The 57,671-nt window shown below is 48.3% G+C and carries 46 protein-coding genes, 16 tRNA genes and 1 rRNA gene (1 of these 63 running past the window's edge); 53 read left to right on the forward strand and 10 right to left on the reverse strand.

All coding sequences use genetic code 11. The features are described from left to right. The 20 genes from G358_RS0103420 to G358_RS0103515 all read left to right on the forward strand — a co-directional run. Positions 1-154 (forward strand): 23S ribosomal RNA (locus G358_RS0103420); the annotation flags it as partial. A gap of 137 nt (positions 155-291) precedes the next feature. Next, positions 292-367 (forward strand) — tRNA-Asn (locus G358_RS0103425). Positions 368-370: 3 nt separating this feature from the next. Then, positions 371-462 (forward strand) — tRNA-Ser (locus G358_RS0103430). A gap of 69 nt (positions 463-531) precedes the next feature. Further along, positions 532-606: transfer RNA gene (locus tag G358_RS0103435), tRNA-Glu, on the forward strand. A gap of 148 nt (positions 607-754) precedes the next feature. Continuing rightward, positions 755-830: transfer RNA gene (locus G358_RS0103440), tRNA-Val, on the forward strand. Between the two features lie 16 nt (positions 831-846). Further along, positions 847-923, forward strand: a tRNA-Met gene (locus G358_RS0103445). Positions 924-961: 38 nt separating this feature from the next. Continuing rightward, positions 962-1,038 (forward strand) — tRNA-Asp (locus tag G358_RS0103450). Between the two features lie 52 nt (positions 1,039-1,090). Beyond that, a tRNA-Phe gene (locus tag G358_RS0103455) sits at positions 1,091-1,166 on the forward strand. 23 nt (positions 1,167-1,189) lie between these two features. After that, positions 1,190-1,265 (forward strand) — tRNA-Thr (locus G358_RS0103460). A gap of 3 nt (positions 1,266-1,268) precedes the next feature. Continuing rightward, positions 1,269-1,354: transfer RNA gene (locus tag G358_RS0103465), tRNA-Tyr, on the forward strand. A gap of 10 nt (positions 1,355-1,364) precedes the next feature. After that, positions 1,365-1,438, forward strand: a tRNA-Trp gene (locus tag G358_RS0103470). 32 nt (positions 1,439-1,470) lie between these two features. After that, positions 1,471-1,546 (forward strand) — tRNA-His (locus G358_RS0103475). A 23-nt stretch (positions 1,547-1,569) separates the two neighbouring features. Beyond that, positions 1,570-1,645: transfer RNA gene (locus G358_RS0103480), tRNA-Gln, on the forward strand. A gap of 6 nt (positions 1,646-1,651) precedes the next feature. After that, positions 1,652-1,726, forward strand: a tRNA-Gly gene (locus G358_RS0103485). Positions 1,727-1,738: 12 nt separating this feature from the next. After that, positions 1,739-1,812 (forward strand) — tRNA-Cys (locus G358_RS0103490). 12 nt (positions 1,813-1,824) lie between these two features. Beyond that, positions 1,825-1,910: transfer RNA gene (locus G358_RS0103495), tRNA-Leu, on the forward strand. A gap of 25 nt (positions 1,911-1,935) precedes the next feature. Further along, positions 1,936-2,017: transfer RNA gene (locus G358_RS0103500), tRNA-Leu, on the forward strand. 369 nt (positions 2,018-2,386) lie between these two features. Continuing rightward, positions 2,387-4,450 (forward strand): alpha-galactosidase, encoded by a 2,064-nt coding sequence (locus G358_RS0103505; RefSeq protein WP_019635809.1) that lies wholly within the window; start codon positions 2,387-2,389, stop codon positions 4,448-4,450. 77 nt (positions 4,451-4,527) lie between these two features. Further along, the gene (locus tag G358_RS0103510; protein ID WP_026342032.1) at positions 4,528-7,176 is read left to right on the forward strand and encodes a carbohydrate-binding protein; all 2,649 of its coding nucleotides are present in this window, start codon (positions 4,528-4,530) and stop codon (positions 7,174-7,176) included. A 90-nt stretch (positions 7,177-7,266) separates the two neighbouring features. Further along, positions 7,267-8,094, forward strand: a complete 828-nt coding sequence (locus G358_RS0103515; protein WP_019635811.1) for an aldo/keto reductase — start codon at positions 7,267-7,269, stop codon at positions 8,092-8,094. Positions 8,095-8,343: 249 nt separating this feature from the next. Here the strand turns inward: G358_RS0103515 and G358_RS0103520 are convergent, their stop codons facing one another. Further along, positions 8,344-9,207 carry a helix-turn-helix domain-containing protein gene (locus tag G358_RS0103520; RefSeq protein WP_019635812.1) on the reverse strand — a complete coding sequence of 288 codons (864 nt, stop codon included), beginning with the start codon at positions 9,205-9,207 and terminating at the stop codon, positions 8,344-8,346. Between the two features lie 263 nt (positions 9,208-9,470). On the opposite strand from G358_RS0103520, the gene G358_RS0103525 reads away from it, so the two are divergent. From G358_RS0103525 to G358_RS34230, 7 genes are all read left to right on the forward strand, one after another. Then, on the forward strand, positions 9,471-11,813 hold the full coding sequence (locus G358_RS0103525) for a glycoside hydrolase family 95 protein (RefSeq protein WP_019635813.1): 2,343 nt from the start codon (positions 9,471-9,473) through the stop codon (positions 11,811-11,813). A gap of 120 nt (positions 11,814-11,933) precedes the next feature. Beyond that, positions 11,934-14,216 (forward strand): helix-turn-helix domain-containing protein, encoded by a 2,283-nt coding sequence (locus G358_RS0103530; protein ID WP_019635814.1) that lies wholly within the window; start codon positions 11,934-11,936, stop codon positions 14,214-14,216. Positions 14,217-14,421: 205 nt separating this feature from the next. Next, a complete protein-coding gene (locus G358_RS0103535) occupies positions 14,422-15,327 on the forward strand; it encodes an ABC transporter permease (RefSeq protein WP_019635815.1) in 906 nt (301 codons plus the stop codon). Between the two features lie 16 nt (positions 15,328-15,343). Next, a complete protein-coding gene (locus tag G358_RS0103540) occupies positions 15,344-16,240 on the forward strand; it encodes a carbohydrate ABC transporter permease (RefSeq protein ID WP_019635816.1) in 897 nt (298 codons plus the stop codon). Between the two features lie 46 nt (positions 16,241-16,286). After that, on the forward strand, positions 16,287-17,927 hold the full coding sequence (locus G358_RS0103545) for an ABC transporter substrate-binding protein (protein WP_019635817.1): 1,641 nt from the start codon (positions 16,287-16,289) through the stop codon (positions 17,925-17,927). Positions 17,928-17,960: 33 nt separating this feature from the next. Beyond that, positions 17,961-19,139, forward strand: a complete 1,179-nt coding sequence (locus G358_RS0103550; RefSeq protein ID WP_019635818.1) for an SGNH/GDSL hydrolase family protein — start codon at positions 17,961-17,963, stop codon at positions 19,137-19,139. 162 nt (positions 19,140-19,301) lie between these two features. Further along, positions 19,302-19,433 carry a hypothetical protein gene (locus tag G358_RS34230; protein ID WP_019635819.1) on the forward strand — a complete coding sequence of 44 codons (132 nt, stop codon included), beginning with the start codon at positions 19,302-19,304 and terminating at the stop codon, positions 19,431-19,433. Between the two features lie 211 nt (positions 19,434-19,644). Here G358_RS34230 and G358_RS0103560 read toward each other — a convergent pair whose 3' ends face one another. Next, a complete protein-coding gene (locus tag G358_RS0103560) occupies positions 19,645-20,538 on the reverse strand; it encodes a carbohydrate ABC transporter permease (protein ID WP_019635820.1) in 894 nt (297 codons plus the stop codon). A gap of 19 nt (positions 20,539-20,557) precedes the next feature. Then, the gene (locus tag G358_RS0103565) at positions 20,558-21,529 is read right to left on the reverse strand and encodes an ABC transporter permease (protein WP_019635821.1); all 972 of its coding nucleotides are present in this window, start codon (positions 21,527-21,529) and stop codon (positions 20,558-20,560) included. Positions 21,530-21,702: 173 nt separating this feature from the next. Here G358_RS0103565 and G358_RS0103570 point away from each other — a divergent pair, with 173 nt between their 5' ends. The 5 genes from G358_RS0103570 to G358_RS0103590 all read left to right on the forward strand — a co-directional run bounded on the left by G358_RS0103570 (position 21,703) and on the right by G358_RS0103590 (position 29,865). Beyond that, positions 21,703-23,244, forward strand: coding sequence for a response regulator (locus G358_RS0103570; RefSeq protein ID WP_019635822.1), 1,542 nt, complete (start codon positions 21,703-21,705; stop codon positions 23,242-23,244). Further along, on the forward strand, positions 23,222-25,015 hold the full coding sequence (locus G358_RS0103575; RefSeq protein ID WP_019635823.1) for a cache domain-containing sensor histidine kinase: 1,794 nt from the start codon (positions 23,222-23,224) through the stop codon (positions 25,013-25,015). Before G358_RS0103570 ends, G358_RS0103575 begins: the two co-directional genes overlap by 23 nt. Positions 25,016-25,143: 128 nt before the next feature. Beyond that, a complete protein-coding gene (locus G358_RS0103580) occupies positions 25,144-26,760 on the forward strand; it encodes an ABC transporter substrate-binding protein (protein WP_019635824.1) in 1,617 nt (538 codons plus the stop codon). Positions 26,761-26,777: 17 nt separating this feature from the next. After that, on the forward strand, positions 26,778-28,919 hold the full coding sequence (locus G358_RS0103585; RefSeq protein WP_019635825.1) for an alpha-galactosidase: 2,142 nt from the start codon (positions 26,778-26,780) through the stop codon (positions 28,917-28,919). 1 nt (position 28,920) lies between these two features. Beyond that, positions 28,921-29,865: a DUF4432 family protein gene (locus G358_RS0103590; protein WP_019635826.1), complete on the forward strand. Its 945-nt coding sequence runs from the start codon at positions 28,921-28,923 to the stop codon at positions 29,863-29,865. A 591-nt stretch (positions 29,866-30,456) separates the two neighbouring features. On the opposite strand, the gene G358_RS0103595 is transcribed toward G358_RS0103590, so the two are convergent. Next, a complete protein-coding gene (locus G358_RS0103595) occupies positions 30,457-31,797 on the reverse strand; it encodes an ABC transporter substrate-binding protein (protein ID WP_019635827.1) in 1,341 nt (446 codons plus the stop codon). Positions 31,798-32,135: 338 nt separating this feature from the next. Continuing rightward, positions 32,136-32,630 (reverse strand): cation:proton antiporter regulatory subunit, encoded by a 495-nt coding sequence (locus G358_RS0103600; protein ID WP_019635828.1) that lies wholly within the window; start codon positions 32,628-32,630, stop codon positions 32,136-32,138. 650 nt (positions 32,631-33,280) lie between these two features. Between G358_RS0103600 and G358_RS0103605 the strand changes: the two genes are divergently transcribed. The 13 genes from G358_RS0103605 to G358_RS0103665 all read left to right on the forward strand — a co-directional run bounded on the left by G358_RS0103605 (position 33,281) and on the right by G358_RS0103665 (position 44,074). Next, positions 33,281-36,169, forward strand: coding sequence for a Na+/H+ antiporter subunit A (locus G358_RS0103605; protein ID WP_019635829.1), 2,889 nt, complete (start codon positions 33,281-33,283; stop codon positions 36,167-36,169). Between the two features lie 2 nt (positions 36,170-36,171). Further along, on the forward strand, positions 36,172-36,510 hold the full coding sequence (locus tag G358_RS0103610) for a Na(+)/H(+) antiporter subunit C (RefSeq protein ID WP_019635830.1): 339 nt from the start codon (positions 36,172-36,174) through the stop codon (positions 36,508-36,510). Next, complete coding sequence (locus tag G358_RS0103615) at positions 36,503-37,981, forward strand: Na+/H+ antiporter subunit D (protein WP_019635831.1); 1,479 nt, start codon at positions 36,503-36,505, stop codon at positions 37,979-37,981. Before G358_RS0103610 ends, G358_RS0103615 begins: the two co-directional genes overlap by 8 nt. 5 nt (positions 37,982-37,986) lie before the next feature. After that, complete coding sequence (locus G358_RS0103620; RefSeq protein WP_019635832.1) at positions 37,987-38,463, forward strand: Na+/H+ antiporter subunit E; 477 nt, start codon at positions 37,987-37,989, stop codon at positions 38,461-38,463. Then, positions 38,460-38,753, forward strand: coding sequence for a Na(+)/H(+) antiporter subunit F1 (locus G358_RS0103625; protein ID WP_019635833.1), 294 nt, complete (start codon positions 38,460-38,462; stop codon positions 38,751-38,753). Before G358_RS0103620 ends, G358_RS0103625 begins: the two co-directional genes overlap by 4 nt. Further along, the gene (mnhG, locus tag G358_RS0103630) at positions 38,737-39,099 is read left to right on the forward strand and encodes a monovalent cation/H(+) antiporter subunit G (protein WP_026342035.1); all 363 of its coding nucleotides are present in this window, start codon (positions 38,737-38,739) and stop codon (positions 39,097-39,099) included. Before G358_RS0103625 ends, mnhG begins: the two co-directional genes overlap by 17 nt. Positions 39,100-39,320: 221 nt before the next feature. Continuing rightward, positions 39,321-39,620 (forward strand): hypothetical protein, encoded by a 300-nt coding sequence (locus G358_RS0103635; protein ID WP_019635835.1) that lies wholly within the window; start codon positions 39,321-39,323, stop codon positions 39,618-39,620. A 61-nt stretch (positions 39,621-39,681) separates the two neighbouring features. Further along, positions 39,682-40,356 carry a PspA/IM30 family protein gene (locus tag G358_RS0103640; RefSeq protein WP_019635836.1) on the forward strand — a complete coding sequence of 225 codons (675 nt, stop codon included), beginning with the start codon at positions 39,682-39,684 and terminating at the stop codon, positions 40,354-40,356. Positions 40,357-40,361: 5 nt separating this feature from the next. Further along, positions 40,362-40,859, forward strand: coding sequence for a PspC domain-containing protein (locus G358_RS0103645; protein ID WP_019635837.1), 498 nt, complete (start codon positions 40,362-40,364; stop codon positions 40,857-40,859). Positions 40,860-40,861: 2 nt separating this feature from the next. Continuing rightward, a complete protein-coding gene (locus G358_RS0103650; RefSeq protein ID WP_019635838.1) occupies positions 40,862-41,569 on the forward strand; it encodes a PspA/IM30 family protein in 708 nt (235 codons plus the stop codon). Positions 41,570-41,695: 126 nt separating this feature from the next. Next, complete coding sequence (gene liaF / locus G358_RS0103655) at positions 41,696-42,346, forward strand: cell wall-active antibiotics response protein LiaF (RefSeq protein ID WP_019635839.1); 651 nt, start codon at positions 41,696-41,698, stop codon at positions 42,344-42,346. 20 nt (positions 42,347-42,366) lie between these two features. Further along, positions 42,367-43,440, forward strand: coding sequence for a sensor histidine kinase (locus tag G358_RS0103660; RefSeq protein WP_019635840.1), 1,074 nt, complete (start codon positions 42,367-42,369; stop codon positions 43,438-43,440). Next, positions 43,430-44,074, forward strand: coding sequence for a response regulator (locus G358_RS0103665; RefSeq protein WP_026342036.1), 645 nt, complete (start codon positions 43,430-43,432; stop codon positions 44,072-44,074). The genes G358_RS0103660 and G358_RS0103665 overlap by 11 nt, the downstream gene beginning before the upstream one ends. Positions 44,075-44,093: 19 nt before the next feature. On the opposite strand, the gene G358_RS0103670 is transcribed toward G358_RS0103665, so the two are convergent. From G358_RS0103670 to G358_RS31165, 3 genes are read right to left on the reverse strand one after another with little or no spacing between them, the layout of a single operon-like run. After that, positions 44,094-45,254 (reverse strand): Ger(x)C family spore germination protein, encoded by a 1,161-nt coding sequence (locus G358_RS0103670; RefSeq protein WP_019635842.1) that lies wholly within the window; start codon positions 45,252-45,254, stop codon positions 44,094-44,096. 3 nt (positions 45,255-45,257) lie between these two features. Further along, positions 45,258-46,748, reverse strand: coding sequence for a spore germination protein (locus tag G358_RS0103675; protein ID WP_019635843.1), 1,491 nt, complete (start codon positions 46,746-46,748; stop codon positions 45,258-45,260). Further along, the gene (locus G358_RS31165) at positions 46,745-47,836 is read right to left on the reverse strand and encodes a GerAB/ArcD/ProY family transporter (protein WP_019635844.1); all 1,092 of its coding nucleotides are present in this window, start codon (positions 47,834-47,836) and stop codon (positions 46,745-46,747) included. Before G358_RS31165 ends, G358_RS0103675 begins: the two co-directional genes overlap by 4 nt. Before the next feature lie 139 nt (positions 47,837-47,975). On the opposite strand from G358_RS31165, the gene G358_RS0103685 reads away from it, so the two are divergent. From G358_RS0103685 to G358_RS0103695, 3 genes are all read left to right on the forward strand, one after another. After that, positions 47,976-48,824, forward strand: a complete 849-nt coding sequence (locus tag G358_RS0103685) for a hypothetical protein (RefSeq protein WP_157274251.1) — start codon at positions 47,976-47,978, stop codon at positions 48,822-48,824. 183 nt (positions 48,825-49,007) lie between these two features. After that, positions 49,008-50,555 (forward strand): glucose-6-phosphate dehydrogenase, encoded by a 1,548-nt coding sequence (gene zwf, locus G358_RS0103690; protein WP_019635846.1) that lies wholly within the window; start codon positions 49,008-49,010, stop codon positions 50,553-50,555. Positions 50,556-50,827: 272 nt separating this feature from the next. Continuing rightward, entirely contained in the window at positions 50,828-52,411 is a 1,584-nt protein-coding gene (locus tag G358_RS0103695; protein ID WP_019635847.1) for a peptide chain release factor 3, read from the forward strand. A gap of 189 nt (positions 52,412-52,600) precedes the next feature. Here G358_RS0103695 and sspI read toward each other — a convergent pair whose 3' ends face one another. Then, positions 52,601-52,834 (reverse strand): small acid-soluble spore protein SspI, encoded by a 234-nt coding sequence (gene sspI / locus G358_RS0103700; protein ID WP_019635848.1) that lies wholly within the window; start codon positions 52,832-52,834, stop codon positions 52,601-52,603. A gap of 127 nt (positions 52,835-52,961) precedes the next feature. Here sspI and G358_RS0103705 point away from each other — a divergent pair, with 127 nt between their 5' ends. The 5 genes from G358_RS0103705 (at position 52,962) to G358_RS32855 (ending at position 57,211) form a co-directional block, all read left to right on the forward strand. Next, the gene (locus G358_RS0103705; RefSeq protein ID WP_019635849.1) at positions 52,962-53,636 is read left to right on the forward strand and encodes a potassium channel family protein; all 675 of its coding nucleotides are present in this window, start codon (positions 52,962-52,964) and stop codon (positions 53,634-53,636) included. Positions 53,637-53,657: 21 nt separating this feature from the next. Beyond that, positions 53,658-54,452, forward strand: coding sequence for a TrmH family RNA methyltransferase (locus G358_RS0103710; RefSeq protein ID WP_019635850.1), 795 nt, complete (start codon positions 53,658-53,660; stop codon positions 54,450-54,452). A 267-nt stretch (positions 54,453-54,719) separates the two neighbouring features. Continuing rightward, on the forward strand, positions 54,720-55,601 hold the full coding sequence (locus G358_RS0103715) for an ATP-binding cassette domain-containing protein (RefSeq protein ID WP_019635851.1): 882 nt from the start codon (positions 54,720-54,722) through the stop codon (positions 55,599-55,601). Continuing rightward, entirely contained in the window at positions 55,594-56,715 is a 1,122-nt protein-coding gene (locus tag G358_RS0103720) for an ABC transporter permease (protein WP_019635852.1), read from the forward strand. Before G358_RS0103715 ends, G358_RS0103720 begins: the two co-directional genes overlap by 8 nt. Before the next feature lie 244 nt (positions 56,716-56,959). Continuing rightward, positions 56,960-57,211: a hypothetical protein gene (locus G358_RS32855; protein WP_157274252.1), complete on the forward strand. Its 252-nt coding sequence runs from the start codon at positions 56,960-56,962 to the stop codon at positions 57,209-57,211. 299 nt (positions 57,212-57,510) lie between these two features. On the opposite strand, the gene G358_RS0103730 is transcribed toward G358_RS32855, so the two are convergent. After that, positions 57,511-57,671: the end of an S-layer homology domain-containing protein gene (locus G358_RS0103730; protein ID WP_019635854.1), read on the reverse strand. Its footprint extends 481 nt past the window's final position; 161 of the gene's 642 nt are visible here — the last part of the coding sequence; its start codon lies beyond the right edge, outside the window; its stop codon occupies positions 57,511-57,513.

Here is a 57,671-nt window from a genome sequence, read left to right on the forward strand (position 1 = left end):
ATAAACGCTGAAAGCATCTAAGCGTGAAGCCCTCCTCAAGATGAGATTTCCCAATTAGTAAGACCCCTTGAAGACGACGAGGTTGATAGGCCTGAGGTGGAAGTGCAGCAATGTATGGAGCTGACAGGTACTAATCGGTCGAGGGCTTATCCAAATACTACCCACCAAAGTGACGAGAAGCTGACGAAGCTTAGTCCGATTACTTTGGCGGGGCCCGGAAGAGATGAAGGGCAAACGCAAATGAAGTTTCGTATCCAGTTTTCAGGTGATCAAGCCTGAATTGAATATTGTTCCCTGATAGCTCAGTCGGTAGAGCACTCGACTGTTAATCGAGTTGTCACAGGTTCGAGTCCTGTTCGGGGAGCCATATGGAGAGGTGTCCGAGTTGGCCGAAGGAGCACGATTGGAAATCGTGTAGGCGTCACAAGCGTCTCGAGGGTTCGAATCCCTCTCTCTCCGCCATCATTATACTGAGAACTCTCGAATGGGTTCGTCAGAGCATTTAGTATCATAGCTTTATGATACATATATGGCCCGTTGGTCAAGGGGTTAAGACACCTCCCTTTCACGGAGGTAACAGGGGTTCGAATCCCCTACGGGTCACCACCTTCATTAATATGTTTCAGTAGGGATGAGAATCCCTTGGGGCTTCGTCGGAGCGTAAGCTTCGTTAGAGCTTGAAAACCCTTCCTAGTCCTAAGTTTAACTTGATTTCTAAGTGAGTTATGTGGTACAATAGAAATTGTCTTTCCTCGGAGGCTTAGCTCAGCTGGGAGAGCATCTGCCTTACAAGCAGAGGGTCAGCGGTTCGATCCCGTTAGCCTCCACCATATATTATTTTACTGACGCGGGGTGGAGCAGCCCGGTAGCTCGTCGGGCTCATAACCCGAAGGTCGCAGGTTCAAATCCTGCCCCCGCAACCAATTCCCATAAAAACTGGGACCTGATTATTACTTAGTGTGGAGCCGTGGTGTAGAGGCCTAACATGCCTGCCTGTCACGCAGGAGATCGCGGGTTCGAATCCCGTCGGCTCCGCCATTTACATCCTCGAATAAGGGATGAGAACTAACTGTACATTTCATTCTTATAAGGCTCGGTAGCTCAGTCGGTAGAGCAAAGGACTGAAAATCCTTGTGTCGGCGGTTCGATTCCGTCCCGAGCCACCATTGATTCACTTGACAATTGAAAAGCCGGTGTAGCTCAATTGGTAGAGCAACTGACTTGTAATCAGTAGGTTGGGGGTTCAAGTCCTCTCGCCGGCACCACATGGAGGCTTAGCGAAGTGGCCAAACGCAGCAGACTGTAAATCTGTTCTCGTACGAGTTCGGTGGTTCGAATCCATCAGCCTCCACCAGTTTTACCATAGGGGCATAGTTTAAAGGTAGAACAGCGGTCTCCAAAACCGTTAGTGTGGGTTCAATTCCTGCTGCCCCTGCCAGTTCTACAGTATAAAAAAATATTTTATTTATGGCGGTCGTGGCGAAGGGGTTAACGCACCGGATTGTGGCTCCGGCATTCGTGGGTTCAAGTCCCATCGATCGCCCCATTTTTATCTAAAAAATCAAATATTGGGGATTAGCCAAGCGGTAAGGCAACGGACTTTGACTCCGTCATTCCATAGGTTCGAATCCTATATCCCCAGCCATATTATGCGGACGTGGCTCAGCGGTAGAGCATCGCCTTGCCAAGGCGAGGGTCGCGGGTTCGATTCCCGTCGTCCGCTCCATTTTTTATATATGGCGCCATAGCCAAGTGGTAAGGCACAGCTCTGCAAAAGCTTTATCCCCAGTTCGAGTCTGGGTGGCGCCTCCATGATTCTTCTTTGCGGGAGTGGCGGAATCGGCAGACGCACAGGACTTAAAATCCTGCGGTAGGTTACTACCGTACCAGTTCAAGTCTGGTCTTCCGCACTTGTATAGCATAATTTTATATTATGCCGATGTGGTGGAATTGGCAGACACGCCGCACTCAAAATGCGGTGCCGAGAGGCTTGCCGGTTCGAGTCCGGCCATCGGTATTACGAAAAAGAAGGTATGTAAGATTGCTTATAACAAGCAGTTTTATATACCTTCTTTTTTTTATTATCATGCCAATTTATAACTAAATTGCTTGAATTGCGATCAATGAGGATTAAGCAGGTACGAACAGGATCGTGCAGGGTCGAGCAATGCAGCGAGAGTCTCATATGCCTCTTTTTAACAAAGGTCTGGATAAAGATAGGTTAAAATGCGCTATAGATCGGAACATCCTTGCATAGAAACGGCTTGGATTGCTCTCTTATAATGAGAACAAACTGCGGGTGTGGGATTGCAGACTTTATGTTGCAGTTTAAATATCTACGGGCTTATGTCTGCAGTTAAAAAGCATTGGCAAGGGAGGCAGAGAGATGTTGGCTGGCAGCGATATCGCGGTTCAAGTAAACATGAAGTCGAAGTCGCTCATGAGTGCAAGCAATGGCAAGTTAGAACTTGAAATTGATTTAGACAAAGGAGAGTTTTCTTGTAAAAGCAGCGGTTTCCCTGCAATTAAAACAACACGAAGCGCATTTAGATGGCAAGGGCGGGAATACGACACCGGACATTATGAACGCCATGTTGTGAAGGAACAGCCGCAGAAGATCGAGGACAGCTTTGGTAAAGGACTTCAGTTCGTTATTTCTCATGAATCGCCAACCCTTCCGGTTTTGGAGCAGCATTTTTACCTTTATGAACATTCGCCGTTTTTTTTACTAAAAAGCACAATTGAAAGTGAAGAGGAAATCAAGACGAACAAGATCGTCGTAATGCGCTCTAATTCCTTGTCCTTTGACGATGAGAATGAAAGTTATGAGGATGAGCTTAACGTATTACGCGTGCCTTACGACAATGACAAGTGGGTACGTTATGTAACGGAGAAAGCGCCACTCGATACGGAAAGCTACGAAGTGACCGCTTTATTTCAGACAGAAAGCCGCCGCGGTTTAATTGCGGGCTCTATTAGCCACGATGTCTGGAAAACGGGGATCCGCATGAAGGGTGAGCTAGCGGGGAAGCTGGATGAATTTGAACTATATGCAGGAGCAGCAGGGGAAATGACGAGGGATTCACAGCCGCATGGCCATCTTAAAGGAAAGAGAATTGAATCTCCCTTGGTATTTGTCGGCTTTTATGAAGATTACCGGGCCGGAATGGAAGCCTATGGCTGGGCCAATACGAGAGTATCGCCGCCATTGAAATGGGAAGGGAGTGTCCCGTTTGGCTGGAACAGCTGGTCTGCGGTCATGAGTGATCTGGATTATGAAATATATACTATGACTAGCGATTTTCTGAAAAATGAAGTACAGCCACAAGGCTTTCACAATGAAAACACGCTGTACATTAACTTTGATGCTTTTTGGGATAGACTGACGCCTGCAGAGATGGAGGACGCGCTGAAGAGAGTACGGCAAAATGGGCATAAACCCGGCACATATTGGACGCCATTTGCTTTTTGGGGCAGTCCGGCCCAGTTTGAACAGCCTGTAGAAGGAACGAACGGAAAATATAAGTATAAAGATATTTTACTGCGGGATGCGGAGGGGGAGATACTGCCGGATATTGCAGGTGGACTTGCGATTGATCCTACGCATCCTGGAACGCTGGAACGAATCGACTGGTTTACGGAAAAAATCGTCGCGGAAGGCTTCGAATATGTGAAGCTTGATTTTATGGCGCATGGCGCGCTGGAAGGACAGCATCATCATCCCGCGATTACAACTGGAAAAGCAGCATATCATTTCGGCCTGTCTTATTTGGCTCACAGACTGTCGCCGGAAAGAATCGGCAGACCTTTCTTCATTAATTTGTCGATCGCGCCGCTCTTTCCGTATTCCTTTGCGCACAGCCGCAGAATTTCATGTGACGTATTCGGAAAGATTCAGGATACGGAATATTTGCTCAACTCGATTACCCACGGCTGGTGGATGAATGAAACGCTATACCGTTTCAATGACCCGGATCATTCCGTCGTATATAGAAGCTGCAATCAAGAATCAACGACCCGGCATGAAGGGCGCAGCCGCCTAACGGCATCCGTCATCGGAGGTACTGTGCTGCTGCTTGGGGATGATTTCAGAAATGAGGAAGCGGCTTCGCGTGCCAAGGAGTGGCTGCAAAATCAGGAGGTCATGGACGTAGCCCGTTTAGGCAAAACCTTCATACCCGTAGAGGGCAGCCTCGGCAAGCGTGCTTCGGATGTGTTTGTACTGCCTGACCCGAAGCAGCAGGACAGCGCATATATCGCCGTCTTTAACTTTGATGCCGAACAGCCGGCACAGAAGACGATTTCATTGAAGCGTGCTGGACTGGATGGTACGGCTCGCTACAACGTATCCGACTTATGGGAAAGCAAGCACAGTCAGACATCAGGTGATCTGACAGTGAATCTGGAGCCTGCAGAATCAAAAATTTTCAAACTGCAAAGAGAAAATTAATATAGGCAGCACGAAGAGGCAGCATTGCAGCTTTTTGAACCGGTCATTATCAGTTTGATTAACGAGGAGGGATTCTCTTGCGTATCCAACGATTCAGGTTTATGAAAAGTTCTATCATGGCAATACTATCCGCCATGTTCGTGTTCTCTTTGCTAGGAGCTTCTATTGCTAGCGCAAATGAAAGCACTGCTGTTCAAGGTATGTCTAGCAATGAGCCGTCATCTGCAAGCCTTTTGTCGTCCAATACAAGCACAGCAGCATATGAAGCAGAATCAACTCTGAATACTTTAACGGGGAATGCCGAAGCAGTAAATTGCGGCTTCTGTTCGGGCGGGAAGAAAGTAGGAAATTTGTACGGCGGGGCCACTCTGCAATTTAATGAAGTGAACGTGGACGAAGCGGGTGTTTACACCATGACTGTACATTACATTTCGGGAGATTCCCGTTCGGCATCAATCTCCGTGAATGGCGCAGAGAAGGAAAATCTCAGTTTTCCGAAGACAGCGGACTGGGATACGCTTGGCCAGTACGACATTCAAATTTATTTGCAGCAGGGAAGCAATACAATATTGTTCGATGACGACGGGAGCTATTCGCCTGATTTCGACAAAATTGAGCTGAGCTTTGATTCGGATGGCAACGGCGGTTCAGGCAGTGACGGCAGCATCGGGGATCTCGGCCAGTCTATCCAAGTGACACAGTATAATTCGATCACTCTGACTGAATATACCAATGGGATCAAGGTAGCCAATCCATCCTATGAGCTTCTTTATAATACGAATTCAGGCTTGGCACAATACAATTGGAATGGAAAAACAGTCGCCAAAGGCATTTATAGTACAGTTCAGCTTGCTCAGACATTGGCCAGCAAAGATTATGGCCACCATTCCTTTAACAGCAATGAAGTCGTACCATTCCAGGACGCGACGGGTGAGGGAATCCGCATAACGATTCATAATGAGGAGCAGGGCCGGCCAACACTTCAACAAATCTACTATGTGTATAATAATGCCCCTTATTTGCTTACAGAAACCGTTGTGCAGCAGAGTGTCCCATTAACGACGAATAACATAGCTCCTATCGTTATCGATGCCAAGGGCGGCCTTCATATCGGTACCGATGGAGATCATCGTGTCCTCGTCGCTCCATTCGATAATGACAGCTGGTCCAGATATCAGTCGAAAACGATCAATACGAATCTGAACAATGATAATTATGTAAGTTCAGAGCTGACGGCGGTTTTTGATAATTCAAGCCGGAACGGGCTGGTCATCGGCTCGGTGACACATGATACGTGGAAGACGGGCATTTATTGGAGCGGCTCGGAAAATAAACTGAACAAGCTGCGCGTATTTGGAGGCTTCACTTCACAAACCTCGACGCGCGACACCATTGAACATGGCTATGTGACAGGTACGCAAATTGCTTCGCCTAAAATCTTTGTTGGCTTCTATGACGATTATCGGGATGGCCTTGAGGGCTTCGGTGAAATGAATGCAGCCATTAGCCCGCCGCTAGTGTTTGGCCCGGGCATTCCGCAGGGAGTTCCCGTCGGCTGGAATAGCTGGGGTGCGCATGAGAGCGCGCTAAGCTATGACAAGGCGGCAGCCGCCTCGAACTATTTTAAAGAGAAGCTGCAGAATCAGTCTTTTCATAACAATGGGGATTTATATATTAATCTTGATTCTTACTGGGACAACATGACAGATCAGCAGCTGTCTGAACTGGTGACTCTGATTCATAACAATGGACAGAAGGCTGGCATTTACTATTCGCCATTCGTTTATTGGGGAGATAATTTAGACCAGGTTGTGGAGGGAACCAACGGACAGTATACGTACGGCGACATTGTTCTGCGCGATCAGAACAACAACCCTCTGCCGACATTGGACGGCGCTTATCCGGTTGACCCTACGCATCCGGCAGCGAAGCAGCGCATAACCTACTACATGAACAGGTTCAAGGATAAAGGCTTCGAGTATATCAAAATTGATTTTCTGACGCATGGGGCATTGGAAGGCCAGCATTTCGACCCGCAGGTGCAAACCGGAATTCAGGCGTATAATCAGGGAATGGCTTACCTGAATGACGCTTTGGACGATTCCATGTTCATCAGCGCTTCGATCGCTCCGCTATTCCCAAGCCAATATGCGCACAGCCGGCGGATTTCCTGCGACATCGACGGAAGCATCGGCAGCACCGAGTATCAGCTTAACAATCTTACTTACGGCTGGTGGCAAAACGGCACGATTTATCATTACACGGATCCGGACTACATGACCCTTGCCAAGGGAGGTTCGTTTGAAGGTGCACAATCGCGCGTCAATGCGGCGGCTATTTCGGGAACGGTGTATTTGAACTCGGATGATGTAAGCAGTCAGACAGCGCGGCAGTATATGGAGGCGCTTCTAACCAAGCCGCAAATAAATGCGTTGGCCCTGAAAGGCAAAGCTTTCAGGCCTGTGGAAGGCAACACGGGTATAAACGCGGCGAATATGTTCGTATTATCCGACAATGGAACGCATTATTTGGCTGTCTTCAACTATACGCAAAATAATGTGGAGCAACCGATCGATTTGACGCGTGCCGGTATAGAGAACAATACGGTCTCGTCATATAAAGTAACCGATATGTGGACGGAGCAATTGGATATTCGACCCGCTTCCTTTACGATCTCTTTAAAGGGAGCGGAATCGAAATTGTATAAAATAGAGCCGAATAATTGACTTTAACCCCAGCCCGGTATATTTTGGGTAGGAGAAGGATGTTCTTCTAGGAGGAACCTCTCGCATTTTTCGAAGGAGGCGTATTACTGCATGAATAACGTACAATCTGCCGTGACCTTGTCGAATGGAGAGCAAATGCCGTGGTTGGGTCTTGGCGTATTCAAAGTAAGCGATGGTCAAGAGGTCATCGATTCCGTAGGAACGGCGATCAAAAATGGGTACAGAAGCATCGACACAGCGGCTTTATATGATAATGAAGAAGGCGTCGGCCAAGCGATCAGAGCCTCGAGCGTCCCACGTGAACAGTTGTTCATCACGACGAAGGTGTGGAACTCCGATCAAGGCTATGAGAGCACGCTGAAAGCTTTTGATACGAGCATGGGCAAGCTTGGGCTCGATTATCTTGATCTTTATTTGATTCATTGGCCTGTGAAAGGAAAGTACAAAGAAACCTGGAAAGCGCTCGAAAAGCTGCATAAAGAGGGTAAAGTCCGCTCCATCGGCGTATCCAACTTCCAAATTCATCATTTGCAGGATTTGCTGGAGGACGCGGAGGTTAGGCCGGTTGTCAACCAGGTGGAATTGCATCCGCTGCTCAGCCAGGTCGAGCTGCGCGAGTATTGCAAGTCCCAGGGCATCCAGATTGAAGCTTGGTCCCCTCTCGCTCAAGGCAAGCTGCTGAATAATGAAGTATTGAAGGCAATCGGCGCCAAATACGGCAAATCAACGGCCCAAGTTATTATCCGGTGGGATTTGCAGAATGAAATTGTGACGATTCCGAAATCGGCGAATGAGCAGCGGATTATCGAAAACGCCGACGTATTTGATTTCGAGCTAACACCGGAAGAGCTGGAGCAAATTAACGGCTTGAATCAAAACCAGCGAATCGGCGCCGATCCGGACAACTTTAACTTATAAGCTCAACCTTCAGACCATCAACCTTCAGATCATCAGCGTCCAGATCATCGCGCTTTCCTCGCTCAATGGCAGGGAAGCGCGATTTTTTTTAGAACACTGCCTCTTAAAATGGTCCAGTCTCGTATTCACCGGTGCTTTGCTGAAGTATAGGCAGCTTTAGACAACCCATTTCCTTTCCTCAGTACCTTAACCTTTTATGAACCTGGGCGTTCATACCTAATCATGTTCTAATAACTCTTAAACGTTCCTTTATGCTCTGCCCTGCGGATTGACGCGATATTGACTCGGCGTCATGCCGAAATAAGCGCTGAAATGTCTGGAAAAAGGGTGAATCGAGGGATAGCCCAGCTTTTCGGCGATGGACGTTATGCTCAGATCGCTCTCCAGCAGGAGGTTAGCCGCCCGCTTCATTACCAAACCGTGATGGTAGGCTTTAGGTGTAAGCCCGGTCTCCCGCAAAAACAGCTCATGAAAATAGGTCCGCTTCAGCCCGCACATTTCGGCCCAGCAATCAATCGATTCCCCGCGTTCCGGGTGAGCGTTCAGATGCTCCAGCAGGCGGACGATCCGATAATCACTAGGCTGCTGGCTGTGGACGGCATTGTACCAAGACAAAATCCAGGCATAGAAAAAGCTGTTCACCGCCTCATGCCGATAAAAATGAGCGTCGCTGAAGGCTTTGGCTATCATCACGAAGGTGTCGAAAAGCTGGGGATGAGCACGCAGTGAAAAGACGCTAGGAAGCCGGTCCAATTCCGTGCATAACGGCGCTGCAGCTATTCTGTCCAGCTCGAAAGGAGCAGGCGCGTAGATGAATGAACGATTAAGAGAGGCTGGGGAATGGCACTCCCATAAATCGCAGTACAGATTGTAAGAGGCCAGCGGATGCGATGGAGAGATATGAAAGGCATGCGGCTGTCCAGGACGCAAGAATATCAGTGTCCTGCGATCGATTGGAAAGAACTGCCCGTCGATTTCCATCCTCCCAGGTCCATCCGTAAATAGATGAAAGGCATACACGCTGCCAACACGCAGATGCTCATTAGTACTGCCATCGTATAAATAAGTCATAATATCTCCGACAAACGGAGTCATGTCCGACAATTTTCTCAAAATTTCATGCCTCTCTTTCATGTTTGCTATTCATAAAAAGACCGTACAAATCGTCAAATCTATGAATGCGTCAACAAAGACATTTTTATAACTCAATGATACGATAATTTCAATTGCTCTGGGACAAATTTCCGAGTATTTAACGAACGATTTGTAAAAAGATGAGAGGTTTGAATTATTTAAAGAGATGAAAGGTTAGAAAAATTTTCCTAGACAAATTATGGAAAGCAGTTAATACGCCGTCATTGATAGGAGGAAGCGATATGAGTGATTTTAAACTATGGTACTCAAGCCCTGCAAATAACTGGTCACAAGGATTGCCAATTGGAAATGGCCGAGTCGGAGCGGTGATTATGTCTGCACCGCAGCGTGAAATATGGAGCGTGTCAGAGGTAACCTACTGGTCTGGACAGGCGGAGCATACGCCGAGCCGCTCTGAAGGCAAAGCTGGACTCGAGCGGATGCGGAAGCATTTTTTCGCTGGAGACTATGCTGGGGGGGACCGGCTGGCCAAGCAATATTTGCAGCCCGAGAAGCAAAACTATGGAACAAATTTAGCCCTATGCGATGTAATCATTACGTTTGATCGGCTGGAAGAAGGGGCTGAACAAATCAATCAGACGACAGAGGCAGGCCACTTCAGTCGCGAGCTGGACTTGAGGGACGCTATTGTGCAAACAAACAGCCGGATTGACGGCAACCGTCTGCAAAGAGAAGTATTCGCTTCCCATCCGGATAATATCGTCGCATGCAGATTATGGAGCGAGCGAGCTGGTGCCGTTTCGTTTACTCTGGAGCTAAAGGGAAGTACCGAACAATTTGCCGTTGAGGCGGCCAGCGAGAGCTCGCTGCTGTTCCAGGGCCAGGCGACAGAGAAAATACATAGCAGCGGCTCATGCGGCGTAAAGAGCCAGGGTGCAGTTAAAGTCGTTACAGCGGGTGGCACCGTGCGGCAGGAAGCGGGCAGGCTAGTTATAAGCAGCGCGGACGAGGCCTGGATTTATTTCGCGGTGAGTACCGATTACCGCAGCGGGACGGATGCTTGGGCTAAGGAGATTGAGCGCCTGCTGGAGAAGGCCATCGAATATGGCTATGCCGGCCTGCGCGAAAATCATTTCAAGGACTATCGTCAGCAGTATGACAAAGTAAGTATCCGTTTAGAGACATCGGAGCAATCTGCCTTGCCGACGGATGAGCGCATCCGTTTGTTCAAGCAGGGGCAGATTGATGATCCGCAGTTGTTCGCTTTATTTCTGCAGTATGGCCGCTACTTGACGATCGCCGGTTCGCGGGCGGATTCGCCTTTGCCGATGAATTTGCAGGGCATATGGAATGACGGCGAAGCTTGCCGTATGGGCTGGAGCTGCGATTATCATCTGGACATCAATACGCAGATGAATTATTACCCGACGGAAGTAACCAATCTGGGGGAGAGCCATCTTCCGTTAATGCGGTATATTGAAGATTTGTCGAAGGCGGGGAAAGTCACCGCAAATGATTTCTATGGGTGTGAAGGCTGGGTGGCCCATGTATTTTCCAATGCATGGGGCTTTACGGCTCCTGGGTGGGAGACTTCATGGGGCCTCAATGTGACAGGAGGACTGTGGATTGCGACGCATCTGATCGAGCATTATGAGTACAGTCAAGATCGAGACTTTCTGGAACGGCAGGCGTATCCTGTATTAAAAGAAGCAGCGGCTTTCTTCCTCGAGTATATGACGATTCATCCGGGCTATGGCTATCTCGTTACAGGGCCTTCCAATTCGCCGGAGAATCATTTTTATCCGCATGACCGGAGCCAAGGCGTGCAGCAATTGTCGATGGGCTCTACTCTGGATCAGGTGCTGGTACGGGATCTGTTTCAATTTTGCTTGGAAGCGGCGAAAATATTGAACCGGGATGAGCCGTTCCAGGACACATTGCAGGAAGCCATCGCTAAGCTGCCGCCGCTTAAAATCGGCAAAAGGGGGCAGCTGCAGGAATGGCTGGAAGATTATGAAGAAGCGCAGCCTGAGCACCGCCATTTGTCCCATCTGACTGCACTGTATCCCGGCAACCAGGTGACGCCGGACGGGACTCCGGAGCTAAGTGCCGCCGCCAGAGTGACACTGGAAAATCGTATGCTGCAGGACGAATTGGAAGACATTGAGTTTACGGCAGCGTTATTTGGCCTTTATTATGCCCGGTTGCACGATGGGAATAAGGCCCGTAAGCATATCGCCCATCTGATCGGTGAATTGTGCTTTGACAATATGCTGACCTATTCGAAGCCAGGCATTGCCGGAGCGGAGACGAACATTTTTGTTATCGATGGAAATTTTGGCGGGACGGCCGCTATTGCCGAAATGCTGCTGCAGAGCCATGCCGGTGAAATCCATCTGCTGCCGGCCCTGCCTGAAGCATGGTCCAGCGGGGCGGTAGCGGGGCTGCGGGCAAAAGGGAATGCGGAAGTCGATATCGCCTGGAAGCACGGTCAATTGGCCAGAGCAACGCTGCGGGCATTTACACCGGGAGTGGTGACGATCCGTGCTGGAGAAAGTAAGCTATCGCTTGATGTTGAATCCGGAGGGGTTTATCATTTGAACGGTCAATTGGAAGTTGAATGATATAGCATCAATAGAATTAGAGACAACTGCGGTCATTAGAGGGGCTGCAGTTGTCTTTCCGTCGTTATTTTGGCTAAGCCATTATGTAAACGCTAACACAGAGAGGGAGGTGGTTCGTCAATGCCTCGATATTCGGGAATCTTCCGGAAGTTTTTAATTTCTTATTTGTTCATTTTGATCCTGCCAAGTATAGCGGGTTATGTCTCTTATCGGACCTCCATTACGGTTACCGAATCGATGTCGATTGATAACAGCGTAACGGAGCTGCGAAAGAGCCAAGAAATTTTGGAACGCCGGATGGCCGAGGTGGAAGGTTTTACGAGACAGTTGGCGCTAAATCAGGATTTAAGCGTCCTGATGAGTGAAGAGGCTGCAAATGGCAGTATGAACGTTTACGGCATGTGGGATGTCATGAAGCAAGTTATGCCTTTTAGTCAGACGAATGATTTTTTACAAAACTATTATATTTACTTAAGCAATTACAACGTAATTTTAGCTAAAGGGTCCACATACCAGCCTGAATATTTCTACGAGGTGTCGCATTTTAAAAATATGTCCCGGGACGAATGGGAAGCGAAAATACTGAAGCAGACGCACAGAAGTGAGATTGTGCCGCTGCAAATCGTTGTGAACGAAGACAAAAAAGAACAAGCCGTCATTACATACATGCAATCGCTCCCTCTCGATAGCTTTAGCGGGTCGTCGCCCGCTACCGTCGTCGTCATGATTGATGAGAGCAATATTACGGGACTGCTTTCCGGCTGGAGCGAGCGTTACGGAGGATGGACCTATATCCGTGACGAGAAGGGAAATCCGATTAGTCTGCAGGGTGTTTTGCAAGATGATGTGGAGAAGATGTCCGCCGACCCGGATTTTCAGCAAGAGAAGCAAAGCCAGTTCTATAAGGATGACCTGGTCATTATGATCCATTCTGAAACGAATGGCTGGGTGTATCAAGCGGGGATTCCGCAGCAGGTTCTGATGGAGAATGCCAACCGGATCAAGCATATTTCCTGGCTAGTTACAGGGATGGCAATCGTCATTGGCTTGATTGCCGGTCTATTGCTGTCGTATCGCAACAGCGCGCCGCTGCACAGGCTGCTGGGCGTGATGAAGGAGCAGTTTGCCAAAGACGGGATATCCGGGCGAAATGCGTACGATTTCCTCCATGGAAACATCTCGCGTATGATTACAGAGAACAAATGGCTTGAAGTTGAATTGCGGCGCCAGCGGCCTCTGATTCGGGATGGGTTTCTGAAGCGTCTCATTTTGGGAGAGTTTCAAACCTCGGATGATATTGCGGCTGCAGCCGCGCAAGCCAATACGAAGCTTGAAGGTGACACGGGCTACGTAGGCGTTCTGCAAATTATCGGATACGGAGAGATGGACAGCGTTGAAATTATGAATGAGCTGCACACGGCACGGCTGATCATAACGCAGAGGCTGGAGGAATGGACGGAACAGGTGTTGGTAACGGACGTCGGATCGGATCGGATGGCTGTTATTTTCATGAATGGAATTAAAGGTGAAGGACGCGGAAAAATGGGGCAACTGCTGGATGATTTGCTCTCGATGGCTTATAACGAATACAAAATAAAAGTGAACGTCGCTATCGGCGATCCATTTTCCTCTATCCAAGAAATTACGCATTCCTATGAGCAAGCTAAGCAGACGTTAGAATATGCGCTTCTTTGCAACCGGGGGCCTGTTTCGTGGTTCAATGATTTCAAGGTGGGGAGCAGAAGCTATTATTACCCGATGGATATTGAGCAGCGGTTGATCAGCACGATGCGTGCCGGAGATGAGGAAGAGGCGGTTAAGATCGTAAAGTCCGTTATGGACAAAAATATAGAAAACGAAAATTTATCGCCAGATATGAGGCTGCAATTGGTGAGCGAGCTTCGAGGCACGTTAATACAGCTCATTAATCAGAAGGTATTCGAAGAGTCGCCGTCCTTTGACGAGCTTCATCATCAAATTATGAGCATCCAGCCCGCGAAAGGCATGGCCGCCGTTCAGGAGGAAATACTGCAGATCATTAAGGCGCTGTGCTCCGTCATTAAGAGTAAGAAAAATGATAATCATACGGAGATCATTGAACGCATCAAGCGGTTTATTCTCGACAATTACTCGGATCAGGAGCTGAATTTATACCGTGTAGCGGAGCAGGCAGAGCGTCCCGAGAAATATATTTCGCATTTGTTCAAGGAAGTTACGGGCACGAATTTATCCGATTATTTAGAGCAAGTCCGAATGGAAAAGGCGGTTGGACTGTTAAAAAATAAAGAGCATACGGTGGATGAAATTTCAGCAAGTGTCGGTTACAGCAGCTCTCATTCTTTCCGCCGGGCATTTAAACGAGTCATGGGGGTTTCGCCAAGCTCCTACAGGCAATCCATATAGATTACAACCTCCCGGCTGCTTCGTGCATCCGGGATTTTTGCATTGTTTACGGAAAAAAGCCCCTCCATAATCGGGAAAGGTGTACGTTCGGAACCTCTATTGTACCTACCGTGGCCATTGCCAATTCCACTACAATGATCCGTGTAGAAAGCGCTGTCAAAGCGCCGAAACACATCAAGGGCTTTATGCTGAAAGGGGGATTTTATTGGATGTTGCACGAAAAAGCTTGATCAAGCACTGGCAGCTGTATCTTATCGTCATTCCGCCGCTGTTATTTTTCATCATCTTTAAATATTATCCGATGCTGAATGTCGTGCTTGCTTTCAAAGACTATAACGTTACAAAGGGGATATGGGGCAGTCCATGGGTCGGGTTCAAACACTTTGAGCTGTTTTTTGACAATCCGATGTTTTGGACGCTGGTGAAGAACACGATTTTCATCAGCATATATCAATTGGCTGTTGGTTTCCCGATACCGATTGCACTGGCATTAGCCTTGAATGAAGTGCGCAGCGCAAAATTCAAGAAGCTTGTTCAGATGGTCACTTTTGCGCCGTACTTTATTTCTACCGTAGTCATGGTATCGATGATCATGCTGTTTTTGGCTCCGCGGCTTGGCTTCTTCAATACAGTGCTGAATGCTCTAGGCATGGATTCAATCAACTTTCTAGGCGAGCCGGATATGTTCCGGTCGATCTACGTATGGTCTGATGTATGGCAGGGGGCCGGGTATGCGTCGGTCATTTATTTAGCCGCGCTTGCCGGCATCGATCCGGTGCTGTATGAGGCGGCTAAAGTGGATGGCGCTTCCCGCTTGCAAAAGATTTTGCATGTTGACTTGCCGGGAATACTGCCGACGATTACGATTATTTTAATTTTGAATGTTGGCAGCATTATGGGACTTGGCTTCGAGAAAATTTACTTGCTGCAAAATCCGCTCAATACGGCTACATCGGAAGTCATATCTACTTATGTGTACAAGATCGGTTTACTGAACGCCAATTACAGCTTCGCGACAGCGGTTGGCTTGTTCAATTCGTTGATCAATTTAGGCTTATTGGTCTTCGTCAATTCTATAGCCAGACGTATTTCGAATAATAGCATTTGGTAGACAAGGGAGTGTACACATGCCTTCATTAAGTTATACAGTGAAAAATTCAATCGGGGACCGGGTATTTCTGGGAGCTGTATATACGGTGCTGACACTTGTGCTTGTCATCGTCATATACCCGCTCATATATATTTTGAGCAGCTCGATCAGCAGCCCGGCGGCGGTGTCGTCCGGTCAAGTATGGCTGTGGCCGGTCGATATTTCATTCAAAGGCTACTCTACAATTTTTCAGAATCCGCAAATCATGACGGGGTACGGCAACTCACTGTTTTATACCGTTGCTGGAACATTGATCAGCGTGACGCTGACGATAATGATAGCTTATCCACTGTCCCGCAAGACGTTCTACGGCAGAAATGTGCTGATGATGCTCATTATGTTTACCATGCTGTTTAGCGGCGGCCTGATACCGACTTATATGGTCGTCAAACAGATGGGTATGGTCGATACCCGCTGGGCGCTGCTTATACCCAATGCCGTTTGGGTATGGCAGGTAATCATTGCGAGAACCTTCTTCCAGTCGTCCATTCCGGATGAATTGGTGGAAGCAAGCGAATTGGACGGGTGCAGGGATCTTCGCTTCATCTGGAGCGTCGTTATACCGCTGTCCAAACCGATTATCGCCGTGCTTTTCTTGATGTATGCAGTCGGGCAATGGAATGCGTACTTCGATGCGCTGATTTATTTGAAATCGGATCATTTATTCCCGCTGCAATTAATTCTCCGCAGCATCATTATTCTCGACAACGGCGCAGGCACGATGGACGCGATGCAGATGGTGGAGAAGCAGCAGATGGCTGATTTGTTGAAATATTCATTAATTGTCGTAGCGACATTGCCGGTGCTTTGTATTTATCCGTTTGTACAGCGTTATTTTGTACAGGGGATGCTGGTTGGTTCAGTAAAAGGTTAATTCATTCGAATAATTTAAATTACATGACAAAAGGGAGAGGCTGCAGTTGAAAAAGAGAGTCAGCAACTTAGTATGTCTTGTTATGGTATTGAGCATGATGCTTGCCGCATGTTCACAGAAAACCGGGACATCAGGCGCAGGGGGAGACGCAGGCGGATCGGGTGATAACCAGCCCGTGAAAATCAGCGTGTTCGCGCAGCAGGAATCCGGCATAGATTTGAAAACGAACGGGGTTTCCAAATATTTAGAAGAAAATTTTAATATTGAATTTGACTGGCAAATTATACCGACCGATGGAGCAAAGGAGAAACGGCAAATCTCGCTCGCCAGCGGAGATTATCCTGACACTTATATGCTCACCGGTTATATCGATCAATTTTCACAGGCGGATGTTTTAAAATACGGGGAGCAAGGCGTCATTATCCCCTTAAATGATCTTATTGATCAATACGCCCCGAATATTAAAGCGGCTTTAGAGTCAAATGCATCGTTACGGAGCTATGTTACGGCACCGGATGGCAATATTTATGGGCTTGTTGCTTATAGCGAATGCTTCCACTGCTCGTATCCGAACAAAATGTGGATCAATACGAAGTGGCTTGATCAGTTGAATCTGGAAATGCCGGCGACGATGGAAGAGTTCAAGCAAGTGCTGCAAGCTTTTAAAACTAAAGATCCGAACGGCAACGGCAAAGCCGATGAGGTGCCTCTAAGTGGCTCAACCGAAGATTTTGGCGTACGTATTGTGCCATTCCTAATGAACGGGTTCATTTACAATGATGATAACAACTACTTGCAATTAGTGAACGGCAAGGTGGATACGGTAGCAAACAAGCCGGAGTGGAAGGAAGGGCTGGCTTATATTAAGTCACTTTATGATGAAGGCTTGATCGATCCTGGGGCGTTTACGCAAAATGCGGAGGCGTTCAAAAAAATCGGTGAAAACGCCAACGCAGAAATCCTTGGGGCGGGCGCGGGAATGCACCCGGCAATTTTCGTTGACAAGCGGACGAAAGACTTTAGTCCACTGCCGCCTCTAACTGGACCGTACGCCTCTTATGCTACGCATAATGGAAGCGGCATTGCCCCTGGAGCGAAATTCGTCATCACCAATAAGGCAAGTGAAGAAGCGCAGGTGGCATTAATTAAGATGATCGATTTCATGTTTACGCCGGAAGGCCAGACGATCACTCTGTCAGGCCAGGAGGGGGAAGGCTGGAGAAAACCTGAACCTGGTGAGGAAGCTCTGGGACAAGGGGTAACCCCGCAATTTGCCAACATTCAATATGAGGAAGATAAAGGGCCCAAAAACTATGCCTGGAGCGGAATGGGGCATTTCTATATGACCAGGGAGTACCGGGACAGCTTTGTCACTGCAAAGGACATCTATGCTCCGGATGGCTATGAACGCAGATTATATGAAGCTACCTTATTGTATGAAGGAAAGGAGCCTAAGGAATTGTTCCCTTACTGGGCGATCTGGATGGACCCTTCAGAAACAGATGAAGCGAGCATGCTGCAAACGAACATTAAGAGCTATATTGAACAAAGCACACTGCAATTCATTACGGGAAATAAAGATTTGGAGAAGGATTGGGATAGTTATGTTGCGGGGCTCGATAAATTGAACATCAGCCGCTACGTCGAAATTATGCAGAAGGCCTATGATATGACGTTCAATCCTTAATCGCTAATCTTTGTCCGGGTAAGGGAGCTGGCCATGCAACAAAGGAATAATAACACTGATAATAGCACCATACAGCTGCGCAAAGGGATGCCTCGCTTCTGCCATATAATGACCAGTAAAGAGCCTATCACCGCCGCTTTTCTGGGGGGCTCGATTACGGAGGGAGCGGGGGCATCCAACCCGGATGCGACAAGCTGGCGTGCACTGACTGAAAAGTACCTCCAGGCGCGGCTTGGTAAGGACCGGGTTACTTGTATCAACGCAGGAGTGGGCGGAACGAATTCGGCCTTCGGGGCGCACAGGCTTGCAGAGCATGTCTTGATGCAAGGTCCGATAGATGTGCTGTTTGTAGAGTTTGCCGTCAATGATGACCTGGATCGGGAGGCCTCGATTCGGGGGATGGAGGGCATTGTGCGGAAGTGTCTGCGGGAATCGCCCCATACAGAAATTTGCTTCATCTATACGGCCGCAGATAAAAATTTAGGCGGGCGGATGCCGTTTAACATCGCTGTCCATGAAGAGATAGCGGCCTATTATAGCATTCCGTCGGTAAATTTTGCTGCCGAAATCTATAACCTCATCGCTGCAGGACAGACAAGCTGGGAAGAGCTCGCTCCAGATCATTATCATCCTAATGATCAAGGCCATGCCCTTTATGCCAACTGCTTGATTGCCTTTCTCCAGGAGGTTGAGCGGAAGCATCCGGCCGTGGTTGAAGCAGCATCCGAAACAGTATCCGAAGCAACATCCGAAGGAACAGTAGTATCCTTTTTATTATCGCGACCGCCATTGGATGGATCGAATTACGAGTTTGCCCGTATGGGGAAGGCGGAGGAAATCAGCGAGCTGCGCGGCTTTGAAATGACACGGCTGGATAACGGGCCGTTGATAAATTGGCGTTATGACACCGCTCATCTGCTTACCTACCAAGCGGACGCCACCTTTACGTTTACGGTCCATGGGCAAAGCGCGGGGATTTGCATGCTATGCGGCCCGGACACGGGTATATTCGAATATTCAGTGAATGAAGAACCGTTTCAATCCGTCAACTTGTTCGATGAATGGTCCCTGTTAGCCTACCGCCCGGTTATCGCCATATTCCCGGTCCAGAAAGACCGCAGGCAAATGACGGTCACGGTGCGTAATACGGGGCGCAAGGATGACCGCAGCACGGGCATCAGTCTCCATATCATGAAGTGGCTGGTCAATTAAGCGTTATGAATGAACTGAACCTACGTACGATTCCGGAGTTATGTGTTAACAAACAAGCAGGGGGTGTCCAGAAAGTCAGTAGAAACTGACTCTTTGGACACCCCCTTGATTTTCAGAGGATAGTTTGGAGGCCAGTGAAATTGGTGAGAGTGGTCAGAATGAATGGGTGAGACTGCTGAGGCAGATGGGATGATGAGCCTGTTGAAACTGAATAGAGTGATGAGAATGACGAAAATGATGGAATTGGCTAAACTCGTGGATCTGGTCACCCGTAACGGACAGCAGATCCGCTAATTGTTGAAATAGGCTACTTTCGCTATGCTTGCGGACACTGGTTCCGCTATTCGACCAAATGGACTGCAATAAACAGGTTTTTGGGCGCAATAGCGGAACGTAGGTCCGTTAGCTCTCCTAATTCCTCGTTATTTTACAAATAGCGCCCCCTGTGTCCGTCTAATTATTATTTTAGGGACTATTGGAGAGCCCTACGATTTCCTGTTTAGATTTAGCTCTTGATCGCTCCCACCATGATCCCTTTTACAAAATATTTCTGTACAAATGGATAAACGAGAATAATCGGAATGGTCGCCACCATCGTCACCGCCATCCGGATGCTTTCGCTCGATACCGGAATTCGCTTGGAGCTTTGGGCGAGCTGTTGGGCATCGGACATCATGCTGGCGGTCTGGAATTGATTCAATATTTTGACGAGCACCGCCTGCAGCGTTTTAAGCTCCGGTTTGTAAGTGTAGACGTACGAATCGTACCAGGCGTTCCAATGGCCGATGGACAGGAACAGCCCGATGGTCGCCAGCACGGGAACGCAGAGCGGCAGAATGATACGGAAGAAGGTCTGCAAATCATTCGAGCCATCGATTTTAGAGGATTCCTCGATTTCGGCGGGAATTTGCTCGATAAAGGTACGCACAAGAATCATGAGAAACACGCCGATCAGTCCCGGGAAAATATATACCCAGAAGGAATCGATAAGTCCGACGGATTTAATAATCATATAGGTCGGGATTAACCCGCCGCCAAAATACATCGTAAACACAAAGAAAAAGGAAAAATATTTCCATCCGAACAAATGACGTTTGCTGAGCGGATAAGCAAGCATGGAAATGCAGAACAGGGACACGGCAGTGCCAAGCACTGTACGCAATACGGTCACCCTGAGGGCACTCCATATTTCCGGATTTCTAAATATCGTTCTGTAGCTATCCAAGGTGAAGGCCCGTGGCCAGAAGTATAAATTGCCGCGCAGCGTATCGGTCGCATCGTTTAACGAAATAACCAGAATGTTCCAGAACGGATAAAAGGTAATGAGGAAGATGCCGGTTAGAAAAATATATAACGAAGCATCAAAAATGCGTTCGGGAATCGTTTTGCTGCTGTTCATAAGCTTACCTCCATGTGGATTAAAATAAGGATTGTCCATTCAGCCTCTTGGCAATAGTATTGACGATGACCACGATGATAAAAGCGACGACAGAGCTGAACATACCGACGGCCGCGGCATAGGAGAACATCCCGTTCTGAATGCCGTAGCGGAACGAATAAGTGGACAGAACGTCGGAGAAGTCGCGCGTCAAATCATTGCCAAGCAGGAAATGCTGGTCGAATCCGGCGTTTAGAATGCCGCCAAGCGCCAAAATAAGCAGGATGACGATCGTCGGTTTTAAATGCGGCAGCGTAATATAGCGAATCTGCTTGAATCTGTTGGCACCGTCGACTTTCGCCGCTTCGTACAACTCCGGATTGATGGAGGAAATGGCCGCCAGGTACATAATGGAGCTGTAGCCCATGTCCTTCCAAGTATTCCCGAGAGCGACGATCCACCAAAAGTATTTTCCCTGCTGCAAAAATAAAATACTTTCATTCGTAATGTGAAAAAACTTCAACAATCCATTGATAGCACCATCAGAGGATAGAAGGGTAACGATAATGTTCGCGGCGATAACCCAGGAAATAAAATATGGCAGGTAGGAGGCGGTTTGCACCGTTTTCTTGAAGCTGACATTTTTAATTTCGTTAATCGCGATAGCAATCAAAATCGGCATCGGGAATGAAAATAAGAGAGTGATCAGGGTGGATGCCAGCGTATTTCGCATGATGATCAGAAAATCACCGTTATTAAAAAAATACTGGAACCATTTCAGCCCGACAAAATCGCTGTGGAACAACGTACTCCAAAATCCGCCAAGCGTGGGCTGATAATTGACGAACGCCATGTACAATCCGGCCATCGGTGTGTAGGCGAAGACGATGGCCCATATTATTGCGGGCAGCATCATCAGGAATAAATATTTTTGCTGCCGGAGAGTGACCCAAGGTTTTCTCCTTTGCATGTTCAATCCGGGCTTTTCCTTCAGTGATGTCACAGTTTTCATAATGGGCACCTCGCGTCTCATGTTATATAAAATTATAGGAGCTATAAAAAATAGGTGTCGATAAAACAAAGTAACGAATGATGCTTGAAAATGACTTTCATTTGTCAAAGTCCGTACCCAGACTATGTGAAAGCGCTATAATTGAACAAAGAAGGGCATAAGGAGGGGACACCATGTACAGTATTTTTCTGGTGGATGATGAGGAATTGGAACTGGAAATGATGAGAGATTATATCCGCTGGGAAGAGATGGGCATCTACGTAGCCGGGACAGCCGTGAATGGGCGGGATGCCGTAGAGAAAATAGAGGTCATCCAGCCTGACATTGTGCTGACTGATGTTCAAATGCCAATCATGAACGGCATCGATTTGGCTAAGCAAATCAATGCGCGTTACGACTGGATTCAGCTTGTGTTTTTGACCGGGCATGATGCCTTCGATTATGTGAAATCCGCCTTGAACGTAGGTGCCGTTGGGTATCTGCTCAAGCCGCTGGATTTGAGCGAAATCATCACCGTGATCGAGAAGGTCAAGCAGCGCTGTGAAGAGGTGCGAATGAAAAACCGTTCCATCCAGGTGACGAAGTCCAACATATTTAAGCAGCTGATGCATGAGCAAAATGAAGAGCGCCTTGGGAATTTAGTCAGCAGCTTCTGCAAGCTGGCACGGCATAAGGAAGTGCAGCGCTACGTGCTTACTTTAATCAGCATCGATATGAAGAGCGGTGCGGGCAACCACCCATCCATGGAAGAGGGGATGGCGCGGCTTCAGTCTTTTATGGAACAATTTTTTATGGAAAAAAAGCTGGAGGCGACACTGGTTCCGTACAAGGAAGGCGAGATTAGTGTATTTATGGATGCGGCCCAGCAGTTGGGGCATTATGCTTGGGAAGATATGATTCAGGCCGTCCGCGATTCGCTGCAGTTGACGATAACCGTCGCGGTTAGCGAGCAGGATGATGATTTGTTCCATACCCGCGATATGTTTGAGCGGGCGAAAAATATATTGGCTGAACAGTTCTATGTGGGCAGCGGGGGAATCATCTATGCCAAGCATGTCCAGAGGCAGTTCGGCAGCGAGCAGGCTCCGCCGTTTGCGAAGAAGCAATGGCTTGAAGCGATCAATCAACTTGAGCTGGAGGACGCTGTTCAGCAGCTTCGCGACTATTTTGCCAACCTGATTGCGCTTCGAACCGGGAAAAAGCATATTTGCGATTGGGCGATTGAAATCATCGATGATTTGCTGGAGCACATCCATGAACCGCTGCCGGAAGGCTATAAAAAGGCCGAGTTATATCATACGATTTATAACTGCCATACGGTCCATGACATCGAAGCATTTATCGTCGATGCTGTAAAGCAAGCCACAAAATTGTTAAGCGAACGATTTCTCGATAAAAACGCGAAATTGGTGCACCAGGTTCGTACATACATTGATCAGGCCTACCATCAGCCAATTACGATAAACAGCCTGTCCGATCAAGTCTATCTGTCTCCCAATTATTTGCGCTCGATATTTAAAGATAAGACAGGAATGACGATCCATGACTATCTAACGAAAATTCGCCTGGACAAGGCTAAGGCGCTTCTGGTGGATGGTTCGCTCAAAGTACAGGATATCGCGCAAATGGTAGGTTATGAGAGTACGTCCTATTTTATTTCCCTATTCCTGAAGAGCCAAGGAGTTACGCCTAATGAGTACCGGAAAAACCTATGAGCGGACAGAGTTTTGGAGCCGGCTCATCCATAAAATCCGCGGGGGAGCGCTGGCCAATTTGCGGCTGCGGCATAAATTCTTTTTTATTTTTATGATCGTCATTATTATTCCTTTCTCCATGCTCGTTTTCTATTCCAATCTATCGACAAGGAATGCGATTACCGAACAAACCTATACGGCTTTGAACAGCACTTTGGCGCAAATTAATACGAACGTTGAAAATCGCTTTGAATATTACAATCAGTTGTCCAACATTTTGTATATGGACGCCCAGCTGCGCAATTACTTGTCAACCGAGTATGAACAGGCTTTTTATTATTTGGACGCATTTCAGTATATTAACCGCACGCTGCCATCGATCATGGCGCTAAATTTCAACATCCAGGGCATTACGATTTATACCGACAATAAAACGTTTTATTCGGACGGGCAACTCGTGAAATATATGGAGGAATTGCCGGAGCATATTAAGGGCAAAGCGCTGCAGGCTGCCGGAAATACCGTATATACCCATACGGATAACGGCTTGGCTGAAGCCGCGCATATTACGCTGTCCCGTTCATTGAGTTACTTTAGCCTTCGTCATCCTTACGGGATTTTAACGATTGATATTAGCGATAATGAGCTCTATTCCCTTATAAAGATGGAAAGCAACAACAAGAGCGTATACATTATCGACGAGGAAGGCTGGATTATCAGTACGGGCGATCAGGAGTTAGCCTCCAGCCGGCTGTTTGACGTGTACCCGATCCGGGATCAGCTTACTGCCGATTCCGGCTATTTCGATGCCCGGATCGGCGGAGAGGAACGTTTTTTTACGCATAAGAAGCTCAGTAACGGATGGACAACGGTCATTACGATCCCTTATAACGAGCTGCTGTCCAACACGGATAAAGCGACGAGGCAAGTTATTTGGGTATCCGGCCTGGCGATTGTTGTGGCGATTTTGCTGCTTTACATTACGACTAAAATGTTGACGAAACGGATTGAGGTGCTGCTGCTGCAAATCCGCAAATTGGAGCGAGGGGATTTCCCGTCCGGGCATACGAAGATGGGGCATGATGAAATCGGCCAGCTGTCTTTTGCGTTCAATAAGATGGCTGCTAAAATCAAGTCTTTGATTCATGATGTCTATGTCAAAGAGATCGCGATGAAAGAGTCGGAGCTGAACACGCTTCAAGCGCAAATCAACCCGCACTTTTTGTACAATACGCTGTCTTCGATCTCTTCACTTGCTATGAAGGAAAACGCTATGCAGGTATATCAAATGGTCAGTTATTTGGCGAAGTACTATAGAGTTTCCCTAAATAAGGGCAAGCGGATTATTCTTATCGAGCAGGAGATCAACCTGGTGAAAAACTATATCGCGATTCAGGAAATACGCTTCCGGGATAAGCTCCATATGCACTATGACCTCGATGAAAGGCTGTTTAGAAGAACAACGATCAAGCTCATCCTTCAGCCTTTCATAGAGAACAGCATCAATCATGCGATTTGGGACGAATCAGGCATAAATATCATCGTTAAGCTGCAGCAGGACGGCGAGGATATATTACTGAAGGTGATCGACGACGGCAGCGGTATGACGCCGGAGAAACTTGAGCAAGCCCTTAACAAAGCGGACAACCGTTCGGGCTATGGAATCAAAAATGTCGATGAACGCATTAAGCTGGCTTATGGTGAGGAGTATGGCATACAAATGTTCAGCAGGCTGGGGATCGGTACTTCGGTGACGATTCGGATTCCCCTGGAATCAGCAGATAACAGTTAAATCAGGGCTAATGGCCGAGGAAAGACGTTTTCCAATATGAATTGTAAAATTGCGATATAGATAATTGCCCCCTTCGTTTTTACAATTAGACGTGAACTGACAGCATACCTTAGAAAGGGGTTCAGGCTATGAAGACATTAAAAGGGGTTATGGCGGCAGCTTTAATCGTGGCAGCGCTTTCCGGATGTGGAGGAGGAAATAAGAACGTTCCTGCGGCAAACAGCAACGGGGCAGCTGTGGACAGTAATGCGCCAATTACACTCACATGGTTCGACAAAAATACGGGAGATGCATTTAATAACCCGGTTGCACAGGTTATAACGGAGAAAACGGGAGTTACCATTGAAGTGCAGCAACCGACGGGCAATCCGGTGGAGAAGCTCAATTTGATGCTGGCCAGCAATGATTTGCCTGACGTTGTTATGCTGGATCGCGGCAGTGATATTATGAACAAATATATCGCTTCCGGTGCCGTAATTCCGCTGAATGATCTGATCGAGGAGTACGGACCGAACATTAAAGCGATGTATGGCGATACGCTGAAGCAAACGCGCAGCGATGATGGGAACAACTATTATTTTGCCAACTGGTATGGCTTGGAGAAGTATCCGGTGTTCGGCTTCATGATGAGAATGGACCTGATGAAGGAGCTCGGCGTAGGCGATAAGGTCAATAATGGCGAGCCGTTCACGGCGGAGGAATTCGAGGATCTGCTCGTTAAATTCAAAGAGAAATATCCTACGATCGATGGCAAGGAAAGTATTCCGCTTACGCTGAACGGCGAAAATATCGGCAGCGTAACGGGAACCTTCAAAGGCATGTTCGGCATGATGCCTTATTATGAGGTCGATGGCGAGCTGAAGAAGGACATCCGTGATCCGCGGTATTTGGAAATGGTTAAATTCCTCAACTCCTTGTACCGGAAAGGATTGCTTGACAAAGAGTGGGCCACGTTGAAAACAAAGCAGTTTGAGCAAAAGCTGGCGACCGGTCATGTGTTTGCTACAGCGGAAGCACTGTGGAACGTTGGCAACCCGAACGTCGTGTTGAAATCGGAAGCACAGGATCCGGCTCTGGAGGAGGAGCGTCAGTTCTACCAATATAAAGTGCTTGCTCCGGGTGTGCAGGCGGATCAAACGACCTATGGACCTAAAAGCTCCTTGGGCTGGGACGGCGTAGCGATTACGAGATCGAATAAGGACCCGGTAAGAACGATCAAGCTGCTGGATTTTCTGGCCAGCGAAGAAGGGCAGTACTTGCTTATGTGGGGCGTTGAAGGCGAGCATTGGGACATAAAGGACGGCAAGCATGTGCCGCGCGAGGAAGTCATTGAGGCGTTCAAGAAAAACTGGGATGAAGCGGCCAGAACGACGGGTATCCGCAAATGGACGTGGATGATCAAGAACGGTCCGGGCTCGGATGGTACGCCATACGACCTGATCGGGCGTTACCAGCAGGATCCGGTTACAGATTTGGCGATCAAAAATTTGGCGGATACATCGTTTGACACGTCGCCGTACGACAATTTGGCGCCTGATGGCGGAACGCCGGAGGCGATCATGGAAACGAAGGTCAATGACACGATCAATAAATATTTCTTGAAGCTGGCGCTGGCTCCATCTGAAGATCAGGTTACGGAGCTGTACGATCAAATGATGAAGGAAGTAGAGGCGGCAGGGCTATCCACGGTAGAAAAAATTTATACAGAAAACTATAAGAAACGTCAGGAATTGTGGAGCAACTAAGAGGGCTTTTTGGAAGGATGATCGATGTGACTATACAGTACCAGCAAGAACAGCGGATCTTTGCGCTGCAGACGAAGAACAGCTCTTATATGTTTGGCATCAATGACAAGGGAAGGTTGCAGCATCTTTACTGGGGCTTGCCCATCGGCGTTGAGGATTGCGCCTCGCTGCTCCGTTTGAGCTCCCATAGTTCCTTTGATGCGGAGCTGGATCGAGAAGCGGAGGAGTACAGCTTCTGGGGCGGAACTTGCTACACCGAGCCTTCCCTAAAGGCAATTATGCCAGACGGCGTCCGGGATTTGTCCGTCCAATATGCCGGGCACGAGATTACGGAGCAGGACGGCAGGGAGACGCTGGTCATTACGTTAAAAGATAAGGCGTATCCTGTGGAGACCAAGCTCTATTATCGTGTTATTCCCGAATATGATCTGGTAGAGAGGTCGGCGAAAATCAGCAATACAGGCGATCAGGAGATCATGCTGGAGAGCATGCAGTCCGCAGCCTGGAGCATTCCTTATTTGCAGGACTATCGCTTAACGCACGTGACCGGGAAATGGTCAGGCGAGTTCCAGCTTCGCGACACGCTGTTAACCGAAGGCAAGAAGGTGCTGGAATCGCGAAGAGGGTTTACGGACGGTCACGCCAACCCGTGGTTTGCTATAGATGACGGGCAGGCTACGGAAAGCGAAGGCCGGGTCTGGTTTGGCGCGCTGGCTTGGAGCGGCAACTGGAAATTGGTAGCGGAGAAAACCGCGTTCAGCCACGTAAAAATAACGGGCGGCATTAATGATTTTGATAACTCGTGGCTGCTCGGCGCTGGCGATACGTTTGAAACGCCCGTATTTGTCGGCGGATTCAGTGACGGCGGGTTCGGCCGGATGAGCCGGCACATGCACCATTATCAGTATGACTATGTTCTGCCGAATAATGAAACAAGAAAAGTGCTGTACAATTCATGGGAAGCGACGTATTTCAACGTTAATGCCCAAGATCAAATGGCATTGGCAGAAAGAGCGGCCAGAGCGGGCGTCGAGCTGTTCGTTGTGGATGACGGCTGGTTTGGCGGCCGGAATCATGACCGGGCTGGCCTCGGAGACTGGTATGTGAACAAGGAGAAATTCCCGAACGGGCTCGGCGAATTAATTGATCGGGTACATGAGCTCGGCATGGAATTCGGCATTTGGGTCGAGCCGGAATCGGTCAATCCGGACAGTGAATTGTACAGACAGCATCCGGACTGGGTTTATCATTTCCCGACACGGGACAGGACAGAGCTGCGCAATCAGCTGCTGCTGAACATATCCAAGCCGGAGGTCAAGCAATTCATCCTGGCATTTATGACCGACCTTCTTCACAACCACAAAATTAAGTTTATTAAGTGGGATATGAACCGGACGATTACCGAGCCAGGCATGAAGGATCACTCGCTGAATCGCCAGAAAGAGGTATGGGTTCGCCATGTGCAGGCTCTGTATGAAATCTGGTCAGAGCTGCGGAGCAGATTTCCGCATGTCGAATTTGAGACTTGCGCCGGCGGAGGCTCGCGTATCGACCTTGGCATTTTCCGCTTTGCTGAGCAGTCATGGCCGAGTGATAATACCGATGCCTTTGACCGTTTAAGCATTCAGGAGGGCTACTCTTATATCTATGCTCCGCGCACGATGACCTGCTGGGTGACGGACTCCCCGACAGGCATGAACCGGCGCAGCTTATCGCTGAAATACCGGTTTCATAGCGCGATGATGGGAACGCTAGGCATCGGCTCCAATTTAAATGAATGGAGCGATGAGTCCATCGGACAATGCGCGGAATTTGTTAAGCAGTACAAGCAAATTCGCCCTCTTGTGCAATTTGGCAATCAATATCGCCTCTCCGAGCTGAAGCATAAAGGCGTAACGGCTGTGCAGTATGCGGATGCAGCGGGCAGCGAACACGTATTGTTCGCCTTCCTGCACTCACAGCGATTGGGCGAGCCTTTGCCAAGGCTACGTCTGAAGGGACTTGTCGCCGGGAAATGCTATTCCATTGATGGGCTGCCGGGTACGTGGAGCGGTCGTGCCCTGATGAATGTAGGCATTGAGCTTCCTTTACGGGGGGACTTCGATAGCTTGATGTACCGTATACGCGAGATCAATGAGAAGAAGGCGGGTTCTCTGTAAGATGATATGGAAACAGGAAGTGAAGGATGGGTGCACGGTATGGACCGGCCAAACTTCAGCGATGCGTCTTGCTGTTGTCCCGGAGCTTGGGAGCAAAGTCATCTCGCTGCAAAATCGTCTGACGGGCCGGGAATGGCTGGCACAGCCTGAAGGGAGGCATGGAAACCAAGGATATGACAGCTCATTTGGCGACAGCGACGGAAGCGGCTGGGATGAGATGTTCCCTACGATTAATCCGTGCGACTATCCGGCGTTCCCTTGGGCGGGAACGCCGCTTCCCGATCATGGCGAAGTTTGGTCTATTCCCTGGAACGCTAGTGCGGATACGGAGAAGCTGCATTGTGATGTCCATGGGATCAGGCTCCCGTACCATTTGCGCAAAACGTACTCCTTCATCCGGGAGGATCTGCTCCGCATCGATTATTCCGTTACGAATTACAGCCCATTTCCGTTTTCCTTTCTTTGGGCAGCTCATCCGCTGTTTCAGATTGAAGCCGGAATGGAAATCATCGTTCCGGACGGGCTGCGGGAAATTGCGGTTTCCTATTCGGAAAATGCTAGACTTGGCCGGTACGGAGATTTGCGGAGCTGGCCCCAGCCTTTTGCCGATCGTGAAGACATCGTATTAAATGTGGCGGGGGAGAAAAGGGATAATACGGCGGAGAAGTTTTACTTTACAGGCAAGCTGCCGGAAGGCAGGGCAGCCATTTATGATCCTCGCGGCCAGGAGGGGCTGACGATCACATTTCCCTGCGAGAAGGTTCCATACTTATCGATCTGGGCCAACTACGGGGGATACCAAGGACAGTACCATCTGGCGCTTGAGCCAGCCACAGGTTATTTGGATCATTTATCGGCAGCGATGGAGCAGGGGAGGGCAGCCATAGTGGAGGCTGGCGGCACTGGCGGCACCTATAGCTGGCATCTGGAGGTTTCCTGGCTGTAGGCTGTACTATAGAGGGGCTGTCCAATAAGCCCCTAAAAATAAAAATCAGACGGAAAACATCGCGGTTTTCCGTCTGATTTTTTTACAGCTACGGGCGGAGAGGTGTGCAAGTGGATGATCACATCTGCTTTGGCTGGGGTGGGTGAGTTGTTGGGGTGAGGTAGTTGTTGCCGACTGTGTGTCTGCGGTTACTTGGAAGGCTGGATGGCATGGGGAGCTGGGTGGGCAACTGGATATATTTGATCCTAACGGACACAGGGGGCGCTATTTGTGAAATAACGAGGAATTTGGAGAGCCAACGGACCTACGTTCCGCTAATGTCCCCCAAAACCTGCTTATGGCAGTCCATTTGGTTGAATAACGGAATCAGTGTCCGGTAAGCCCACGAAAGAGGGCCTAATTCAACAAATAGCGGATCTTCTGTCCGCTAGGAGGTGAACATTCTTACGAATCCCGTCAACTCCATCGTTCTCATTAGCCTCGAAAGTCATACCAATTCCATGAGTCTCATCAACTTACTCTCATCACTCTAACCAATTCCACTAACCCCCAAAAAACCACCCTTTGAATGTTTAGGCGACAATTTCCATTTTATGGCTCTGCTGGGTCCTGCTTTATATTTTCGTTTAATATGTGCTGCAATTCGGTTTCTAAAGCTTGAAGCGCCTCGTCTAACGCCATCGAGCCAGCCAGTACTTCAGACAAATAGTTGCTGGACAACTCATCGATTTTTAGTACAACGGGTGTCGGCAGAGCCCGCAGGTTATTTGTCATTGAACTATTTACATGCTTCAGTTTATAAAATGCGGCCACGTCCGGATCAAGCTGTTCTTGGTCTACCATATGAGCGGGAAGCTCATCAGGAATGAGTCGGTGCAGCATTCTTAAGTAATCATCGCTGCTTATATAGCTTAAAAATTCCCAGGCGGCATCGGTTTGCCCTGAATTGGCACTGATTGCAAAAATTTCGTTCAGCTCCAGCGTATTTCCTGTATCCGGGTACTGGGCCGTGACAGGATATGACACGATTCCCCAATCAAGGTCTTTATATTTGCTGTTGTTTTTAAGCACATTAAATAAATTGGAGTCTTCCACAGCCATTGCGATGTTTCCCTGTAAGAACGGATACCTATCCGCTTCCATTACGATGGCGTCGTTACTGGTAAAATCGCTATAGCCATAACATGATTTGGCCTGAACACATTCAATCACATTACGAAACACGTCGTTCCAGCCTTCTGTGTTCAAGGTAAAGGTGCCGTTCGTATACAAGGTCAAGCCGCTGCTCTCTCCAATAGTTAACGCCGCCATAAAAAAAGGGGGGGACATTTCTCTGTAATAAAAGCTGTATAGCGGAAGTTGATCACCCGTATTTTGCGGGAAACGCTGGGCTAGAGCAAACACTTCATCCCAAGTCATAAAATCGGTTGGTTCGGCGATCTGCTGTTCGTTAAACAGCTTTTTATTATAAAATAACGCTTTGCCCGTAAAGGTAGGGGCCAGCCCGAATAGCTCGCTTTGCTCATTTTGCAAAAAATCCAGCACGCTCGGAGTGAAGGTAGTAAGATCCAATTTATCTTTTTGTATGAATGGAGATAATGGCTCAAGCAGGTCTTTCTCTTGCAGTACGCTGTAATAATCCATCGTAAGGCTTAAAATATCGGGTGACTCGCTCACAGTGATTCGCTCAATGGCGTTATTCAAATTTTCACCAGGCTCAATATAATCCATCATTGATATGACATCCAAATCATAGTTTGGATGTGTAGCCAAAAACACATTTCCGTAGCGTTCATAAAAAATTCGCTCATTCCAGCTTAATACTTTGAGGGTGACGGGTTCCTGCTGTTTGGGCTCTTTAGAGCAGGCAGTTAAACCGATCCATGCCGCAATAGTGAACAGAGCAGCGAGATAAAATTTTCTTCTGATCATATGAATGGAGATCCTTTGCTTCTTAAATTTTAGTAAAGTCGCCCGGCTATTCCAGAATAAGGAACACGGATATTATTTATAGTAGTCATGCGTCCGGAAAACGTCAAGTTTTTGTCATATATTGTCATGCTGTGGATGATGCTCAAGGGAGACGAGCATGCGAAGTACAAGGGCAAGTGAGCAGACGAAGCTCAAGAGCAGGCGAAGTAGGTGAGCAGACAAAGCTCAAAGGCAGGCGAAACTTGGAGGGATCAGGACCATCCCCGATTGGACAAAAAAGTCCGGGAGCTGCCCTAATGGCAGTTCCCGGACGAACGTTTACAGGTAATAAACGTGAATCAGGCGCTTCCGTTCAGTAAAATCTGTCTAATTTGCTGCTGGTGAAGCCGTTCGCCAATAACTACGACCAAAGCCCCTGCGGTCAGGAGCAGATCTGGGCCTGGATTAATATGCTTGGAATGATTGCTCTCTACGACAGCGATGATCGTAGCGCTGGAACGCTGCCGCACACGCAGTTCGCCAATCGTTTTACCAATTGCTTTGTAATGGGGCTCTAATTTATACCATTCGATAATAAGATCGCCCAGAGCGACTTCTATATTCTCTAAAGGAGTAGGCTTGTAGGTAACACCGCCAATTATGGCAGATACGTATCTCGCCTCTTCATCAGTTAAAGATATTTTGGAAATGCTGTCTTCAGGATTGTCAATTCCATAATGACACACCTCACGCCGGCCGTCATCATGGATCGTAATAGTCAATTTCTCCCCGCTGCGGGTTTCGATCTCAAACTTCTTGCCTTTTCCTGGTAATTCGGTTTCTTTTAGATTCATTATTTACCGACCTCCAATATTAAGAAATGAAATTTTTAATAGGGTGTTTTATTACAGCTGCTGTTCCTCTGTGTTATTTCTCGTAATTTAGCTGCAAGAATGCCAGTAAATTTGCAGGATAACAGAAGGTACTCGTATCAAAAGCTATCCTCGAATCAGGGCCGAAAAAGGCATTAAAAACTCATGAAGAACGTCAAGACAGCGGAAGCGAACGAGGAATTGATCCGCCGCATATGTATCATGCTGCCTATCGGCTTGATAAATATAGCTACTAACCTTAAGGATAGCATACAATCCCTTGTATCTCAAAAGAATGATCATAATTTTTATGATGCTTACTCATTCTTGAATTACTCGGGATTATGGGTTCGCGCCACGCGAACGTCACGCGAATATATATAGAAATTGATTTCTTTAATGAGTTATATATATACAGTTATATGCTGGTTTACAACCATTTGAAAAAGCGATATACTTTGTCTGTATTACATATGTAGTTCATTTATAACTGTATATTTACTTATCGGAGGAGCCTGCCAAACGCAGGCTCTTTCTGCATTTTTTCAGGGCTACGCATTCATGCTCCGATAGAAATATGGAAATGCTGATGGTACCCGGAACGTAGTTATATAACTGAAGGAGGAAGCATTTTGTCCACATTGCATGCAGCTATTATATTCCCTTTTATTTTAGCTATCGCGGTCCCTTTGTTACAGAAGCTGCCGGGCCGTCCTCACCCGGGCTGGGCTGTTCTTTCCGGGCCTGCCGCATTGTTCGTTTATTTTCTCGCCCAAATTCCGCTTGTTCAATCGACAGGCGGCATCGCGTCGGCGATTTCTTGGATCCCCTCTCTCGGAATTGAGTTTATCGTAAATCTGGACGGATTATCTTTATTATTCGTCCTGCTCATTACGGGGATTGGCTCACTGGTTGTATTATACTCGGTCTTTTATATGAATAAGGAGAAGGAGGCGATTTATCGCTTCTATGTTTATTTGCTCCTGTTCATGGGCGCGATGCTTGGCGTTGTCCTTTCGGACAATCTGATCGTTCTATACGGCTTCTGGGAGCTGACCAGCATCTCATCTTTTTTATTGATTGCATTTTGGCATCACCGGGAACGGTCAAGGTATGGTGCGCTTAAATCGATGCTGATTACTGTGTTTGGCGGCCTGGCCATGCTGGGCGGCTTCGTCCTCATTTATTTGATGACAGGTTCTTTCTCGTTAAAGGAAATTGTTCAGAGCGCCGATATGATCGCCGCCCATCCTTTACTGCTGCCTGCCTTGGTGCTTGTGCTGCTTGGCGCTTTCACTAAATCGGCGCAGTTTCCATTCCATATTTGGCTCCCGGATGCGATGGAGGCCCCGACGCCGGTTAGCGCCTACTTGCATTCGGCGACGATGGTCAAGGCCGGATTGTATCTCGTTGCCCGGTTCAGCCCCGTCTTTTCCGGACAGGCAGCTTGGTTTTGGCTTGTGTGCGCTGTTGGGCTTACGACGCTCGTTTTCGGCTCGTTCAAGGCTATAAAGCAGACGGATCTAAAGGCGATGCTGGCCTTCTCCACGATTAGCCAGCTGGGGCTGATCATGGCTTTGCTGGGGCTTGGCTCTGCTGCAGGTTACTTCACTGATGGCCAACAATCCCTGTTTTATTCCAAAGCGACGATGGCCGCAATCTTTCACTTGATAAATCATGCGGTGTTCAAGGGGGCATTATTCATGGTCGTCGGGATCGTCGACCATGAGACAGGGACGAGAGACATTCGCAAGCTGGGCGGCTTAATGACGTTGATGCCGGTGACATTCACTGCCGCATTGATCGGCACTTTCTCGATGGCGGGAATCCCTCCATTCGGGGGCTTTCTCAGTAAAGAATTGTTCTTTACCGCTGTGCTGAACGCGCAGGAATTAGGAATATGGAGCATGCAAACCTGGGGCGGGCTGTTCCCTGTCATTGCCTGGGTGGCCAGCGTCTTTACTTTTACTTACAGCATGATACTGCTGTTCAGAACTTTTATGGGAAAGCGCCAGCATGGAGCGCCGGAAAAACAGCCGCACGAGGCACCTGTCGGCATGCTTATTTCCCCGGCAATTATGGCTTCATTAGCTCTCCTCTTCGGTTTGTTTCCAGGCTTGTTAACCTATTCACTTATCGAGCCAGCGATGGCCTCTATTTTACCAGGGCTGCTTGCTCCGGGGGAGAAGTTTCTGGTCTCCATCCCATTTTGGCATGGCTGGACGACTGAAGTATTTATGACGCTAGGTGTAATTTTGATCGGAAGCGGGCTGTTTGCTTTGCAGCCGAGGTTAAGAGCGCTGCACCGTCCTTTATTTTCCCGCATCTCATTAAATGCGGCATATGATTCAGGCCTGCGAGTGTTAGAGCGTTCGTCGCGGCGGCTGACAAATCGGTATATGACGGGCTCTGTACGGGATTACTTAGTTTACATTTTTACGTTCCTTGTAGTTGTATTAGGAGCGATTATGGTTGCATTCGATGGGTTCGGTATCGATATGAGCAGCTTTGCGCCGATCACCATTTATGAAGCAGCTATTTTGCTCGCCCTTATTGGCGCGGCCATCGCGGTTCCTTTTGCCAATTCTCGCTTGCTGGCTATCATTCTGACAGGAGCGGCAGGCTATATGGTGACCTTGTTCTTCGTCATTTTTCGGGCCCCGGATCTTGCTTTAACTCAGCTCATCGTAGAGACGGTGTCGGTGACACTATTTCTGCTATGCTTCTATCATTTGCCAAAATTAAAAAAGGAGCTGTCCGTGCTCAAGTTCAAGCTGACGAATTTTCTCGTTTCGCTTGGAGTGGGCGTCATGGTTACCTTAATTGCTTTGAGCGCTTTAAGCGAGGGAAGCAGTCATCCGTTTGAATCGATTTCCAAGTTTTTTCTGGAAGCCAGCTATACGCTTGCCGGCGGAAAAAATGTCGTCAACGTTATCCTCGTTGATTTCCGCGGCTTTGATACGATGCTGGAAATCGTCGTACTCGGTATAGCCTCGTTGGCGATTTATGCGATGATTCGCCTTAACTTAGGCGAGGACGGGGAGCAGGTGCCCCCGCATGCTGGACCGGTTGTAAATCAGGGCCTTAGACGAACGGTTCTAAGGAGCAACGATGTCATTCTGCGGACTACTTCCAGCGCGGCTGTATTCATTATTTTGACATTTGCGCTGTATTTGTTCTTTGCAGGCCATAACATGCCAGGCGGCGGCTTCATTGGCGGCTTGATGACCTCTGCGGCGTTGGTGCTGCTCGCTATCGCCTTTGGGCTTGAATTTATGCGTAAAATCGTACCGCTAGATTTTCGCAAAATGGTAGCTTCCGGGCTTTTGATTGCCTTTTTAACAGGGCTGGGCTCGCTTCCGTTCGGAGTTCCGTTCCTGAGCCATGCATTCGGGCATGCGCATTTGCCGTTGATGGGCGAAGTTGAATTGGCTACGGCGGTCATTTTTGATCTGGGCGTGTATTTGACCGTCGTAGGGGTCACTATGACGATTATTCTTGAAATTGGGAGGGATCAATAATCATGGAACTGATGATGGCTATCGCCGTCGGCATATTGTTCATGATCGGCGTATATTTAATCCTTTCCAGAAGCCTGCTGCGTATTATTCTCGGCACGTCGCTGCTTACGCATGCGGTGCATTTGTTATTGCTGACTATGGCACGTTTGAAAAAGGGAGCTCCTCCGCTGCTTGGCGAACAGGCTTCGGCATATACGGATCCGATTCCCGCTGCTCTTATTTTGACCTCGATCGTGATTAGCTTCGGGGTGACTTCCTTTTTCTTTGTGCTTGCCTATAAGTCATATCAAAAATTACAGACGGATGATATGGAGCAGCTAAGGGGGGATGAAGGTGAATAATTTACTCGTATTTCCGTTAATCATCCCTCTGTTGACTGCGGTTGCTCTTATTTTTTTCCATAACCGGGTTATGCTGCAAAGATGGATTAATGCGGCGGGAGCGCTGCTGAATGTCTTTGTGGCGGGCCTTATCGTTCGTGAGGTTAAGACAGAAGGAATTCAAACCTTGCACATGGGGGGATGGACTCCGCCTTACGGTATCGTATTTACTGCAGATATGCTGGCGGCACTGCTCGTGCTGACAACAACGGTTCTGAGCACGGCATGTCTGTTCTACGCGTTCGGCAGTATCGGAAAAGAGCGGGAAAGGCATTATTTTCATCCGTTCTTTCAGTTTCTTATCGTCGGCGTCAATGGTTCATTTCTAACCGGCGATTTATTTAACCTGTTTGTCTGCTTCGAGGTCATGTTGATTGCCTCGTACGCTTTGATCGTGCTCGGAGGCACGAAACGGCAGCTAAGAGAAACCTTGAAGTATATTTTGATTAATATTGTCTCCTCCAGCTTTTTTGTCGCCGCGATTGCTTACATATACGGAGTGGCAGGAACGCTGAATATGGCTCACTTATCGCTCCGTATTGCTGAAGCGGGTCAGGGCGGGATTTTAAATGTAATTGCTGTATTGTTCCTGATTGTTTTTGCGCTTAAGGCGGGTTTGTTTCTGTTCTTCTGGCTGCCCGGCTCTTACAGCGCGCCTCCTACTGCGGTCAAGGCTTTGTTTGGGGCGCTGCTTACCAAGGTTGGAATATATGCGATTGTCCGGACTTTTAGCCTCATCTTTTATCATCAACCGGAGCTTACCCACTCGCTGATCGGCTGGATGGCGGTATTGACGATGATATTGGGGGGAATCGGATCGATCGCTTATTCGGATATTAACCGTATTATCAACTACAACGTCGTTATAGGCATTGGCTTCATATCGATCGGGATTGCCGCAGCAACAAAGCAGTCCTTAGACGGCGTCGTCTTTTATCTGATGCATGACATGATCGCTAAAGCGCTTCTGTTTCTGCTCGGCGGCATGCTGATCAAGGCGGCGGGCACCAGCGATTTGCGGCAGATGGGCGGATTGATCAAGCGTTATCCGTTGCTTGGCTGGATGTTCTTCGCCGTTACGCTGGCCCTCGTAGGTATTCCTCCGCTTAGCGGATTCACCGGCAAGCTGCTGATCATTCAGGGAGGCTTTGCGGCTGGCCAGTATGTGTGGACCGGGGTTGCGCTTGCCTCCAGCTTGCTCGTGCTATATTCTCTGATGCGCGTATTTATGGGCGCATTTTTCGGGGAGGAGCAGCTTGCCGCAGCGAAGGAACCTGTTCAAATGAAAGGAATGATCTCCGCGGCGGCTGTATTGCTTGTATTAATTGTCGTCATCGGTATTGGCTCCGAATGGGTATACTCATTTGTGTCGCAGGCAGGGGACGTTCTGGCTGATCCGGGTATTTATATTAATGCCGTGTTAAAGGAGTAGATGGAATGGCACTGCAAATTTTACTGAACTTCCTGATTTCCGTAATATGGATGTTCCTGAATAACGACTGGTCTGCGTCCGGCTTCATGATTGGGTACATTATCGGTATAGCCCTGATCGGCTTGCTCAGCCGGCTTTGGCCGCAAGGTTTTTATATGAAAAAGGTATGGGCGGTCATCAAGCTGCTTGTACTCTTCATTAAAGAGCTGTTTAAATCGAGCTTTACCGTAATAGGACAGGTGATCTCTCCGAAGTTGAACATCCGTCCAGGCATATTCGCCTATGTCACCGAGCTGAAGAGTGATTGGGAAGTGACGCTGTTAGCCAATCTGATCACCTTGACTCCTGGGACATTAACCCTTGATGTATCGAGAGATGGCTCTATTCTTTATATTCATGCGATGGATATTGGCGATGCCGATGAGCTGTGCAGCGAAATTCGCAGTACGTTTGAAAGGGCCATTATGGAGGTGACGAGATGATTGACGGATTGTTGTTTGCTGCCCTCGTAATTATTTCGCTTGCAATATTAGGGTGCTTATATCGCCTCATGAAAGGTCCTTCCATGGCCGACCGGATTACTTCGCTCGATACGATCGGCATTAACCTGCTGGCCATGGTAGCTGTACTTTGTATGATCATGAGGACGGAGGCTTATTTTGAAGTCATTCTTTTGATCGGTATTCTTTCATTTATAGGAACGACGGCATTTTCCAGATATTTGGAGAGGGGTGTTGTTATTGAGCAGCGGGATGATGATTTTGATCGGTGAGCTGCTGATCGGTCTGCTCGTATTATTTGGAGCGGTGATCAGTGCGCTTAGCGCTTTCGGACTCGTGCGGCTACCAGATGTGTATTTGCGGTCCCATGCGGCAACGAAAAGTACGACGCTCGGCGTGCTGTGCATTTTGAGCGGGGCGTTTCTGTACTTCATGCTCTATTTGGATCATGTGAGCGCCAAGCTGCTGCTTGGAATTGTTTTTGTATTTATAACGGCGCCGGTAGCAGGGCATTTGAACGGGAGAGCGGCCCATCGGACGGGAGTGCCTTTATGGCAGGGTAGTGTCCGGGATGATTTGAGCGAGGCGATAAAGCAGGAGCAGACACGGGAACAGTAAGAGGCGCGGCAAGAATTGTGCGGCAAGAGACGCAGTAAGCAGTAATAGATGTAGCGAGAGGTCTGCTTGGATGGCCGTAGACATAAGGCGCCCCATGGGTCTTAACCTCTCCTCGACTTAGGTCTAGGATGAAAAACCGTCCGCAGTCCGTTTTGAACAAATGCTTTTCCACCTACAATATAGACATAAGGCACATACTTATGGAAGGCGGTGATAGAGCAATGAGAACAAATCGATCGGGCGGTTTCGCAATTGTACTTATTGTCCTGGGGGCATTGATCCTCTTGGGCAAGCTTACCCCGCTGCTGGGAAGCCTCTTCGGACTGCTGTTTGCGGTAGCAATGGTCGCTCTTGGTTACTACGGCATTCGCCGGGGGAACGCATTTTTTGGATGGATCGTCCTTTTCTTCGGGATCATATCCTTGATATCCAAACTGGCTTGGCTTATCGTGCCAGCTATCGGGATTGGGCTGATCGTCTACGGCGTTTATTCAATCAGTGGCAGACGACGGGGTTATTGATCACATAGATTGGGATTGAACAATTTTATAATAACCGATTGGTTAGGAGGGATGGGATATAATGAGTGTATTTCGCAGAGTTCGCGACATTACGGTAGCAAATTTGAATGAACGCCTGGAGCAGTCACAAGACCCTGTACGGCTCATTGACCAATTTTTAATTGAGACCCGTCAGGAGATCGCCGAGGCTGAGAAGCTGCACCAGCAGTATGCAGGGCATACGAAACAACTGAAGCAGCAGGTGGATCAGGCGAAAGTGATGCGCGACCGCCGGGAAGAGCAGGCGCTGCTTGCGCTAAAGGCGGAGGAAGAGCATTTGGCGAAGCTGGCTTTGCAGGAGAAAATGCTCTATGAAGAGAAGATCGAACAGTATTCCGGATTGTACGCCCAGAGCCTGGAATCATTGCAGGAACTGGAGCATCAGTTGAATGAATTAAAGACGGAATATCAAGTCGTATACAACAAGCGGCAGTTCTATTATGCCAGAATGGAGACGCTTCGTTTGCAGCAGCGTATGAACCAGCGCATGAGTGGGTACGGTACACAAGACGTGCCAAAAATGTTCCATCGTTTGGAGGATCGGGTGTCCGACATGGAATGGGAAGCCCGCAGTCTCCGGGAATTGCGCAAGTCAGGCCAGGATTTTATAAACCAGGCTGGAACCGTCATACAGTCTACTTTGGAACAGGAGCTCTCCCGCTTGAAGCAGAAGCTGAATAACAAAGGAGAGGAGTAAGACCCATGGGAAGACTATACCGTTCCAGACGGGATCGATGCTTTAGCGGCCTGCTAGGCGGGCTGGGCGAAAGCTTCGGTATAAGCACGACCCTATTGCGGCTGTTGTTTGTTTTCAGTATTTTCTTTACAGGCGGTACAACACTGTTCATCTACTTGATCGCATCGCTTGTCGTTTCCAAGGAGCCTTACATTCCGCATGACCCGTATTACAACAGGGGATGGCAAGGCGGATACCAAGGCTGCGGACAAGGGGGCTATGGCGGCGGACACCGTGATTCCAGCTACGGCGGGCCCCACTATGGAGGATCCCATTATGGCGAGTCACAATACAGCGATCCGCGCCACGGCGAGCAGCGCAATAGACAACAAGCAGGATTTGGCGGCAGTGATTCCAACCTGGATTCCATGATGAAGGATATTGAGAAGAAGGCAATGGAGAAAGAACTGGAAGAACTCCGTAGAAAATTATCTAAATATGAGAACGAGAAGGGAGATAAATAACGATGGGAGTATTTAAAAGAATTAAGGACATTACCAAGGCGTCTGTTAATGATATGCTTGATAAAGTAGAGGATCCGGTAGTGATGCTCAATCAATATCTGCGCGATATGGAAGCTGAAATTCGCGACGCAGAGGTGACTGTAGCGAAGCAAATGGCAAATGAGCGCAGAATGAAGCATCGTCTGGAAGAAGCATTCCGTATTTCCGCGCAAAGAGAAAGCCAGGCGGAGGCAGCATTGAAGAACGGCCAGGAGGAAGTGGCCCGCAAGCTGCTTGAAGAGAAAATTTTGTACGATCAGAAGCAAATTGAGTTCAGCGATCTTCATGCGCAATCCGAGGCTCAGGCATTGGAGCTGAAGCAGCAGCTTCATGACATGAAGGATGAATTCTACAAGCTGCGCAACAAGCGTAACGAGTTGGTCAGCCGTGCTCAGATGGCCAAGGCCAGAAAACAAATGTCTCAGATCAACACGTTGAATACGATTGAGAGCGGCAGCGCGTCTCTCGGATTCCATCGCATGGAAGAAAAAATTATGCAGCTGGAAGCTGAAGCGGAAGTGGCCGGAATTGGATACCGTGGAGTAAGCAGCTCCACTTCGACCTACATCAGCCCGGCGGATGCTGAGAAGCAGGTAAAGGTGGATGAGCAGTTAGAGGCTTTGAAGGCTAAATTGAATTCTTCCGCTAAACGTGGAGAAAGCAAGGAATAACAACTACACGGTCAGAAGACATTGTGATATGCTAGGTAATGGTGAAGCCATGCGGTATCTAATTATACTGTTATGGCTTTTCCACTTACTTTTCGACATGTGAAGTATCTGACGGGGAGGTGCGGCATGGATAAGCATAAAAGGTTGTTGGCTATCAGCTTGATCGGACTTGGCTTACTTATCATTTTAGGCCAGTGGCTGAACTACTTTACCATTGCCGCAATTGCTATTTTGGGTTATGGGATTTATAAAATCCGCAGCGGGGATGAGGTAAAGACCGGTTATATTTTTATGGCCATTGGCGGCGGAATGATTTTGTTAGGTCATTTAATGGTTGTTGTCGCTATATTGATGATTTCACTTGGTCTGTATTACGCAAAAATGAAGAAGATGCATCCGCAAGGCAATCATGTGCAGAAACAGAACATTACGGCCAACGTTCACTGGGATCGTGATCCATGGACTCTTCGTACTACGAGCATGTGGCATGTGCTCGGGGAACTGAACGTAGACCTTTCTCTTGCGATGGTAGAAGGTCAGGAGAATGTGCTCATGTTCCAAGGAATTGTAGGGGACGTGGACCTGAACGTGTCCGAGGATTACGGCGTGGAGATCGAAGCGTTCGTCTTGTTTGGACAGATTGACTGCAATGAGCAAAAGGAAACAGGGATGCTGAACCGGATATATTGGAAATCTCCGAATTATGAGCATCGCGATCAAAAGGTGAAAATTATTATTTCCTATCTCGTAGGAAATGTCGATATACATCTAAATTGAAGACAGGGGGATTAACCTGCATGAGAAAGAAAAAGCCGGCTAATATGGTGTCTCGCAGTATGCGGGACGGAGTCCTCCTGTCTTTTGTATTGCTTGCTGGAATGATGTACGTACTCTATACATATGGGTATTTCAAGCCTTCAAGCTCATGGAAGACGGGGATTCAGGCCGGACTCACCATGCTGACCCTGCTTTTGGTTGTCGGAGCGGTGTATGGTTTTTTTCAAGGCTACCGCGCCAAGCGAAGGATTGATTTGCTTCGCGATTCCTTGCTGCAATGGGAAAAGGGGAATCAGACCGGGACTGTACCCAAGCTTGGGGAGGATGAGCTCGGCAGACTCGGCGAGCAGTTGGAACGGATCGGGAAACGCTGGGAGGAGCAGGTAACCTCCTTGCAGCGCCTGTCCACTCATAACGCCCAGCTGGCTGAGCAGGCCCGGGTGTCGGCGATCGTGGAGGAGCGGCAGAGATTGGCTCGCGAGCTTCATGACGCGGTCTCCCAGCAATTGTTCGCGATATCGATGACGGCTACGGCGGTTGGGCGAACTTTAGAGAAGGACTTTGACAGAGCCCAGCGGCAAGTCGAGTTGATTGAAGAAATGGCTTCTGTAGCCCAGTCGGAGATGAGAGCTCTGCTTCTGCATCTTCGTCCGGTTTATTTGGAAGGTAAAGAGCTGTCGCAAGGCTTGCTGGAGCTGGTCAGGGAACTGAAGACGAAGGTTCCTATGGAGCTAACGCTGGAAATAGATGAGGAGCTGAAGCTAGGCAAAGGAATAGAGAATCATTTGTTCCGGATTATTCAGGAAGCGATGTCCAATACGCTCCGCCATGCCAAAGCCGATAAGATGGAAATACGCATTCACCGGAGAGCCGAGACCGTAAAAGTGTTTCTTCGTGACAATGGAGTCGGCTTTGAGCTGGATGAGAAGAAACAGGCCTCTTACGGTTTAACGACGATGCAGGAGAGGGTACGTGAGATCGGCGGGTCGATTCAATTTATTACCGCCCCCGGCAAAGGGACGCGCATTGAAATAACCGTGCCGTTAATGAATGAAGAGAGCGGAGAGGAGGAGCAGCATGGAGATGGACAATGATATTAAAGTGCTGTTGGTAGACGACCATGAAATGGTAAGAATTGGCCTGGCCGCCGTGCTGGGCACCGAGGATGGAATAGAAGTGGTCGGTGAGGCGAGCAGCGGGGAGGAAGGCATTCGCCTTGCCCAGGAATATAAGCCCGACGTTGTGCTGATGGATCTGGTCATGGAAGGCATGGATGGGATCGAAACGACGCGGCAGCTGCTGAAGCTGTATCCGGAATGTAAAGTGATCGTGCTGACAAGCTATTTAGATGATGAGAAAATGTATCCCGTTATCGAAGCCGGCGCGTTCAGCTATCTGCTGAAGACGTCGCGGGCGTCCGAGGTGGCAGATGCGATCCGCGCGGCGGCGCGCGGGCAATCTGTCCTTGAATCTCAGGTCGCTTCCAAAATGATGAACCGGTTCCGGCAGCCGAAGACAGAAGCTCCCGCACATGAGGAATTAACCGATCGGGAAATGGATGTATTGCGCCTGCTGGCACAGGGCAAATCCAACCAGGACATTGCCGACGATTTGATTATCGGCATCAAAACAGTGAAGTTCCACGTGACGAACATATTGGCGAAGCTGGGGGTTGAAGACCGTACCCAGGCCGCTATTTATGCTTATAAGAACGGGCTGGCGGAATAGGCGCTAACTGGTTGCATGGCTAATGATATTTGAGCTTGTAGGTGCTGGAATGCATCAGCTTCACATCTACGTCCGTATCTTCAAGCTGTAACGATGAGAAAAGGTGATCCTGGCCTCCCTGGCCGGCGGTCATCTTTTTCCATTGTTTATTGAACCTTCGATATAGAATGTCCTCTATCCCGTAAATATCGATTTTTTTTGCCTTGGCGGCATGGAAATTGTCAGTGATTTGTTGTTTAATTTGTGCGGCCGCGGCTTCCTTGATTTGGAGGGAAGTGGGCGTAGGATGTCCAGCCACCTCGGAAACCGCAGCTGTTACTTTGATTTTTACGGTAAATTTAATTTCCCCTCCGTCCAAACGAACCCTCACCAATGGCTTCGAATTTAGAATATTGATTTGAGCCTGGCCTCCGTCTTTTATTTTCAGCAGCAAAGGATATCTGTGCATGTTCTTGAAGGCTACCCACCTGGCTCCGCTCAGCAAGCCGTCATCCAGAAACCCCTTATTCTCACTCTTGGAAATAACGTAAGCCCCATCCAGCCTGACTAGCGAAATAGGCTTCTCCTTCGATGACCATACCTGATCCGTCAGCTTAATGGACGGGATTAATACGGTTGCAGCAGGCTCCCTAATCCCGTTCATCAGCTTAATGAGACGCAATGGCTCTATAGTGGAGAGCTGCTCATATACCTCCCGGGGATCCATCAATTCGGAGTTTAGGGCGGACTGATTCAATAGTGATACTCCAGATAAAATAGAAGGAATGTCCTGATCGGTTCCATAGACCCAAGGCGTATAGCGCAGCTCGCTGGAGCGCAGGAGAGAGTTCAGGCACTCGCTCAGATTGCTGTTAAGCAGCGATTTGGAGAAGACGATGGCTTTGACATGAGTCCATAACGTCATCTGCTGCGAAGCCGGGTAGATGCTCATAAGAGCCTTCGAGATCGTCTCGCCTTTGCCGGTAGCAATCCATACTTTGGTCTCTTCCGTGTTAGCGGAGCTTTCCTGCTTGGAAATGTCGCCGAAGGCAAGAACCTGCGCATAGATCGTATATTCTCCTTTAACGTAATCAATGCCTAGCGCTGTAACGAAATTGACGCTCTGGGGTTCTTTGGCGTCCCAGCAGCCGGATAACAGAACAGCCATACAAGCGGCGATGAGGGCAAACTTTCGTTTCACCGGCTATTCTCCTCTCGAAGTATTATCCCTAGGCTGAAATGTCTCTGCCCGCTGATTACTGCTGCCAGACGGCCTATTTATGATGGCTTGGACGATGTCCTTCCTGTGGAACGGAGACAACGGTGACAAATAGGGAACGCCGTATGACTCGAGATAGGCTAAATAAAAGACGAGGCCGATCACGCTGACCAAGAATCCGAACATGCCCAGGATGGAAGAAACAAACAGGATATACAAGCGAAATTGCGAAACTGTTCCTGTAAGTGATTGGTTCACAAGGGTGTAGGTCGCTACCATTGAGATGGCAACCGCTACGATAATCGTCGGCGAGGTGATGCCCGCCCGAATCGCGGAATCGCCGATGATCAGTCCGCCGACCACGGTTACCGTCTGTCCTACAGTCTTGGGCAAACGCCGTCCGGCTTCATTGAAAATTTCAAACAAAAACAGCATGATGAAGGCCTCCATCTGAACGGGAAAGGGAAGGCCATGCCGTGAGTTGCTGATCGTTGCCAGCAGGGGGAGCGGTATCTGCTCCAAATTAAAGCTTGTTAGTGCGACATAAAACCCTGGCAGCAGCATGGAGATCAGCAGGCCCAAAACGCGGAGAATTTTCTGCATGGCTACAACGTAACTGGAAGTATTCTCATCCTCCGGTGAAGTAAAAAGGGTGATGATCGACACGGGAGCAAGGATGGCCACTGGAATGCCGTCCACGATGACGGCAAATTTCCCTTTTAGCAGTGCATCAACGGCAAAATCAGGCCGCCCGGTGTAATCAGATAATGGGAAGAAGGCACTTTTTTTATTCGCTACGATACTCTCAATGTAAGATGTGCCTACAATCGCGTCGGTGTCGATTTTGCTTAAATTTGTACGTATTTTCTGTAGTATTTCTTCGTTAATAATGTCCTGAATATAAAAAAGGCCGATCTTATTCTCGCCTCGCCTCCCGGCAGTAAAATGTTCCACACAAAGGGAATGCGTCCGCAGGCGCTTGCGCAGCAGTCCCGTATTTGTAGTCAGTTCCTCGGTGAACCCGTCATGCGGTCCCTTGATGGAGGGTTCCGTCGTAGGCTCCTCGGGGGTGCGGGACGGCGGGGCGGCAATGTCGAGACTGAAAAAGGCATTTTGCTTCTGAAAATAGATGATTAAGCTTCCGCTGTACACCTTCGCGGTTAGATCCCGCAGCAATGTGTTTTTGGGCAGTAGGCTTAGAGGAAGATGGCGGTTACGCTGGATATTTTGGACTGTTGGTTCGGGGAATTCCTCGAATAGTGCTGTCAGGCCAGGTAGGGCAGTCTGGTTCAACTGCTTCGTGTCCGTTACGGCTTCGCAATATATGATGGTGACAGGCTGTTTTGCTTCTTTGTCCCCTCCTTCCAGGTCGTGAATGAGAACATCGGCCGATTTCGAGAAATATTCCCGCAAAAAGGAAGTGTCGATATGATCGGGTTCTCTCAGTGCCCGTGATGACGATGGATCAAGTATCATGTGCGGGATTCTCCTTTCTTATGGGCTGAAATAAAGACGGCAAGGGCTAGCAGCAGGGTAACGATCAGAATGAGGCCCGTATTGAACGGAAACATGAACCGGATCATCAGATGCTGAAATTGGATATCCGTAAAGGTGGTAAGGCACAGCAGGGTCAAGCCGATGGCGTAAAGCAACAGCAGTGCACTGCGCTGGCGCTTCTTGCTGATGTTCCATATGTCCGTCGCGATGAATAAAGCTACGGCAATACGGACAGTTACTCCGGCCAGCCATTGGTAGATCGAGAAGAAATCGGTCTGGGAGACGTATTTTCCAAACCCAGCGATCCTCCACTGTTCATAGGCGGGATAACGCTGCAGGGACGCTTCGTGCGGATTGAATTCGGCGATGGAACCGGTAAGCGGGCCAAGTGTTAGACCGACAAGAATGAAGCCAACGATCACAAAATGCTTGTTCGTCAAAGGTGCTTTTAAATAAGGCTGCAGAAACAAAAGAAAGAAAATTTCGAACAACCCTGTGCAGGCGTAAATTATACCCTTAAGCGGGGGAGCCCAGCCATGCTCCAGAAGCGGCAGCAATTGGTGGTAATCTTTGTATTGAACATTAACCGTCGCTACATAAAATCCCAAAAGAACAACGAACGGCAGCAGGACGCCGGAGGCATAGGCCATGGAGTTTACTCCCAGCTGAGCGGCAATCAGGCAGATCAGCATTAACACGGCGGCCGTGATGATCATCGGCGTGTAGGGCAGAAACGTTACCTTCGTCCACATAATGGTGTCGAACAGAGCGAACCAGGCCGTGCCAAGAAAATAGGCGGCGGAAATGAATTTGAATGGTACGGACACCATTTTTCCGTAGCTGTTTTCAAGCCAGTCGGGCAGGGACTTGCCTCTGGTACGGGCAGAAATATACGTAATCAGCAGCGTAAGCAGGGCAAATGGCACGATCGATAGAATGACGGAAAACCAGGCATCCCTCTTAGCGGTCTGAAGCAGCGCGGGAATAATAAATACATGGTTGGTGATGCCGACCGTGAGCATGATGGTCATAATTGCTTGCAGGGCCGTAGGCTTTGGGGGATTCATCCGCATTCAGTCTCCAGTCTGTGATTCAGATGCGTTTAGTATTTTCCAAGCGGAAGAAGGATATGCAGACGTATAATTTTCTCGCTAGTTGGCGAATCTATTGATAGATTCATAGCTTGATAGAGGAGAGATGATGCGGGTGAAAAATCGTTGGGGAATTCTTACTATAGCTATTGTGATCGGCGTAATCATAATTAGATCGTTGAACACTGCCGGAATAACCGCTAATGCGGATGCCGCATATGCGGCGGAGGCTGCATCGTCCCGAGCACAGCTTGGAAAACTGTTGGCTGCAAGCGAAGGTTTACTCCAGGGGAGTAGGCAAGCCACCGTGAAATGGCAAGGGGAATGGCGTACAATGTTGTCCTTGGAGGTAGCGGGGGGGCGGCTCGCTGATCGTTTGGGACTGGCGGATCGTTATACGGAAAAGGTGCATGGAAATCAGGTGTTTTACGCTGAGGGAGCTGCCGTAGGAGCGGAAGACGCGATCCATAGCAAGCTGGCGTTGACACTACAGGAAGAAGGTAGCTACTATGTCGTTCTGCGGCTGGAAAATAGCACCGACGAAGGCTTGCAGCGGCTGCCGGAGGTTGGGGAGAGCTCGGGCGAAGCCCTTCTCAGGGAGGGAGTAGACGCCAAATGGAATGCAGCCCTGCAGGGGGAAGCTATGGAGGTGGATAGTGCGCAGGGATTGCCGGATTTTGTGCCGGATGATTCTGTCGGACCAGGGGGTGAAGTTCAGGCTATGCCTGTACAGGCTGTGTTTACAGCGCTGGAGTCGCGCGTGAAGGAGCAGTTGAAGCTGCGGGCAGTGGAGAGCTTTGCAGATGAGCGGACGGTTAGCAGATCTTATGCTGCGGAGGATTTGCCGCTTAAGGTGCAAAGCGCCGGGCAAGAGATCAGCCTGCAGTTCGCATTGCATTGGAATACAGAGTTGGACCATTATGACGTATCTATCGGCTCACCGCTGCTGACCGTCGAATATTAATTGTTCTTAGATAAATATTAGATGAATTTTCGAAGGACATAACTAAAATTGATATGAATTTGATGGCATCCTTGTAGTGAATATGCTAAAATATCATCACATGCTTTGATGCTGTATAAGGTTAAGGCATTGATGGGAGAATGAATAAATATACACTATATTTTATAGAAAGAATGAGGAGCCATGACTGAATTACAAAATCTAGAGTCACTGAAAACACCAGGGGCGGTTTATTTCATTTTCGGAGCAACCGGAGATTTGGCACGCCGCAAGTTGTTTCCCGCCATATATTCCTTGTATCGCGAAGGGAAGCTCGGAGAAGATTTTGCGGTTATCGGCGTGGCGCGACGTCCCCGCACAAGAGAAGAATTCCGTGATGATGTGTATCGTTCCATTCAGGAGTTTTGCCGTTATAGCGTAGAGGATAATGCGGATTGGAGTCGTTTTGCAGAGCATTTTTCGTACAAATCACTCGATATTAACAATATAGACGGGTATCGCGAGCTGCTGCAGCAGACGGAGGAAGTGGAGGCGCGTTATGACATCCCTGGAAACCGTTTGTTCTATCTGGCGCTTGCTCCGGAATTGTTCGGCAGCGTATCGTTCAATTTGCAGAAAGGCGGTATGCTGGACAGCAGCGGCTGGCATCGTCTCGTGATTGAGAAGCCGTTTGGATATGATCTTTTGTCCGCTCAGAAGCTGAACGAAGAGCTGAACCAAGTATTCAAAGAAGAAGAAATATACCGGATTGACCACTACCTCGGTAAAGAGATGGTACAGAACATCGAAGTGATTCGTTTTGCGAATGCCTTTTTCGAACCGTTGTGGAACAATAAACATATTGCGAACGTTCAAATTACGCTGAGCGAGACCGTAGGTGTAGAGGAACGCGGCGGATATTATGACAATGCGGGAGCTTTGCGCGACATGGGGCAGAACCATATGCTGCAATTACTCACGATGATTGCGATGGAACCGCCAAGCCGGCTGCTTGCCGAGGATATCCGGGATGAGAAGGTGAAGGTGCTTCGTTCCTTGCGTCCTTATTCTTCACCGCAGGAAGTGAAGGAGAACGTCGTACGCGGGCAATACGCTGCAGGCGAGAGCGGCGGCAAAGCATTGCCTGGCTATCGTCAGGAGGATAAGGTTGACCCGAACTCCAATACCGAAACGTATTTTGCAGCCAAAGTATTCGTGGACAATTTCCGCTGGGCGGGGGTTCCATTCTATATTCGTACAGGCAAACGCCTGCCGGTTAAGACGACAGAAGTCGTAGTTGAATTCAAGCAAATGCCGACGAATGTTTATCTTGGCCAGAAGCATAAGCTTGAGCCGAACCTGCTTGTGATCCGTGTAAATCCGATGGAAGGGATTTATATTAAGATCAACGCGAAGAAGCCGGGGACGGAGTCGCAAATCAATCCGCTGGCGATGGAGTTTTGCCAGAGCTGCCAGGTAGGCATCAACTCTCCGGAAGCCTACGAGCGTCTCATTCACGATGCAGCCAATGGCGATTCCACTTACTTTACACGGTGGGATGAGGTAGCTACAGCGTGGGCCTTCGTTGACCGTATCGCGTCCGCATGGACTCAAGAATCCGGCGATATTAGCACATATGCCGCAGGATCGTGGGGACCGGAGGAAGCGGATCAGCTGCTAGCGCAGGATGGCTTCCATTGGTGGCCGGTAAATGGCCAGGAAGAAGACAACGTAATTTGGATTAAAGGTTAACAAACTATAGGTCAATGATATATCCAATCCGTCCATCGCCATTTATGCTGGTGGGCGGATTTTCTCCTGAACAAGCGCAGAAGTGACGGAGCGCTGCTTGGTTGCATAGATAAACAGAAGTAACAGAACGCTGCTAAATTGCATACGATAATATGAGTTAATTCAAGACATCCTCGATATCTCCCAAGATGCGAGGGTGTTTTTGCGTACAAAGAGACAAAATATGTTACAATATACAACATGAATTTGTGGAATGAGAGGACTAGTGATACATGAGCAAAGCATTGGGGCAAGTGCTGCAGGAGGAAGTGGATAAGCGGCGGACGTTCGCGATCATATCCCACCCGGATGCCGGGAAAACAACATTAACCGAGAAATTATTGCTGTTCGGCGGTGCGATCCGTCTAGCAGGGTCCGTCAAGGCTCGCAAAGCAAGCAAGCATGCGACAAGCGACTGGATGGAAATCGAGAAGCAGCGCGGAATTTCCGTCACTTCTTCCGTCATGCAGTTTGATTATAAGGGTCATCGGGTCAACATTTTGGATACCCCGGGCCACCAGGATTTCAGTGAAGATACTTACCGTACATTGACTGCCGCGGACGCAGCAGTCATGCTGATCGACGTGGCCAAAGGCGTCGAGGTGCAGACAATCAAGCTGTTCCAGGTTTGCGCCAAGCGGGGCATTCCAATCTTCACCTTTATCAACAAGCTGGACCGGGAAGGCCGAAATCCGTTTGATCTTATGGAAGAGCTGGAGCAGGTGCTCGGCATCCGTTCCGTGCCGATGAACTGGCCGATTGGCTCTGGACGCGAGCTGTCCGGCATATACGACCGGATGAACAATCAGGTTGAATTGTTCCAGGGGGACGATCATTCCCATATCCAGGTGAAAAAGGTCGATAGTTACCGGGACCCTGCGATTCGTGAGCTGGCAGGCGAATTTCTTCATGATCAACTCTGCCAGGATTTAGAGCTTCTCGATGTGGCGGGCGATCCTTTTGATATGGAGAAAGTAAGCCGCGGGGAACTGACCCCGGTCTTCTTCGGCAGCGCCGTCAACAATTTCGGGGTCCAGACGTTTCTGGAAAATTTCCTGCGCCTTGCTCCGAAGCCGGAACCGCGCCACAGCTTGACTGGACTGGTCCAGCCGACGAACGAGAAGTTCTCCGGCTATGTGTTCAAAATCCAGGCGAATATGAATCCTGCGCACCGCGACCGGATTGCTTTCCTGCGTATCGTGTCAGGCAAATTCGAGCGGGGGATGTCGGTAAAGCATGTCCGGGCGGGCAAAGAGATCAAGCTGTCCCAGCCGCAGCAATTTCTGGCCCAGGACCGGGATATCGTCACTGAGGCTTATCCTGGCGATATAATCGGATTGTTCGATCCCGGCATTTTCCGGATCGGCGATTCGCTTAGCCAAGGAAGCGAGATCGAATTCGATGAGCTGCCGACGTTCTCTCCTGAGATTTTCGCCAAAGTCACCGTGAAAAACGCTTTGAAGCATAAGCAGTATCAAAAGGGGATCGATCAGCTTACGGAAGAGGGAACGATTCAGGTGTTCACGACGGTTGGCTTCGAGGATACGCTGCTGGGCGTCGTAGGGCAGCTCCAGTTCGAGGTATTCGAGTACCGCATGAAGGCGGAATACGGCGTCGATGTGCTGCTGCAGCGCATGCCGTTCCAATTCGCGCGCTGGATCGTCGCGGACAAGGTGGATCCTGCAAAATTTCGGATCAATTCCACACTGGTAACGGATAAGAAGGGCAATTATGTCGTCCTGTTCGAGAACGAGTATGCGATGAGAACCGCGATGGATAAAAATCCGGACGCGAAGTTTTTAGAGACTGCTCCTTAAAGTAAAAGCTGATTAAGACGGATTCATTAACAGCAGAATCCGGCAGTAGCTTGGTAAAAGTTCAACAGTAGGCCGGAGCAGACTGATTGTAATGATCGCTAAGGCCAGTAACTATAACTAAAGGAAAGGAAGCCTCCTCGCCAGTTTACGCTGGACAAGGGGCTTCCTTTGTATTATCGCGGGCTTTCCTTATTTCAATGGCTTGAGATTGGCAGAGACAAGCTCCTTATCCAGGATTGAAATCAACTCATCCTTTTTGGCGTTGTCAATGCTCTTCCAGATGAGCTCGAAGACGACACCCAGACCGGGGAGCGCGGCCTCCTGGGCGTCGATAGAGCCTTCTACCATGTCGCGCAGGCCGGTTTCATTTTTGCCATGCATTTTATGCATAACCGCTTGTCTCAGGTCAAGAGTAATTGGCATACAAATCCCTCCTTGAAATAGTCAGTGCCCAAATGTTAATGTTCCCGTTGTACGCTGCGAAAATACAAGTTTGCGGCAGGTTATGGTATACTATTTCGCATAAATAATGATTCGGGCAGGTGGAAGCATGGCGCAAACTGCAAAAAAACAATACGCCGTCATCGGCATGGGCCGCTTCGGGCTTAGCGTGGCTAGCGCGCTTAGCGGCATGGGCTTTGATGTGCTGGCAATCGATGCGAACGAACACCGGACGCAGGCGGTATCCAATATCGTTACGCATGCCGTTTCGGCTGACTCTACAGATGAGGAGGCGCTTCGCGCGCTGGGCATACGGAATTTCGACGTCGTGGTCGTGGCGATCGGCGAGAATATTCAGGCCAGTATATTGACGACACTGATTTTAAAGGATCTTGGCGGACCGATCATTATCGTTAAAGCCCAAAACGAGCTGCACGGTAAGGTTCTGAATAAGATTGGGGCGGACAAGGTCATTTATCCGGAACGGGACATGGGGCTGCGCCTCGCCCATCACTTGACCTCACCGAATATTTTGGACTATATCGAATTGTCGGACGAATACAGCATCGTTGATTTGCAAATTACGAGAGCGATGGTCGGCAAGAACCTGAAGGAGCTCGACATTCGGGCCAAATTCGGCTGTAACGTCATGGCGATTAAGACGGGCAGCAAAATGAATATTTCGCCGGCGGCCAACGATCGGCTTGAAGAAGGCGATATACTTGTCATCGTAGGCGAGAAGAACGATCTGACGAAGCTGGAGCTGGCTTATTCGGAATCATAATGTAGGGGGATGAATTAACCGATGCAGCAAATTACTTCTTCGCATAATCCCCGCGTGAAGGAATGGGCCGGGCTGCTTGAGAAGAAAAATAGGGACAAGCACCGGAAATACTTGATAGAAGGCATTCATTTGGTTCAGGAAGCGCTAAAGGCGAGCGTTGAGCTGGAATGCGTATGCTATGAGATCGAGCGGGGCATCCCTGCGGAATTGACGCAGGCTGCGTCTGCATCTCTTGATGTGGAATGGGTGGCTGTGACGGCCGCCATTATCGCCAAGTGCACCGATGCCAAGACACCGCAGCCCGTATTCGCGGTCGTCCGCAAGAGCGGCGATGAGCTGGAGCCCTTGCTGGCGGAGGAGCGCAGTCTCGTCGTCGTCCTCGATGGGGTGCAGGATCCGGGCAACGTCGGCACGATCATACGCAGTGCGGATGCCGTAGGGGCGAGCGGTGTAATCGTCGGCGCGGGCTGCGCGGATATATATAATCCGAAAGTAATTCGCTCGACGATGGGCTCGCTGTTCCATTTGCCCGTCATTGAAGGGGACCTGGCCGACATTCTGCCCCAGGCCAAAGCGCGGGGCATCCGGCTCGCCGGTACCAGCCTGCAGGCGGCGGAAAGCTGCTATGCCTATGACTTTACAGGGCCGGTATGGCTCCTGTTCGGCAGTGAGGCGAGGGGGCTCAGCGCGAACGTGCGGGAGCTAATGGACGACGGGCTGCTTATTCCGATGCGGGGGCAGGCAGAATCGTTGAACGTGGCGATGGCCGCGTCGGTGCTTCTGTTTGAAGCGCAGCGGCAGCGGTATTTTAATTAAACAAAATTCCTGTCGACGATTCTAAATAACATCCAGGGATAAAAATAACTGTCCACAAATGCACAAAGACTGGAAAAGATCAATCCTCACCGATCATTTCCCAGTCTTTTTCTTTTCAAGCTCTTTCATAATTCGAATTAACAAGGTCTTTAAACTTATTATTTTAGAATACTGCAAAAAATTCAATAAAATAATAACATTAATAACCAGTGAAACGTTTACTACTAAAGATCAATATCTAGTTGAATAATGCGGGAGGAGACTGTAATGTCGTTAAAAGTAAATGATGTAATTAAATCTTATCCTGGCAGTGAGTTTCGTATTCAAAATATTAATTTAGAAATTGAACAAGGAATGTTTGGTTTGCTGGGCAGGAACGGTGCCGGGAAAACTAGTCTTATGCGGATCCTTACTACTTTATTAGAGCCTTCTAGTGGGCAAATTTCTTTATATGGCGTTGAATATGGAAATAAAAATAATGATACGTTAAGACGGATGATTGGTTATCTTCCACAAGAACTTGGCTTATATCCAGAGCTGACGGTATATGAAACACTTGATTATTTTGGCATATTAAACAAAATTCCGGCTCGCAAAAGAAAAGTGTCTATCACCGATCTTTTGAATGAAGTCAATTTGTTTGAAGACCGGTTTAAAAAAGTGAAACATCTTTCTGGCGGAATGAAACGAAGAGTAGGCTTGGCGCAAGCTATGCTGCATAATCCCAAAATGATCGTAGTGGACGAACCCACCGCAGGGCTGGATCCGGAAGAAAGAATTCGCATCCGAAATTTGTTGGTCGATTTCAGTAAAAAATCGATTGTATTGCTGTCAACGCATATTGTCGAAGACATCGCAACGACCTGCACAGATTTAGCTATCCTGGAGAAAGGGCAGATCAGCTATCATGGAACCGTGAAGCAGTTGATTGCAGAAGCGGAAGGGAAAGTGAGAAAAGCGACGGTTCAATCGATGGAAGAGCTTGATCTTATTAGAAAGAAGCATACTGTCCTCTCAAATATCCACCTGAAAGATGGCATCGAGGTGCGGTTTATCAGCCAGGATGAACCCGGGTTTGAGAGCGTTATTGAATCGCCTAATATTGAAGATGCTTACATCCTCTACACCGGGGGTGCAGTCGGTGCATAGTATCTTGGTCTTACTGGCTTTAACGAAAGTTGAGATGAAACGGCAAATGAAAAGCCTTTCGTTTTGGCTTGTGTCTTTTATTTTTATATTTTTTATATATACAGAAGTATCGCCTTACCTAATCAATTATCCGATTGAGAGCCAAAAAAAACTCGACCAATTAAAGAAGCAGGGAGCATACGGGGATTTTTATGTAAATAAGACGGTTACAGACAAAATGAATGATGTAAAAGAGTACTTATCCAATTATATGAAGTCCGATATTCCACAGGAAAGAAAAGCAGAGCTCGATCTTCTTTTAAATGAAATTAATGAGGGAAGCAAGGGACTAGGGGAAGTATTAGCTTATTTTGAAGCTTCAACATCGGAAAACGCAGCGAATGAGTTAGCGGTCATTAGATCTATTATCGATACGGTAAAAAGAGAAGCCACACTGGAGGAAGTCCAAGCCAAAGTAAAGACCGCACTTGAAAATTCGCCTTTTTCTGTTTATATATCGAAAATCTACGGAGATCGAACAACTGCTTTGTTGAATTTTTTAATGCTTTTCATATTTGCATTTCTGTTCGCTAGAGATCACAAAAACCAACTGGGAGAAATTCTTCATACCAAGGCAGTGAAGCCCTATGAATACGTCCTTGGAAAGTATTTGGGTGCTTTAATTCCTTTATTGGCATTAGTGCTGATAACGGCACTCGTTGTTGATTTTTGCATGTACATTAACTTTTTATCGCATCCGGATTATAAAATCAATCTGTTGAATATTGTTAACTATACATTGCTGTTTCCCGTTGTTTCGCTACTTTTTTCAAGTGCTCTTGTTACTTTTCTGGCTTTGGTTTTTAAAAATGGTTTTGCAGTAATCCCCGTATACGCTGCTTATTACATGTTCGCGATTAATCCAGATGTCAGCTTTTTTGGCACTGCAAACTTGTTGGATATGCTGATCAGAATGAAGGGCAATTTCTTAACGTTGATACCAGATGCTGAATGGAGGAGCATCTATTTTAATCGAGCATTTTATATGTTGCTGACCGCCATACTTCTGTCGCTGGCTTCAACATGCTGGAAATATAGCACCCGACAAAAAAGAGGGAGGAAATGGGCGACATGAGTTCCATAGGCAATCTTTTTAAATATAACTTTAAAATTATGCTAAGCAACAAATATATCGTTTGTGCGGTGTACTGCATTTTATTCCCGTTCTTTTTGAACTTTACTATACCCGAATATGTTATGTTTGAAATCTACTTTTCAATTATTGGGATCGTCGCTTTGACGGATATTTTTAGAATAGAATCTTACCATGGTATAAGTGAAATGATCTTTATAAACAATTTTCGTAGAGTTGCAACAGTATGTATACGTTTAATTTGGAGCATGATGTTTATAGTGCTATTGTCGATATTAAGCTATGGAACGATGTATTTGAAACAGCAATTGTTTCCGATGAATCAAGCGTGGCTCCCATCTTACTGGCCAGCATTGGGCCTCTCCTTGTCTACGAGCCTTTTTCTAGGCTGCATCAGCATGACGATAGCGAATTTGACTTCGAATGTGATACTCGGGTATATCGCCGGATTTTTTTACTGGATGATTTGTTTGGTTAACCAAGGATATCCGTCCATTTTGCATTTGTTTCAATACAGCAACTTTGTAGGCTTAAGCTATGAAGATCATTTTTTGGAGATAGGGCTCAGTAAATTACTTTTTATCGTGATCACTATCATTTTAGCTCTAAGCAACTTGCTCCTGTTACGGAAAAGTCCGATCAATACAAGAAGATTAATTCCATTTGGAAAAAAACATTAAGGCACTATAGAGCGGAATTGAGCGAAATAAACAAACCGTCGTCCAAAATAAAGCGCCCAACCTCTCTAGGAGCAGAGGTTGGGCGTTTTGGCTGAAGTTACAATTCGGGAAGATCCTGCGGATTATCCTTCTCGGAAGGTCTTTCAAGCAATCCGCCGATGCCATAATCGCTGACATTTTTAATGAACTGCAGCGCTTCGGCACGGGTTAAGGCACTACTGCCGTCAAAGCTGGCTACGCTTGTGACGCCGGGCTCCT

It is taken from the genome of Paenibacillus fonticola DSM 21315 (assembly GCF_000381905.1).
Taxonomy (GTDB): Bacteria; Bacillota; Bacilli; order Paenibacillales; family Paenibacillaceae; genus Fontibacillus; species Fontibacillus fonticola.

Bases quoted from the DNA above. Each gene is read 5' to 3' on its own strand.
- G358_RS0103530 (WP_019635814.1), top strand. From the start codon at position 11,934: ATGCCTCGATATTCGGGAATCTTCCGGAAGTTTTTAATTTCTTATTTG.
- G358_RS0103505 (WP_019635809.1), top strand. From the start codon at position 2,387: ATGTTGGCTGGCAGCGATATCGCGGTTCAAGTAAACATGAAGTCGAAG.
- G358_RS0103620 (WP_019635832.1), top strand. From the start codon at position 37,987: ATGGCACTGCAAATTTTACTGAACTTCCTGATTTCCGTAATATGGATG.
- G358_RS0103525 (WP_019635813.1), top strand. From the start codon at position 9,471: ATGAGTGATTTTAAACTATGGTACTCAAGCCCTGCAAATAACTGGTCA.
- G358_RS0103650 (WP_019635838.1), top strand. From the start codon at position 40,862: ATGGGAGTATTTAAAAGAATTAAGGACATTACCAAGGCGTCTGTTAAT.
- G358_RS0103595 (WP_019635827.1), bottom strand. From the start codon at position 31,797: ATGATCAGAAGAAAATTTTATCTCGCTGCTCTGTTCACTATTGCGGCA.
- G358_RS0103575 (WP_019635823.1), top strand. From the start codon at position 23,222: ATGAGTACCGGAAAAACCTATGAGCGGACAGAGTTTTGGAGCCGGCTC.
- G358_RS0103610 (WP_019635830.1), top strand. From the start codon at position 36,172: ATGGAACTGATGATGGCTATCGCCGTCGGCATATTGTTCATGATCGGC.
- G358_RS34230 (WP_019635819.1), top strand. From the start codon at position 19,302: ATGGGTGAGACTGCTGAGGCAGATGGGATGATGAGCCTGTTGAAACTG.
- G358_RS0103550 (WP_019635818.1), top strand. From the start codon at position 17,961: ATGCAACAAAGGAATAATAACACTGATAATAGCACCATACAGCTGCGC.
- zwf (WP_019635846.1), top strand. From the start codon at position 49,008: ATGACTGAATTACAAAATCTAGAGTCACTGAAAACACCAGGGGCGGTT.
- G358_RS0103660 (WP_019635840.1), top strand. From the start codon at position 42,367: ATGAGAAAGAAAAAGCCGGCTAATATGGTGTCTCGCAGTATGCGGGAC.
- G358_RS0103675 (WP_019635843.1), bottom strand. From the start codon at position 46,748: ATGATACTTGATCCATCGTCATCACGGGCACTGAGAGAACCCGATCAT.
- G358_RS0103540 (WP_019635816.1), top strand. From the start codon at position 15,344: ATGCCTTCATTAAGTTATACAGTGAAAAATTCAATCGGGGACCGGGTA.
- G358_RS0103705 (WP_019635849.1), top strand. From the start codon at position 52,962: ATGGCGCAAACTGCAAAAAAACAATACGCCGTCATCGGCATGGGCCGC.
- G358_RS0103580 (WP_019635824.1), top strand. From the start codon at position 25,144: ATGAAGACATTAAAAGGGGTTATGGCGGCAGCTTTAATCGTGGCAGCG.
- G358_RS0103710 (WP_019635850.1), top strand. From the start codon at position 53,658: ATGCAGCAAATTACTTCTTCGCATAATCCCCGCGTGAAGGAATGGGCC.
- liaF (WP_019635839.1), top strand. From the start codon at position 41,696: ATGGATAAGCATAAAAGGTTGTTGGCTATCAGCTTGATCGGACTTGGC.
- G358_RS0103665 (WP_026342036.1), top strand. From the start codon at position 43,430: ATGGACAATGATATTAAAGTGCTGTTGGTAGACGACCATGAAATGGTA.
- sspI (WP_019635848.1), bottom strand. From the start codon at position 52,834: ATGCCAATTACTCTTGACCTGAGACAAGCGGTTATGCATAAAATGCAT.
- G358_RS0103640 (WP_019635836.1), top strand. From the start codon at position 39,682: ATGAGTGTATTTCGCAGAGTTCGCGACATTACGGTAGCAAATTTGAAT.
- G358_RS0103565 (WP_019635821.1), bottom strand. From the start codon at position 21,529: ATGAAAACTGTGACATCACTGAAGGAAAAGCCCGGATTGAACATGCAA.
- G358_RS0103560 (WP_019635820.1), bottom strand. From the start codon at position 20,538: ATGAACAGCAGCAAAACGATTCCCGAACGCATTTTTGATGCTTCGTTA.
- G358_RS32855 (WP_157274252.1), top strand. From the start codon at position 56,960: ATGTATACGTTTAATTTGGAGCATGATGTTTATAGTGCTATTGTCGAT.
- G358_RS0103570 (WP_019635822.1), top strand. From the start codon at position 21,703: ATGTACAGTATTTTTCTGGTGGATGATGAGGAATTGGAACTGGAAATG.
- G358_RS0103600 (WP_019635828.1), bottom strand. From the start codon at position 32,630: ATGAATCTAAAAGAAACCGAATTACCAGGAAAAGGCAAGAAGTTTGAG.
- G358_RS0103590 (WP_019635826.1), top strand. From the start codon at position 28,921: ATGATATGGAAACAGGAAGTGAAGGATGGGTGCACGGTATGGACCGGC.
- G358_RS0103625 (WP_019635833.1), top strand. From the start codon at position 38,460: ATGATTGACGGATTGTTGTTTGCTGCCCTCGTAATTATTTCGCTTGCA.
- G358_RS0103715 (WP_019635851.1), top strand. From the start codon at position 54,720: ATGTCGTTAAAAGTAAATGATGTAATTAAATCTTATCCTGGCAGTGAG.
- G358_RS0103515 (WP_019635811.1), top strand. From the start codon at position 7,267: ATGAATAACGTACAATCTGCCGTGACCTTGTCGAATGGAGAGCAAATG.
- mnhG (WP_026342035.1), top strand. From the start codon at position 38,737: ATGATTTTGATCGGTGAGCTGCTGATCGGTCTGCTCGTATTATTTGGA.
- G358_RS0103645 (WP_019635837.1), top strand. From the start codon at position 40,362: ATGGGAAGACTATACCGTTCCAGACGGGATCGATGCTTTAGCGGCCTG.
- G358_RS31165 (WP_019635844.1), bottom strand. From the start codon at position 47,836: ATGAATCCCCCAAAGCCTACGGCCCTGCAAGCAATTATGACCATCATG.
- G358_RS0103695 (WP_019635847.1), top strand. From the start codon at position 50,828: ATGAGCAAAGCATTGGGGCAAGTGCTGCAGGAGGAAGTGGATAAGCGG.
- G358_RS0103585 (WP_019635825.1), top strand. From the start codon at position 26,778: ATGATCGATGTGACTATACAGTACCAGCAAGAACAGCGGATCTTTGCG.
- G358_RS0103635 (WP_019635835.1), top strand. From the start codon at position 39,321: ATGAGAACAAATCGATCGGGCGGTTTCGCAATTGTACTTATTGTCCTG.